The organism is Streptomyces sp. NPDC090108 (assembly GCF_044747185.1).
Taxonomy (GTDB): Bacteria; Actinomycetota; Actinomycetes; order Streptomycetales; family Streptomycetaceae; genus Streptomyces.
The window spans coordinates 807,871-864,515 of sequence record NZ_JBIVDQ010000002.1; the positions used below are offsets into that span (position 1 = coordinate 807,871).

A 56,645-nucleotide genomic window follows, 5' to 3' on the forward strand; every position below is an offset into this window, starting at 1 on the left:
GCCCCCCGCGGGGGGGGGGGGGGGGGGGGGGGGGGGGGGGGGGGGGGGGGGGGGGGGGTGTTGGGGGGGGGGGGGTGGGGGGGGGGGGGCCCCCCCCCCCCCCCCCCCCCGGCCCGAATGCGCAGCCGAAGGCTTTTTCGACCAAGAGTCAATAGAGGATTTCCCATGAGTGAAACGGAGAAGTGGGAGATCCCTTGTTCCGCTGTGCCGCCCTGTGCGAAAGTGTGCGCTGTCGGCGTGCGGGAAATCACATTTCCACAGTTCGCGCCGAGTCACTCCCGTACGCCCCCCACGCTTCAAAAGAGCTGCCCCCGGCGGACGTTCGAGATGCCACGCCCCCGTTCCATGTCAACTGGTATGGACTAATCCGTGTCGCGTCCGGAGGAATGCAGCAGTGAATGACGCAGGCCCTTCGAATTTCTCCGCATCCGGCCGCCCTTTCGACGCCTCCGACCAGGAGCTCAGTGCCGCACTGAAGAAGTGGACGGGATCGACTCCCGCGCTCCATCCCGTCGGGGAACTCCTCGACCGGCACTGGGAGGCGGCCTTCGCCTACGCCCGGCTGTGCACCGACGGACCGCGCGCCGCCGGCATCCTCACCACCGCCGCCTTCACCCGGCTGTTCGGTGAGTCCATCAGGCAGGCGGGCCCCTCCGCCGCCTGGCGCCCCCACCTCCTGGTCGCCGTCCGCCGCATCGCCGCCGAGTGGGACGGCGAGGGCCCCGAAGGCCGCAGAGGACTTCTGCACCCGGCGCTGCGGACGGCCCCCGGCAGCACCGAGCGCGCGGCGGCCCGGCTGCTCCCGCCCGCCGGCCGCCGGCTGCTGTCCCGCGCCTTCCAGTGCCTGCCCGAGTCCTCCCGCGCCGTGCTCTGGCACATCGAGGTCGAGAGCGACCCCCTCTCCGTGCCGGCCGCGCTGCTCGGACTGGAGGAGGAGGACATCCGGGTCGAACTCCGCCGCGCCCGCGAGAGGCTGCGCGAGGAGTGCCTCCAGACCCACCGCGAACTCGCCCCGGAGACCGAGTGCCGGCGCTATCTGCGCATGCTCGACGTCACCTTCCGGCGCGGCACCCTCGACATCGACCCCGATCTCGGGGCGCACCTGTCCGGGTGCCGCCACTGCCGCCGCACCGGCGACCAGCTCACCCGGTTCCACGCCGGACTCGGGCTCGCGCTCGCCGAGGCGGTCCTCGGCTGGGGCGCCCAGGCGTACCGGGAGTCCCGCGCGGACCGCGCCGACGGCGCCGCGGGCGGGGATCCCGCGGGCGCGGGCCTCTACGACGGCATCCCGGGCGCCGTGACCGGCACGCCCGGTCCGGCATCCACCCCGTCCGCCGGGCACCCCGGCGCGGCCCTTCCGCCGCCGCCGCGCACACCCCCCTTCTGGGCCGAGGACGGCACCTTCCCCGAGGCCGTCCCGGCGACCGCCGCGGCCCACGGATCCGACGGGCGCGGCGGACGCGACGGGCTCGACGACTTCGGCGGACTCGGCGGACTCGACGGACCCGATGGACCCGATGGGCTCGGCGAACTCGGCCCACGTGACGGGACGGCGGCCGCGGGCTCCCGGAGCGCGGCCCACGCGGCCCCCGGCGGCCCCGGACGCGCGGCACGCTCGGTCCACCGCGCGGTCCGGCGGGCCCGGCGCCGCAACCTCGGACTGGCCGTCGCCACCGTCAGCGGCCTCGTCGCCCTGCCGCTGGTCCTGTGGTCGGCGTTCGGCTCCAGCGAGGACCAGGCTCCCGCGCCCGGCGGCACCGCCTCCGCCGCGACCGGCGACGGCGCCACGCCGCCGGGACCGTCCTGGGCCGCCGGCACGCGCGGCACCGCCCAGGGCGTCCTGCACGGCCGGCTGCGCAACGTCTCCTCGGACCTGTGCATCGGGCTGGCCGGGGACAAGGCGGCCGAGGGCACGGAGGCCGAACTGGCCCGCTGCTCCTCGGCCCCGGGACAGCAGTGGACGTACGAGAACGACGGGCTGCTGCGCAGCACCACCGCCCCCGGCCTCTGCCTGGACTCCCACCTCGGCTACGAGGTCCGGCTCGCCCCCTGCACGGCCGGCGGACGGGCCGCCCGGAACATCCGGTACGACTTCACGCTCCAGGGCGCCCTCGTGCCCCGCTGGAACCAGGACCTCACCCTCACCCCGGCCGCCACGGACGGGTCCGGCGCGCTGGTCCTGAAGAACCGCACGGGGACCGCGGCCGATCGCTGGACCGTCGACACCTCCAAGCCCGAGCTCCAGATGGAGAACGTCAACTGGGACACGGCCGGCAGCCCGTCCCCGACCCGGGCCCCCTCGGCGCCTCCCGCGCCCAGCGCCTCCGCGCACACGTCCCCCGCCCCCACCCCCAGCGCCACCGGCTCCGCCGCACCGCCGGCCGTGCCCACGCCCGACTACTGCTCCGCCCACCCCGACCGCTGCGGCCGGGGCGGCGACGAGGGCGGCGGGTACGGACACGGCGGGTACGGCGGAGGAGGCTACGGCGGAGGAGGCTACGGGGGAGGCGGCTACGACGGGGGCGGCTACGGAGGCTACGGCGGAGGCCGCCACCACTGAGCGCCCCCTGACGCCCGGCACCCGGGGTGCGAGGCGTCGGGCGCGCCGGAGGGAACGCCGGGCACGGGGGCGCCGCACCCGCTGCCTCAGGGGCCGGTGCCCGGCCGCAACACGGTCAGGAACACGGAGGACGAGTTCCCGGAGACGGGGACCGTGCCGGCCGCCCACGCCACCTTCAGATGGTCGCGCTCGTCCGGCGGGGTGATCAGCAGAGAGGCCGGTGTGGCTGCCTTCGCGCCGCTGATCTCCGGGTTGGAGAAGGTCAGACCCGCCCAGGCGCTCTGCCCCGGCCGCAGCGTGACCGTCACCGGCGCGCCGGAGGAGCGCTTGGGGTCCGCGCCGAGCTGTCCGCCCGAGCCGTTCACGAACGCCGCGCCCGGGAAGCCGTGCAGGGTGCAGACGCGGCCGGACCTGTTGGTGAGCACGACCGGGAAGTTCTCCTGGCCGGCCCCCGGGTCGTTGCGGCCGACCGAGGCGCGCAGTTCGGAGGTGTGGCACCGGGTGCTCGCCGCGGGTTTCGCGCCGGTGCCGGAGGTGGCGCCGGTGCCCGTGGCGCGCGGGGAGGCGGCCTGGGCCGCGCCGGAGGACGGCGTCCTGCCCGACGGTGCCGTCGCCGCGGCGGACGCGGAGGGGGTGGACCCCTGCGGGGACTCGGCCGCCGGGGCCGCCGTACCGGTCACCCTCTTCGCCGGTTCGGCGCTCACGTCGTGGCCGTCGCCGCAGGCGGACAGCAGGCCCAGCACGGCGACCGCGCCCGTGAGCAGGACCCCGCGCCGTGTGGACCGGGATGAGTACGCCATGTCGCTCACCATTCCTGGAGGTTCACGGCACGCGGCTCGCACGTGCCTGAAGGCGCCGGGTGCGCCCTCACCACGTTCCGATGCACGCTGCGCCGGAAAAGTTCGGACCGTACGGGACTTCTTTTCCCCGTCCGGGCCGCCGGCCCACGTCCTGGCCGTTCAGGTGACGCGCAGTGAGCGGAGGACGGCGTCGGTGGGGTCACCCTCACGGTCGTCGTCCCCCCGCCGGCGGACCTGGACGTACACCTGGATCCCGGTGCCGCCGTGCGCGGGGCGCAGCGCGGACTCCGTGACCGTGCCGCCGTCCGGGCAATGCGTCCAGGCGCGCACGGTGCCCCGCCAGCCGCCGCCCGTGAAGGCGTGACCGGCCGCGGCGCGGCAGCCGGGATGGGTGAGCGCGGCGACCCGGGCCGCCAGGTCGCCGCCGTCCGTGCCGGCCCCGACGAACACGCCGGAGGCCGCGCGCCCGAGGTCGGACCAGGCGGCCAGATCGTCGGCGACGACCAGTCCCGGTCCGTGCCCGGCCGGCAGCCCGAGCGCCGCCGGGTCCCAGCCGGAGCCGCGCAGCTCACGCGCCCAGCCCGCGGGCACCTCCACGCTCACCCGGCCGGTCGAGTCCGTCACCCGGGCGGTCGTCGCCCGCGCGGCCCGGTGCGGCAGCAGCGTCACCGCCCCGGCGGCGAGCGCCGCGGCCACCGCGGCGGCGACGGCCAGGGCCACCCCGCGGGACCGGTTCCGCGGCCCGGCGGACCGCCGCGGACGCCGGGCGCCCTGGGCCGCGGCGAGGCGCTCCAGCTCGTCCGCGAACGCCCGCGCGCTCGGCCAGCGCCGCTCACGGTCCGGCTCCAGGGCGCGCAGCAGGGCCCGCTCCACGTCCTCGCCGAGGTCCGGCCGCAGCACGCGGGGCGGTACGGCCTTCCCGGGCGCCCCCGGCACGCTCCCGGTGACCAGCTCGTACCCGACCGCGCCCAGACTGTAGACGTCCGCGCGCGCGTCGACGCCCGCCCCGGGTTCGGCCTGCTCGGGCGCCTGGTAGCCGGCCGACCCCGCGGCGAGGGTCAGCGCCGAGGCCTGCGCGAGGCTCTTGGCCAGCCCCAGGTCGGCCAGGAGCACCCGCCGCCCGCCGTCCGGGGCGGTGTGCAGCAGCACGTTGGTCGGCTTGATGTCGCGGTGCACGATCCCCGCCTCGTGCAGCGCCGCGGCGCCCCGTGCCGCCAGCGCGGTCAGGCCGAGGGCCTCGGACACGGGGAGCGCGCCGCCGGCCGCCAGCTCCGCGAGCGTGCCGCCGTCGGCGTACTCCATGACGAAGTACGGCCTCCCGTCCGGGAGTTCGCCGATGTCGTAGACCTGCACCACCCGGCTGGAGCCGGCTCTGCGCAGCAGCCGCGCCTCGGACAGGAAGCGTTCGCGGACGTCGAGCCGGTGCGACCAGTTCTCGGCGAGGACCTTCACCGCCACCGGAGCCTGGAGTTCGTCGTCGTGGGCGAGCCACACCGTCGCGAAGGCACCGGCACCCAGGCGGCGCCGCGGGCGGTAGCGGCCGATCCGCTCCAGAGGCTGCATACGACTATCATGCCTGCCCTGAGATCGGCTCCGAGGGGGACACCGGCGTGCAGGACGAGGCGACGGCGGAGGACCTCGCCCGGCGGGCCGCCGCGGGCGAGGCGGAGGCACTGGACCGGCTGCTGGCCGGGCTGCGGCCGGAGGTGCTGCGCCGCTGCGGACGTTTCCTGCCCTGCCGTGAGGACGCCGAGGAGGCCGCACAGGACGTGCTGCTCCAGGTGGCCCGGCACATCACCGCCTTCGAGGGCCGCAGCCGCTTCAGCACCTGGCTGTACACGGTGGTCTCCAACTGCTGCCGGCAGAAGTACCGCGAGCTGAAGCGGCGGGCCGCCGAACAGCCCGCGTCCGCCGCGTCCGACGAGCCCGCCGATCCGCGCACGACCAGCGTCATCGCCGGCTCCCGCGTCGATCTGCTGGAGGCGCTGGAGCGGCTGGAGCGCGAGCATCCGCACCTCGTCGCGCCGCTGGTGTACCGGGACATCTGCCAGCTGGAGTACGCCGAGGCGGCCGAGCGCGCCGGGATCCCGCTCGGCACGCTGAAGTCACGCCTGCACGAGGCCCGCAGACAGGTCAGGCCCTGGCTGCGCGGCTACTGACCGTCGGCCGCCGGCTCCCCGTCCGGTGACGACAGTTCCGCCCAGATCGTCTTGCCGTCGGCGGTGTGCCTGCTGCCCCAGCGCTGCGTGAGCTGAGCGACGAGGAGCAGTCCCCGGCCGCCCTCGTCGAAGATCTTGGCCCGCCTCAGGTGCGGCGCGGTGTGGCTCGTGTCGGACACCTCGCAGATCAGGGTGGTCCCGTCCTGTATCAGCCGCAGCCGGATCGGGCGCGCCCCGTACCGGATGGCGTTGGTGACCAGCTCGCTCACCACCAGCTCCGCCGTGAACGACAGGTCGCTCAGCGACCAGCGTTCCAGCTGCGCCACGACCTGCTTGCGGATCGGCGCGACCAGCGCCGGATCGGCGGGGATGTCCCACGTCGCCACCTGGGAGGCGGACAGTCCCTGGGTGCGGGCCAGCAGCAGCGCCACGTCGTCGTCGGCGTCACCGGCCACCGGCAGCATGGTGCGCAGGACACGGTCGCAGGCGTCCTCCAGGGACTCGGTGTGTGCCCCGAGCGCCCGGAACAGCAGTTCCTCGACCGGTGCCCCGGCGCTCTGCCGGCACTCCGTCAGACCGTCCGTGTACAGGGCGAGGACGGTCCCCTCCGGCAGTTCCACCTCGACCGACTCGAACGGCAGGCCGCCGACGCCCAGCGCGGGACCGGCCGGCACGTCGAGCAGCCGCGGCTCGCCGCCCGGGGGCACCATCACGGGCGGCGGATGCCCCGCCCGGGCCACGGCGCAGCGCCGCGAGACAGGGTCGTACACGGCGTACAGACAGGTGGCGCCGACCTCGCCGGGGCTCCCCTCGCCGCCGGACTCCTCGGACAGGGTGACCACCAGGTCGTCCAGGTGGGTGAGGAGTTCGTCCGGGGCCAGGTCGATGTCCGCGAGCGTACGGACCGCCGTGCGCAGCCGGCCCATGGCCGCGGAGGCCTGGATGCCGTGTCCGATGACGTCGCCGACGGCCATCGCGACCCGCATCCCGGACAGCGGGATCACGTCGAACCAGTCACCGCCCACCCCCGCACAGGCCGGCAGATACCGGGAGGCGGCCTCCAGGGCCGCCGTGCGCGGGAGGTTGCGGGGGAGCAGGCTGCGCTGCAGCGCGAGCGCGGTGTCGCGCTCGCGCGAGTAGCGGCGGGCGTTGTCGATGCAGACGGCGGCGCGGGTGGTGATCTCCTCGGCCAGCAGGATGTCGTCCGCCGTGAACGGGTCCGGGCGCCGGTGCCGGGTGAGGACCGCCACCCCGAGCACCAGCCCGCGCGCCTGGATCGGCACGGACATCGAGGCGTGCATCCCGAACTCCCGTACCCTCCGCCCCCGCGCGCTGTCCCAGTCCAGCCACTCGTGCACCCGGCCCGGGGGGACCTCGGCCAGGATCGTGCGGCCCGCGGTCAGCGAGTCCGCCTGCGGGGAGCCCTCCGGGTAGACCTCGGACCTGCCGGGCTCGGTCACCGCCTCCGGGACACCGGGCAGCACCGACTGCTGGGCGACGCGGCGCAGGCCGACCGGTGCCGTGACCCGGGCGGGGGGTTCGCCCCCGTACTCCTCGGGGTCCAGCAGGTCGACGGTCACGAAGTCGGCGAGCACCGGCACGCACACGTCGGCCAGTTCCTGGGCCGTGCGGGTGATGTCGAGGGTGGAGCCGATCCGCATGCTCGCCTCGTTCACCAGCTGGAGCCGCTGGCGGGCCTGGTGGATCTCGGTGATGTCGTGCACGGCCAGGCACACCCCGCGCACCGTGCCGGTGTCGTCGGTGACCGGCGCCATCCGGGCGAGCCACGCGTGCGGCCGTTCCTCCCCGCCGGTGCGGACGAACGTCTGCACGTCCAGAGGGCGTTCGGTCTCCAGGACCTGGAGCATGGCCCGCTCCAGGTCCTCGCTCTCCGGGCGCCCGGCCGTCTCCGTGATCCGCAGTCCCCTGGCCATGTCCCCGGGCAGGCCGAGGATCGCGGCCATGGCGTCGTTCGTGCTGCGCAGCCGGAGCCGTTCGTCGAACACGGCGACGGGGCACGGCGACTGGAGCAGGGCGGCCCGGATCAGCGGGTCGTCCCCGCCGTCCGGCTCCCGCCGCTCCGGCGCGGTGACCACGACCCAGTCGCCGGGGCGTCCGCCGCGCGCCGCCCTGCGGTGCGCGAGCAGTCGCACGGGGACGCTGCGGCCGTCCCGGTGCCGCAGCGGGACCGTCCCCTGCCACCGCGTGCCGGCGGGCACGGGGGCGGGGCCGTCCACGGCGAGCAGTTCGGCCGCGGGACGGCCCACGACGGCGTCGGCCGGGTGGCCGAGCAGGCGTCGGGCGCCCTCGCTCCACTCCAGCAGCGTTCCGTCGTCACCGATGACGGCCAGGGCTGTGGCCGTTTCGTCGAACGGATGGACCCGGCTCATCGTCGCCACTCCCAAGAGCACACAGGGTTAACAGGCGCACCACGGGCTCCAGCCTAGTGCGTCCCGTGTGCGCGCGGACGACGGCCCCGGCGGCCGGGCCGCCCTCCCGGGTTCGGCCGGAAGGCGCGGCCTCCGCGCTGACAACTGTTCAGGAAAGCCCGGGCGGAGCGCGGTTGCCGTTGCTCCGCAGGTCCGGCGGGGGACCGGGAGGGGGACGCGGGACGCCGTCGCCCGGGTCCGCCGCCGGTACGGTACGTCAGGTGTGGTAGCCGAGAACGGTCATCATGCCGCCCTCCGAGTGGTACTGGTTGTGACAGTGCAGCATCCACAGCCCCGGGTTGTCGGCGTCGAAGTCCACCACCAGCTTGCGGTGGGGCAGGACGATCGCGGTGTCCTTGCGCGCGCCGGCGGAGTCCAGCCCGGCGAGGGCGTAGGTGTGCCCGTGCAGATGCAGGGGGTGCCACATGTCGGTGGCGTTGATGAGGGTGAGCCGTACCCGTTCGCCGGCGCGGATGGGGTGCCGCTGGCGCACGTCGTACGCCTGGTGGTCGAAGCCCCAGTCGTACTTCTCCATGCCGCCGGTGACCCTGATGCGCAGCTGACGGTCCGGTTCCCGCTCGGGCAGGGCCACGGACGGGTCGGGCTCCAGGCGCCGCGCGAGCACCAGCTGTCCGTCGAGCTCGGCCGGGCGGACGGTGGCAGGCGGAACGGTTCTTCCCTTGTCCGTGCGCAGCACCGCCATGGCCTGGCCGGTCTTGCCCTCGGCCAGGGCCACGAGGGGGAACACGCCGTCCTTGGCGGTGACGATGACGTCGTAGCGCTCGGCCATGCCGATGATCAGGGCGTCGGTCTGCCGGTGCACCACGGGGTAGCCGTCGGTGTGGGTGACGGTCATGCTGTGGCCGCCGAGCGCGACCCGGAAGGCGGTGTCGGAGCCGGCGTTGATGAAGCGGATCCTGACGCGGTCGCCGGGGCGGCAGCGGAACATCGTGGGGTGGCTCGGGGTGCGGCCGTTGGCGAGGTAGAACGGGAAGTCGACGCTGCCCGCCTCCGAGTGCAGCAGCCGGCTGAAGGAGCGGCGCAGCCGGCGGTCCGGACCGGCCGGGGCCGCCTTGTGGGAGTGCGAGGCGTGCGGGCTCGCCGAGCCGCCTCCCGCGGGGCCCATGCCCATCCCCATCCCCATGTCCATGCCGCCGCCCACACCGGGCTTGAGCTGGTCGAGCACCTTGTCGGGGGTGGAGCTGTCCACGCCGTCCAGCCAGTCGTCCAGGACGACGATCCACTCCTTGTCGTACGCCAGGCGCTCCTTGGGGTCGTCGACGACGAACGCCGCGTACAGGCCGCGGTCGGGCTGCATCCCGACATGGGAGTGGATCAGGTAGGTGCCCGGATGCGGGACCGTGAAGCGGTAATTGAAGTCGGACCCGGACGGGATCTCCCGCTGCGTCAGCCCCGGCACGCCGTCCATGTCGCAGCGCAGGCGGATGCCGTGCGAGTGGAGCGTGGTGGTGGCCGGCAGCCGGTTGGAGAGGGTCAGGCTCAGGACGTCACCGGCGGTCACGCGCACCAGGGGGCCGGGGAGCGAATCGTGGTAGGCCCAGGTCCGCACCTGCCGCCCGCCCAGGTCCAGCGTGCTGACACCCGCGGTCAACTTCATCATGCGGACCCGGCCCGATCCCCGCCTGCGCTCGGCCGCACGGACCTCCGGGCCCGATGGCAGTACGTATCCCTTGGGCCCGGGGGGAACGAAGTCCCCCTCGACCACCGGTGCGTGCTGCGGGCCGGAGGGTGAGTCAGAGCCGGTCTCGGTGCAGGCAGCGAGGAGTCCCGCGCCTGCGGCAGCGATCGGGGCTCGGAGCAGGGTACGCCGCGAAGGTGTGTGCATAAAGAAATAAGACACGTTTTGTGGTGATATGTGATGGATCTACGGCGGCGCGTCTGGTGATCACGGGTCCGGGAGGCGGGTGGAACGGCGCGAAGGGCGGCGGTGGCCGGCGTGCGGCGACCCGGCGCCCTGTGGCGTGCGCGGACCCGCCGCAAGGCCCGGCTCCTCTCGCTCGGGTACCTTCCGAAATGGCGTGTGACCTGGCGGTATTTACGGGTAAGTACCCGCGCGGTACCGTGATGGCATGCCAGCTCTCAATGTGGAGTTCAGCGAGCGGGAACTCGAGGACCTGCGGCGGATCGCCAAGGAGCGCGGTACCTCGATGAAGGCCCTCGTACGCGAGGCGGCCGCCGCCGACATCGCCCGGCACCGCGCCCTGGAGGAAGGCGCGGAGGCCTTCCGCCGGTTCTTCGCCGCCCACGCCGAGGAGTTCGCCGCGGCGTTCCCGGACGACGAACCGGGCGCCGAGGGCGAGGCCGCCTGAGCGATGTCCCCCGTCCTCCACATCGACGTGCCGTGGCTGCTCCAGCGCCACGAGGAGGTCCTGCCCCACCAGCCCGCCGTGGACGACTTCTCCGCGCTGGTCGCCGCCGTCGCCCGGCACCGGGTCGACCCGCCCCGCCTCGGCGTGTCCTCCGACCCCGCCTGGCGGGCCGCCGCCCTCCTGCACACCCTCGCCGTGCTGCGGCCGCTGCCCGCCGCCAACACCCGCTTCGCCTGCGCCACCGCCGTGGCCTACCTCGCGGCCTGCGGCGTCGCCACCGATCCGCCCCCCGGCGCCCTGGTCGGACTCGCCCGCGACATCGTCGCCGGCCGGACCGATGTGTACGGCGCCGCCGGCCTGCTCCGGTCCTGGCAGATCTGACGGCCTTGTTGCTCGTGTGGGAACTGTGCGAGTGTTGCCCTCCCCGTGCGGGGGTAAGGGGCCGCGCTCACGCGGCAGTTGAGGAAGGATCGACCCGGCACCGGTGACATCCGCTCCCGGCGCGCCCGTCCCCGGGGTCCCGCGCCGGCGCACCGGCCCGGCACTCGCAGCACCCGCACCACACGCACCACCCGCGCCAAAGGAATCCGCCGAGTGTCCACCCCCCATCCTCCCGGTCCCGCCTTCCCGCTCCCCGGCGGTGACCCCGGAGAGTCCGACGACTCCCTCGCCGCCCCGCTGCGCGCCGGTTCCGACGCGGAGGCGTCCCGGTCCACCGCGCTGCTGATGGCCCGGCACTGGCAGCCCGCGCACGAGTACGCCGTCATCTGCCTGGCCGCGCCGGGACCGCTCGCCCACATGGTCACCGGCGCCGCGTTCCACCAGGTGCTGGACCGGATCGCCCTCGGCGAACCCGCCGAGGCGCTGCGGCCCCGGCTGCTGGTCGCCGTCCGGGACACGGTCCTCGACTGGGCCGCCACCCCGAGCGTGGCCGCCGCCCTGCCCGGCCTGGACGATCCCGCCGGCGGCCGCGGCATGCACACCGCCAGGTCGCTGATACCGGAGAACCGCGCCCTCGCCGAGCGCTCCTTCCTCAACCTCCCCCTCCTCGGCCGGACCCTGCTGTGGCACACCGAGGTCGACGCCGAACCGGTGAGCTTCCCCGCCGCGCTCCTCGGCCTCGACGCCGACAACGCGGCGGCCGCGCGCGAGGAAGCCCGCGAGCGATTCCGGGAGGGCTGCGTCCGCGCCCACCGGGAACTCGCCCCCAGCGGCGAATGCCGCCACTACAACCGCCTCCTCGACGTGCCGATCCGCCGGGGCGGTGAACTGCTGCCCGACGTCCGGGAGCACCTCGCCGCCTGCTCCTACTGCCGGTTCGCCGCCGAACAGCTCGGCCAGATCGACACCGGCCTCGGCATCCTGATCGCCGAGGCCGTCCTCGGCTGGGGTGCCCACCGCTACGTCGACTCCCGCCCCGGCCGCCCCCGCCCGGCCGCGGCCGGCTCCCGTACCGCCGCCCGGCGCTCCGGCGGCCGCCGGCGGGGTGGCGGCGGGACCGGACTGCCGGTGGGCGGTGCCGGGCGCGGCGGCCGGCGGAGGGAGGACCCGGGGACCGGGGCGCTCTCCGAGGACACCGCCCCGGGCCGGCGCAGAAGGGGCGGCGGCGCGTTCGGCGGCCTCGGCCGGACGTTCACGCAGGACCGCCGTGCCGAGGGTCCAGGTCTCTCCTCCAGGGCGCTGCTCACCGGCGCGGGCCTCGCGTCCGCGGGGCTGCTCGTGACGGTGCTCGCCGTCGGTGTCTGGCCCCGCACGGGGGCCCAGGCCGAGCCGGTCACCGCCGCCGGCGCCCCGTCGCCTTCGGCCGACGCCTCCGGCACCGACGTCCGCTCCCCCTCGGACCGGACCCCCGGTCCGGTGTCCGGCCCGGCCGGCCTGCCGGTCGCCGGGCGGGCGACCCGGCTGCACGACACCGCGGCCGACCTGTGCCTGGACATCAAGGGACAGCCCGAGGCCGGTGCGGGCGTCCTCCTCGCGACCTGTTCGGGTGCGGAGACCCAGCAGTGGATGTACGACGCCGACGGGCTGCTGCACAGCATGGCCGACTCAGGGCTGTGCCTGGACTCGCGCGCCGACGCGGCCGTCGTGATCCTCGGCGTCTGCGCCGACACCGGCAGCGCACGGGGCGACGACGTGCGGTACGACCTCACCGTGCAGGGCGAGTTGCTGCCCCGCTGGGATCCCACGCTCGCGCTCGCGGCCACCGGCACGTCCCCCGGCGCGGACATCGTCGTGACGGCCCGGGACCGTTCGGCCGACCAGCACTGGCAGGCCGACACCCCGCCGGGGGACCCGGCCCCGCTGTCGGTCGTCGGCGACGGCCACCCCGCGCGGACCGCGTCCGTGCCGGAGACGGGGCGGGGGGCCTGACCCGGGGCGGGCCGAGGGGCCGGGGCCGTCCCCGCCCCCGGCCCCTCCGGTGAGGCGGCGCACGCCGACAGCGCGCGCGGCCTCAGGCGGGGTCGTCCGCGAGGTCGTCCGCCGTGACCGTCGCCGGTGTGCGGTGGCCGGACAGGGCGAGGGTCAGGTCGAGTTCCGCGAGGACGCACCGGACGACGTGCTCCACGCCCGGCTGTCCGTCGAGACCGAGCCCGTACACGTACGGCCGGCCGAGCAGGACCGCGCGGGCGCCGAGGGCCAGGGCCTTGAAGACGTCGGCGCCGGTGCGGACACCGCTGTCGAAGAGGACGGTCAGGCGGTCGCCGACGGCCTGGGCGACCCGGGGGAGCGCGTCCGCCGCCGCCACGGACCCGGCCACCTGGCGCCCGCCGTGGTTGGAGACCACGACCCCGTCCACGCCCGCGTCGGCGGCGAGCCGGGCGTCGTCGGGGTGCAGGACGCCCTTGAGGACGATCGGCCCGTCCCAGTGCTCCCGGACGAACGCGAGGTCGGGCCACGTGTGACCGGCGTCCCCGAACAGGCCGAGGAAGTGCAGGACGGCCGCGTTCGGGTCCTCGTGGACGGGCTTGGCGAGGCCCGCCAGGAAGGCCGGATCGGTGAAGTAGTTGGCGGTGCCCACCCCGTGCAGGAACGGCAGGTACGCCTGGTCCAGGTCGCGCGGCCGCCACGCCAGCAGCGGGGTGTCCAGGGTGACGACCAGCACGGTGAACCCGCACGCCTTCGCGCGGGCCAGGAAACTCCGCGTCACCTCACGGTCCTTGCCCCAGTAGAGCTGGAACCACCGCTCGGCGTCCCCCATCGCCTCCGCCACCTGCTCCATCGGCGTGCTGGAGGCGGAGGAGAGGGTGTACGGAACGCCCTGCGCGGCCGCGGCCCGGGCGGCGGCGAGTTCGGCCTCCGGGTGCATGATCGACAGCACGCCCACCGGAGCCAGCGCCAGCGGCGCGTTCAGCGGGCGGCCCAGCACCTCGACGGACAGGTCCCGTTCGCTCACGTCCCGCAGCATGCGCGGGACGATCCGCCGCCGCTCCAGGGCCGCGCGGTTGGCCCGCGCGGTGCTGCCGTCCCCGGCGCTGCCGGCCACGTACCCCACCGGGCCGGGGCCGAGCCGCTGTTCGGTCAGCTCCTCCAGCCGGGTGAGGTCGGTGGGCAGCCGCGGCACGGTCCCCGCCATCCCGTTCAGATAGATCTCGTACTGGAAGTCGGCCCAGTGCTTCGCCATCCGTGCGTACCGCCTCTCGTCGTCGAACCCGCCCCGCGGCGTCGATCCTCGCCCCCGGCCGCGGTCCCGTCCACCGTCCATGTCCGGCGGACGGAAACCGCGTGCGGTGTCAGGCGGTTCGGGCGACCGCCCGCACGGGGGCCCCGTCCGCCCCCGGAAGCCGCAGCGGGAAGAGGAACACCTCGACCTCCCGCGCCCCCACCAACCGGTCCAGCCCGGTGAGGTTCTCGGCGATCACCCCGCCCGCGCCGCACAGCACCCGGTGGGCCGGCAGCCCGAAGTCCGCCCCGGTGTCACCCGGTTCGGGCGTCGGGTCGACACTCAGCGCGTCGACGGCCACCGTGCGCACCCCCGCGTCCGCGACGGCGCGGGCCGCCTCCGGGGTGAGCCAGGGGTGGGCCAGGTACTCCGGCGTGCCCCAGTGCCGCGACCAGCCGGTCACCAGCAGCAGCATCGAGCCCGGCGCGGCGGCGAGGGCGTCCAGCGCCGGCGCCAGCAGTCCGGGCGTGACCGGCGCCCTGGGCGCCAGCCCCCGTACGTCGGCGACCACCGCGGGACCCGCGAACAGCTCCAGCGGCAACTCGTCCAGCCGGGGCCACGCGTCGTCCACGTGGTAGGGGGCGTCGACATGGGTCCCGGACTGCGAACCCAGGTGCAGACTCAGGACGTTCACACCGTCGTCCCCGGCGTGCAGGGCGGGGGAGACGGTGACCTCGGGGTCGCCCGGGTACACCGGCATCCCGGTGACGACGGGCACCGACAGGTCCAGCCAGGCGCTCACCGGCCGGCCTCCGCGGCGAGCGCGGGCGCCACCTGCGCGGCGTCCGCGCCGGGGCCGGTGATCGGGGGCACGGGCACGTCGACCGTACGGGCCAGCCGGGCGCCCTCGGGCCCGTACGCGGCCCGCGGTTCGGGGAACAGCCACAGCAGCGACAGGAACAGCACCGCGGCCACCGCGAGCGACAGCGGCAGGCTGATGTCGACGCCGCCCGCCAGGTCGCCGAGCGGTCCGACGAACTGGCCCGGGATGTCCGTGAACAGCACGCCGATCACCGCCGACACCCACCAGGCGGTCATGCCGCGCCAGTTCCATCCATGGGCGAACCAGTAACGGCCGCCGCGCTGGCGGCGGTTGAAGACCTGGAGCGCGTCCGGGTCGTACCAGCCGCGCCGGGTCCAGAAGCCGAGCATCATCACGATCATCCACGGGGTGGTGCAGGTGATGATCATCGTGGCGAACGTGGAGATCGACTGCACGAGGTCGAGGCCGAACCGGCCGATGAAGATGAACGCGATGGACAGCACGCCGACCAGCAGAGTCGCCTGCACCCGGGACAGCTTCGGGAACACCGACGAGAAGTCCAGGCCGGTGCCGTACAGCGAGGTGGTGCCGGTGGACATGCCGCCGATCAGCGCGAGCAGACACACCGGCAGGAAGAACCAGCTCGGCGAGATCGCCAGCAGACCGCCGACGAAGTCCGGCGCGGCCGGGTCGACGTACTTCGGCGCCTTCGCCGCGATGATGCTCGCGGTCGCCAGGCCGAAGACGAACGGCAGCAGGGTCGCGATCTGGGAGAGGAACGCGGCGCCCACGACCTTGCGGCGCGGGGTGTCCGCCGGGATGTAGCGGGCCCAGTCCCCGAGGAACGCGCCGAACGACACCGGGTTGGACAGCACGATGAGGGCCGCGCCGATGAACGACGGCCAGAACATCGACTGCGTCGCCGCGTCCGCGTGGGCCGTGAAGATCCCGGCGTACGACGGGTCGAAGTCACCGGCGAAGGCGACGGCGCCGAGCAGGAACAGCACCGTCGCCGAGGCCACGGCGATCTTGTTGACGAAGAGCATGAAACGGAAGCCGTAGACGCACACCGCGAGCACCAGCCCCGCGAACAGCGCGTACGCCACGACGTACGACGGCGTGCTGCGCTCCAGGCCGAACAGCCGGTGCGCGCCGCCGACCAGGGCGTCGCCCGAGCTCCACACCGAGATGGAGAAGAACGCGATCGCCGTCAGCAGCGAGAGGAACGAGCCGACCACACGGCCGTGCACACCCAGGTGCGCGGAGGAGGCGACGGCGTTGTTGGTGCCGTTGACCGGGCCGAACACCGCCATCGGACACAGGATCAGCGCGCCCGCCACCACGCCGAGCAAGGTCGCCGCGAGGCCCTGCCAGAAGGAGAGCCCGAACAGGATCGGGAAGGCGCCGAGGACGCAGGTGGAGAAGGTGTTGGCGCCACCGAAGGCGACCCGGAAGAGGTCGAGCGGGGTCGCGGTGCGCTCCGCGTCGGGGATGCGCTCCACGCCGTAGGGCTCCACCTCGGTGAGGGACGGAGGCGGCGCGGTGGGGGAGTCGGCGGGTGGGGCGGTCGGGGATTCGGGCAGCTGTGAGGTCAACGGGGGCTCCGGCGAGGGTCGCGGCGTGGAGCGCTTGATGGCGCGAGGGTGGTGAACGGCCGCCGCCGCCACGGGGATGCGCGGCGGAGGAGGTCACGTCCTGGAAAGATCTGCCGAAGGTACGGCGCCCGCGATGCCGGCGGCCAGAGGATGTTTCGTCCATCTTCCCGGTCACCGGTGGAGGAAACGGCCACTGGCCCGGCGGGCGGCCACGGGCCGGGCCCTCCCGCGCCGAAGTCGCCCGCGGAGGCCGCGGACTTCGCGTGGATGAACGCGAGAAGTCGTGAAGGGGGCGTGAAGGGGTTCGGCATCCTCGCGGCCGGAATGTTTCAGGCCTATTAACGAAGAAGTGTTTTTCGGCCATCGGGCGGTGTCCGGCGATCAAGAGCCGCCTATTTGCCCGGTCGACGTGTTCGAATTCCGTGACTTCGCGCCACTGATTCAACACGCAAGGTTACTCAAACCTGTGGGGTCGATGTGTGTTTCGGCGGCGGAATCGGCAGAGTGGCGCTCGCCGATCGAGGGCCCACCGGCCCGGAACGGCGTCCAGTCCGTTCGAGCGGAAGGAAGCACACCATGCGGAACACCGCGCGCTGGGCGGCGACTCTGACACTCGCCGCCACCGCCGTCTGCGGGCCCCTGACCGGGGCCGCCGGCGCCGCACCCGACTCCGTCACCCCGTCGCTCTACGCCCCCTCGGCGCTGGTGCTCACCACGGGACACGGAGACACCGCCGCCACGGCCACCCCGGAGCGCGCCGTCACCCTCAACTGCGCCCCGGCGCCGTCGGGAACCCACCCCGCCGCACCTCTGGCCTGCGCCGAACTGCGCGGCGTCGGCGGTGACTTCGCGGCCCTGCAGAGCCGCGACGACGTGCGGTGCACCAAGCGGTACGACCCCGTCGTCGTCACGGTCGAGGGGGTCTGGCAGGGGAAGCGGGTCTCGTACGAACGGACCTTCGGCAACGCTTGCGCGAAGGACGCGCTGAACAGCAGCGTCTTCGCGTTCTAGGACCGGGATCGCGGTCCCCGTGACACCGGATCAGGCTCGTGACTGGGGAGTGCGGCCCCTGGGCCGGGGAAATCCGCGATCTCGCACCGGGGCAGGCGGGCGGAGTGGGGTCTCCCGCCCCCGGTGGCACCACCGCTTCCCGGGCCGGCCCGTGGGGGGCCGCCCGGGAAGCGGCCGGAAACAACAGGTTTCAATCAGCCTGCATACGAAAGCGAACGGCGGCGGCCGGTGCCCTGTGCACCGGCCGCCGCCCGTGTTCCGCGCCCCGAGCCGCCCGTGTTCCGCGCCCCGAGCCGTCGGTGTTCCGCGCCCCGCGCCGGCCATGGTCCGCCGTCCTCAGGTCATCTGCCGGCGCACCAGTTCGTGCAGCCGGCCCTGGGTGTCGGCGAGCAGCTCCGCGGGCGTGCCCTGCTGGACGACCTTGCCGTCCTCCATCACCACGACACGGTCCGCGTCCAGCACCGTCGACAGCCGGTGGGCGATGACGACACGGGTGGCGTTCAGCTTGCGGGTGCTCTCGATGACGACGCGCTGCGTGTCGTTGTCGAGGGCGCTCGTGGCCTCGTCGAAGAAGAGGATGCGCGGGCGCCGGATCAGGGCCTGGGCGATCATCAGACGCTGGCGCTGACCGCCGGAGATCGCGCCGTTGCCCGCCACGATGGTGTGCAGGCCCATGGGCATCCGCTGGATGTCCTCCGCCAGACCCGCCATCGCCGCGGCCGCCATCGCCTCCTCCTGCGTGTACGGCTCGGTGCCGCAGATGACGTCCAGGATCGAACCGGTGAACGGCTGGGCGTGCTGGAGCACCACACCGCACTGCCGGCGCACCGCCGACTGGTCCAGTGCCGCGAGGTCCTGACCGTCGTACAGCACACTGCCGGAGACCGGCCTGTCGAAGCCGATGAGCAGGCGCAGCAGGGTGGACTTGCCGCAGCCGCTGGGGCCGACGACCGCCACGAACTCGCCCGGACGCACGGAGAACGACACGTCGTCCAGCACCAGCGGGCCGTCGTCGGCGTACCGGAAGGACAGGCGCCGGGCCTCGATGCCGCCCGACAGCGCACCCGGCCGGGTGCTGGCGTTGCGCACCTCGGGGGTGGCCTCCAGCACCGGCTTGATCTCCTCGAACAGCGGCAGCGCGGCCACGGCCGAGACGAAGGCGCCGGTGAGCTGGGTGACCGAGGTCAGGACCATCGTCACCGCGGTGTTGAAGGTGAGGAAGGAGGCCGCAGACATCGCGCCCCTGGCCGGACCGGCCAGCAGCATGAACATCAGCAGCGTGCACACCGGGAGGTAGACCGCGCCCAGCACCGAGGTGAGGTTCTTGATCTTGCCGACCTTCTGCTGGAGCTCCCGGCTGCGCGCGAACTCGCCCGCCCAGGCGGCGTACGCGTAGTTCTCCGCCGCCGCGACGCGCAGCTTCGGCAGCCCCCGCAGCGTCTGGAACGCCCGGTTGTTCAGCTTGTTGCCGAGCGTCACGAGCCGCCGCTGCCAGCGCACCTGCCACAGCCCGAGCCCCAGGAAGACCGCGGCGATGACGACGAGCATCCCGATCGCCGCGAACGCCATCGACGCGCTGTACCAGAACAGCAGACCCAGGTTCATCGCGCCGACGGTCACCGACTGCGCGACCACCGGCCCGACTCCCGCGAGCAGCCGCCGGATCGAGCTGATGCCCATCGCGGCACTGGCCAGCTCGCCCGTGGAACGCTGGGTGAAGAACCGCGTGGGCAGCCGCAGCAGCCGGTCCCAGACGGCCGGCTGGAGCGCCGCCTCGATACGGCCCTCCAGCCGCAGGATCGTCAGGTTCTCCAGCAGCGTGAACACGGCCGACACGATGCCGCTGATCATCACGGCCAGGCAGACCTGGACGATCAGACCCGTCTGCGCCTTCGGCACGTACTCGCCGAGCACCTTGCCCGTGGCGATGGGCACCAGTGCGCCGATCGCCACCGTCACGAGCCCCGCGAGCAGCAGGTTCACCACGTCGCCGCGGGTCCCGCGCAGGCTGAACCGCAGCAGTTCGAGCGGACCGAGCCGGCGTTCCGGCAGCGCCCGGTAGAACATGACCGCGCGCGGCTCGAACTCCTCCGCGTTCGCCTTCTCGACCGGGGTCTCGCGCCCGGTGCCCGGATGCACGGCCACATAGCCGCCGCGCCGCCACAGCAGCGCCACCGGCGCCCCCGACAGCGCCCGGTGCCCGACCAGCGGCCCCACGTTCTCCCGCCACCAGCGGCCGTCCAGGCGCACGGCGCGCGTACGCACCCGGGAGGCCAGGGCCACCCGCTCGACCGGGTCGAGCCGTTCGCTCTCGCTGCCGCTGTGGGCCGACTCGGCCAGCCTGATCCCGGCCGCCTCGGCGACGAGCTTGCAGGCCGCGTACCCGGCGTCGGCGTCGGCCGCCGTGGCCGGGCGGGACGAACGCTTGCCGATCGAGGCCAGCAGCGTACGGTCGGCCTGGGCGCGAACCGCCTCACCGGCCTTGATGCCGGCCGCCGCCCGCGTCTCGTGCGTGCGCTCCAGTTGCTCGATCCAGCGGTCCAGCGCGGTCAGCAGCCGGTACTGCTGATCGACCATGCTCTGCCACAGCGCGGGGTCCATCAGCAGGTCCGCCGCGGCCTCGGCGCCGTACGCCGAGCCGTACTGGACGCTGCCCGGGGGCACCTGCATCCAGAACACGTCGTCGTCCGAGGGCGCCGTCGTCCGCTCCTCGGCCATCGGCGCCTGGAAGAGCACGGACAGACCGCGGCCGACGCCCAGCGCGAGCGCGTACTCCAGCGGACTCGACGTCGGCGGGACGTACTGCGGGTTGCCGTACTCGTCGTACGACCAGGTCTGGGTGTCGGCGGTCTGGTACAGCTCGCGCAGGTCGACGCGGCGCACCACGCAGTCCCGCACCGGACGGGCCACCAGCGTGTGCTGGGGTCCCGCGACCGGACCGAGCAGCAGCGCGCCCGGCTCCAGCCGTCCCAGGTGGTGCCAGTGGCCCTGCTGGGCCGCGTCCACCGCGAACAGGTCCAGCGCGCCGGCCGCGACCAGCCACAGCACCTGCGGGCCTTCGAGGTCGAGCCGGTTGAAGCCGGCGCAGTCCACCGGTGTGCCCAGCGAACCCAGGGCGCCGAGGACGAGGTCCCCTTCGTGCACGGAAGTCATCTCATCGCTCCCTGACCAGCGCGGCGTACGTCCCGCCGCGCGCCACCAGCTCCTCGTGCCGCCCGCGTTCGACGACGGTGCCGTGCTGGAGCACGACGATCTCGTCGCTGTCGCGGACGGTGCTCAGCCGGTGGGCGATCACCACGCAGGCGCAGCCGCGCCGGCGCAGGTTGTCCATCACGACCAGCTCGGTCTCCGCGTCCAGCGCGCTGGTCACCTCGTCCAGGACGAGGATGCTCGGCCGGCGCACCAGCGCCCGCGCGATCTCCAGCCGCTGCCGCTGCCCGCCGGAGAAGTTCCGGCCGTCCTGCTCGACACCGCTGTGGATGCCGCCGGGCCGGCGCGTCACCACGTCGTACAGCGCCGCGTCCCGCAGCGCCTCCACCACCGCCTCGTCCGGGATCGACGGGTCCCACAGGGCCACGTTGTCGCGGACCGACCCCTCGAACAGGAACACGTCCTGGTCGACGAAGGACACCGAGGAGGCGAGCGCGCCGCGCGGGATGTCCTCCAGGCGGCGGCCGTCGATGCGGATCACGCCGTCCCACGGCGCGTACAGGCCGGAGATCAGCCGGGACACCGTCGACTTGCCGCTGCCCGAACCGCCCACGAGAGCCACCTGCTGACCCGGTCCCACGACCAGGTCGAACCCGCTCAGCAGCGGCTTGTCCAGCGGGCTGTAGCCGAAGGTGACGTTCTCCAGTTCCACGTGCCCCTGGAGCCGGCGCGTGTTGTCGCCCCCGCCCGGCCGGGCGTAGAGCGGATCGGCCTGGAAGTTCTCCACGTCCTTCAGCCGGGCCACGTCGGCGGCGAAGTCCTGGATGCGGCCCGCGACACCGTTCAGCCGGGTGAGCGGGGCCGTGAAGCGGGCCACCAGTGCCTGGAAGGCCACCAGCAGACCGACGGAGATGTGCCCCTCGACCGCCCGCATGCCGCCGATCCACAGGATCAGCGCGCTGTTCACCGTGGCGAGCGTCGGCGCGACCACGCCCAGCCAGGCGCTCGGCACCCCGAGCCGCTGCTGCTCCTCCAGGGTGGTGGCGTGCTGCCCGGCCCACTTGCGGAAGTAGCCGTCCTCGCCACCGGTCGCCTTCATCGTCTCGATCAGCTGCAGACCGCTGTACGAGGTGTTGGTCAGCCGCGCGGTGTCCGCGCGCAGCTTCGCCGTCCGGGTCGCCCGCAGCCGTACGACCATGCGCATGGCCACCACGTTCAGCAGCGCGACGCCGATGCCGAGGAAGGTCAGCTGGGGGTCGTAGGTGTACAGCAGCACGGCGTACAGCACGACCACGATCGCGTCGACGCCCGCCGCCGCCAGGTCGCGGGCCAGGGTCTCGGCGACCGCGTCGTTGGACTGCAGGCGCTGCACCAGGTCGGCCGGGCTGCGCTGGGAGAAGAACGTCACCGGCAGCCGCAGCAGATGACGCAGGAAGCGGGCGCTGGAGAGGGTGGAGGAGATGATCCGGCCGTGCAGCAGGTTGGCCTGCTGGAGCCAGGTCAGCACCAGGGTGAGCAGCACACAGGTGGCCATCGACGCGAACAGCACGCCCAGCAGCGAGGTCTGCCCGCCGATGAGGAACGTGTCGATGTACGTGCGGCTCAGCGCGGGCGTCGCCGCGCCCACCGCGACCAGCAGCAGGCTGGACAGCACGGCCGCGGGCAGGGTGCCCGCGGTGCCGCGCAGCCGGGCCGGCATCGCGCCGAGCACGCCGGACTTCCGGCCGCCCCGGGTGAACTCCTCACCGGGCTCCAGGACCAGCACCACACCGGTGAAGCTGCCGTCGAACTCCTCCATGGGCACGAACCGGCGTCCCTTGGCGGGGTCGTTGATGTACACCCCGCGCCGGCCGAAGCGGCGCCCCATGCCGTCGAAGACGACGTAGTGGTTGAACTCCCAGAACAGGATGGCCGGTGCCCGCACCTCGGCGAGGGCGGCCAGGTCCATCTGCATGCCCTTGGCGGTCAGCCCGTAACTGCGGGCCGCCTTCAGCAGGTTGCTCGCGCGCGAGCCGTCGCGGGACACACCGCAGGCGATGCGCAGCTCTTCCAGGGGCACGTGCCTGCCGTAGTGGCCGAGCACCATCGCCAGCGAGGCGGCGCCGCACTCGACGGCCTCCATCTGCAGCACGGTGGGCGTGCGGACGGTGCCGGTACGGGACTTGGGGACCGGGCGGCGGGCCGGGGCGGCCCGCCTGCGGCCGCGGGTCTCCTGGGATTCACCGGTCTGGACGGTCACGGCAGGAGCCAATCGACGGGGCGCTGGTCGGCCAGCCGGATCGAACCCGTGGCCAGGGTCATGGAGTCGAGTCCGAACGGCGGACCGCCGGCGGACGACCAGTGGTAGCCGCTCTTCGTGGCGGCGGACCGGTCGAGCGTGACCAGGACGGCCACGGGGCGTCCCTTGCTGGTGAACTGCTGCCCGAGCTGGCTGTCGCCGAGGAACGCGCCGATCGACTGGGCCGACTGCGCGCCGCGGTCCACGGACTTCACATGGCCGCGCAGCACGCCGTACTGCTGGGCGGGCACGGAGGACACGGTCAGGTCCACGGCGGCGTGCGCCGGGACGGACGCGGCGCTCTCGGCGGGCACGTACACCGTCGCGTACAGCGGGTCGCCGGCGTGCGCGACCTTCTCGACTGCGGCGACGTTCGCGCCGGTCCGGATGATCTGCCCGATGGTGGCGGCGAGCGTGGTCACACGCCCCGCCGCGACGGTCCGGATCACCGAATCGCCCTGGTCCGTACGGACCTTGAGGACGGGGGCGCCGACGGGCAGCCGCTCGCCCTCCTTGGCGAGCACGGCCGTCACCTGGCCGGCCACGGGACTCTGGAGCAGATAACTGCCCTGCCCGTGCGTGAGGATGGCCGGCGCGCCGACCGTGGAGGCGACCGAACCGGTCACCGCCCATACCGAGGCCGCCGCCATGACGACGACGGTGACACCCAGCGCGAGCCAGCCCTGCGGGCGCGCCAGACGCACCGGGAGATCGAGCTCCTCCGGTGACTGGAGCTTGGAGAGGGCCTGTTGGCGGAACTGCACGGAACTTCCCTCACCCGTGGAGAGACATCGTCACGACATGTTTCGGGACGCCCGAGAGTCCCGGAGCCGCGTCGCGGCTCCGGGACTTCGGTGACACCGAGGTGCGGTCAGAGACCGGCGACCAGGCCGGAGACCGGCTGGGTGTTGAGGCCGGTGACACCCTCGACCGTGCCCACGACGCTGTCGACGATGGGGGTGACCGGGGCCACGCCGTTGACGACACCGGTGACGGTGTTGAGGGCGTTCAGGGCCAGACCGCCGGAGACGTTGTCCAGCTCGGCGTCCGAGATCTCGACGGTCTCAACCTGGGGGGTGGAGTTCATGGGGGAACTTCCCTTCGTATGGATATCTCACAAGGGGGGAGCGGCCCCCTCTGGGGACAGATGACGGCCGCGACCGCGGGGCGCCGGACGCCCGTCTCCGGGAGCCCGGGACGACCCTGCGACGCGATGGATCAAAGCACGCACGCCGCGCCCGCTTCCAATCAACCAAGCCCCTCACCAGGGAATTTGACGCGAGTTCGGGCTCATCCGTGCAGGCGCGCGCACGACATGTCGGCGACTCCTTCACATGCCACGCGACTTCGCCGCACCGGCTCCCCGGCCGGCGCGGCGGCGAATCCGGCACTCCGCGCCAAAGGTGTGACCGGGGGTAAGTGGATGTGCAGATCCCCTGACGCCCGTGACCCGCTTGGGTAGCCGATGTGCAGATTCCCTGAAGCAGGGATTCCGCTACGTGACCCGAACAGAACGTTGCCGTCGGGTCGCTGAGCGTATCCGTCCGGAACGGATCAGCCGAGGATCGCGTAGACCGTGCTCGCCCGCGCCGCGAGCGCACCTGACGCCGCGTCGCTCAAGGTGATGTCCGCGAACGCCGTCCTGCGGCCCAGCTTGGTCAGAACCGCCTCCACGGTCACGTCCGCGCCGGTCACGGCCCGCTGGAAGGACGTCGACTGCTGAACGGTCGTCATCGGCACGAAGCCGCCCCGCGCGGCCGAGACCGCGATCACCGTCGCCGTGTCGGCGGCCGCCATCAGCGCCTGCCCCGACATCCCGCCGCCCTCCCGGGCCAGCCGGTCCGACCAGGGCAGCCTGAGGACCGCGCGGTCCTCGCCCACCGCCTCCACCGACAGCCCCAGATCGAGCACCCAGGGGGCGAAGTTGGCGGACAGGATCTTCTCGGCTTCGGCGCTGGTCATCGTCATACGGCGGAGTGTTCCCGGCCCCGCCGTCCGGCACGCGGAGCGTGGCCGATTCACTCCGGCGCGTCGGAGGACCGGAAACGGAATTGAACGCACCGCCCGCACCTCCCGTACCTACAGCCATCCAGGCGCCCCCCGAACGACTGCCCGACGCGGGCAGTACCACGTATCCAGGAGGTCGAGAAGTTTGAGTCACAAGCGAATGCCCAAGCGCAAGGCAGCGATAGCCGTGGGCGGTGTCGCGGCACTCGGAGCGGCGGCCCTCCTGCTGCCCAACGCCAACGCCTCGCAGGACAAGACCTCACAGGCCGCCGGCACCGCCAGGACGCTGAAGGCCGCGGACGCCTCGGACCTCGCCGCCCAGCTCCAGAAGCTGCTCGGCGGCGCCTTCGCCGGCTCCTACTACGACGGCGTCGGCCGGCAGCTGGTCGTCAACGTGGTCAACGGCGACGACAACGTGATCGCGCAGGCCGAGAAGGCCGGAGCGACGGTCCGCCAGGTCGACAACAGCACCGCCGACCTCCGTGCCGCGGCGGGCACGCTGAAGAAGGAGGCGACCGTCCCCGGCACCGCCTGGGCCGTCGACCCGCGCACGAACAAGGTCGTCGTCACCGCCGACAGCTCCGTGACCGGCGCCCGCTGGAACCAGGTCGAGTCGACCGTCAAGAGCCTCGGCCCCGGCATGGCGACCCTGAAGAAGTCCGCCGGCACCTTCCGGACCTTCGTCTCCGGCGGCGACGCCATCTTCTCCCAGGTGCAGGGCGGCAACGTGCGCTGCTCCCTCGGCTTCAACGTCACCGCCTCCGACGGCAGCCCCGCCTTCCTGACGGCCGGTCACTGCGGGGTGGCCGCCAAGCAGTGGTCCGACTCCGCGACCGGGCAGCCCCTGGCGACCGTGGACCAGGCCACCTTCCCCGGCAACGACTTCTCCCTCGTCAAGTACGACGACCCGAACACCCAGGCGCCCAGCGAGGTGAACACCGGCGACGGGCAGACCGTCCAGATCACCCAGGCCGCCGACGCCACGGTCGGTGAGACCGTGCTCCGGATGGGCTCCACCACCGGCCTGCACGACGGCCAGGTCACCGGCCTCGACGCCACCGTCAACTTCCAGAGCGAGACCGACCCGAACGGCGTCGACACCGTCAACGGCCTCATCCAGACCAACGTCTGCGCCGAGCCCGGGGACAGCGGCGGCTCCCTGTTCACCCAGGACGGCGGCGCCGTCGGCCTCACCTCCGGCGGCAGCGGCGACTGCACCAGCGGCGGCGAGACCTTCTTCCAGCCGGTCACCGCCGCCCTCCAGGCCACCGGCGCCACCCTCGGCGCCGGCGGAGCCGCGGGCGCCGGCGCGGGCGACCAGGCGGGCGCGGGCGCGGGCGACCAGGCGGGCACCGCCGACCCCTCGGCCGGCGACCAGGCGGGTGCCGGTGACCAGTCGGGTGCCGCCGACCCGTCGGCCGGCGACCAGTCCGGTACGGGCGAGCAGGCCGGAGCCGGTGACCAGTCCGGCGCCGGCGACCAGAGCGCCGGTGCGGGGGACCCGTCGGCCGCGGCCGGCGACCAGAGCGGTGCCGCGCAGCACCAGGGCACCGGGCGCCGCCACCACCGGGGCAACGGGTCCTGACGGGCACGCGCTGACCCGGCGCCCCCGGTCACGGGGCCCCCGCCGGGACCGCCGGGGGCCGGTCCGGGCGGCCGGTCCCCGCCCCGCTCAGGGGTCGCCGCTGGCCCGCAGGAGCAGCAGGGCCACGTCGTCCACCCGTTCCCGCGCCGCCACGCTGTGGCGGACGAGCTGGTCGGCGAGGTGGTCGAGCGGCAGGTCGCCCACCTCGGCCAGCAAGGCTCCCAGCCGGGCCACGGCGTGCTCGATGTCGACGCCGGGGGACTCCACCAGACCGTCCGTGTAGAGCGCGAGGACGGAACCGGGCGGCAGGAACACCTCGGTCGTCGGATAGGTGGCCCCCGAGTCGATGCCCAGCAGCGGACCGCCCGCCAGTTCCAGGACGCGCACCCGCCCGTTGGGGCGTCTGAGCAGCGGCGGCGGATGCCCCGCCCGCGCCATCTCGGCCCGCCCCCGGGCCGGGTCCAGACGCAGGTAGAGACAACTGGCGAACAGCTCCGCACCGAGGTCGATGAGCAGCCGGTTCGTGCTGCGCATCACCTCCTGCGGCGGCTGGCCCACCGTGGTGTACGCCCGTACCCCGGTACGGATCTGCCCCATCAGCGCCGCCGCCGTCACGTTGTGCCCCTGTACGTCGCCGATCACCGCGGCCGCCATCGGCCGCGCCGGCACCAGGTCGTAGAAGTCGCCGCCGATCTCCATCCCCTGGGTGGCCGGCAGATAGCGCGCCGCCGCCTCCACCCCGGGCGGAGGCGCCAGCGAGTGCGGCAGCAGCGCGTCCTGGAGCCCGTGCGCGAGCTGCTTCTTCGCGTCGTACAGCTGGGCGCGCTGCAACGCCTGCGCGATCAGGCCGCCGAGGCTCGTCAGGACGGCCCGTTCGTCCGCGGGGAAGCAGCGGGGCTCGGCGTAGCTGAGGACGCATGTGCCCACCGGCCGCCCGGACGCGATCAGCGGCAGGTAGGCCCACGCCGAGAAGCCGTCGGACGCCTCGTGCGCGCGGTGCCGTTCGGGATACTGGCGCCGCAGATGCTCGACCGACCCGAAGAACGCCGGGACCCCGCTGTCCAGCGCCTGCGCGCCCGGCGTGGACGTGCCGAGCGGCAGCCCGTCGAGGCACCGCACGGCACGCGGATCCGGATAGCCGCGGTGCCCCAGCACATGGAGCCGTCCGCCCCGCGACCCGAGGACGGCGAGAGCCTGGCTGCCGACCGCCGGCACGACCTCGTCCGCGACCAGCTGCACCACGTCCTCCACCCCCACCGCCTCGGTGAGCGCCCCGGCCAGGTTCAGCACCTGGGAGATGGTCACCAGCCGCGCGGGCCCCGCCCCCGTGCGCTCCGCCTCCTGCCGCAGCTCCGTGACCGCGCGGATCCTGGCGACGCGCACGCTCAGCCCGGTCGTGCTCGGATACATCCGGAACGAGATCCACTCGTCCGGCGGCCGCAGCGCCACGAAGGTGGTGACCCGTTGGCTGATCAGCGCGTCCCGGTAACGCTCCTCGTACGCCGGGTCGTTCAGCCACGGCACCGACACCCAGGGCAGCGTGCCCAGCAGATCCCCGGCGGAACGGCCCAGCAGCTCGGCGGCCGCCGCGTTGGCGAAGCCGATCCGGCCGTGCAGGTCCAGCGACATCAGCCCGTACGGCAGCCGGGAGACCATGCGCGCGGCCTCCAGCGAGCCGAGCGAACCGAGGGTGCCCACGGTGCCCGACGTGGGCAGCGCGAGCAGATCGGGCTCCGGGCCGGGCGGCCGCTCCTCCGCGGTGGCCCGCTCCAGCAGCAGCGCGAGCCGGTCGCACGCCGACGTCAGCCGCTCCCGGTCGTCGCCGGACAGCTCCGCCGGGCGCGCCCCGGGCCAGGTCACGAACAGGGCGCCGTACACCGTGTCCGCCGTCGCCACGGGCATCGCGGCCAGCGAGAACGGGTACGGCAGCACCACGGCGATCCGGGGGAAGCGTCGGGCCATGTCCTGTTCACCGCTCACCCACACCAGCCGCCGCTCCCGCACCGCCTCCGCGACCGGGATCGGCGCGCTGACCCCGACCCGCTCCCAGGGCGCGGCGAACGCGCGGGGCATGCCGGCCATCACCGCCATCTCCAGGATCCGCTCCTCGGGCCTGAGCAGATAGACCGCGCCGGAGTGCGCGCCCACCTCCCGCATGATCGCGGCCAGAGTGAGCGACAGCGGCGGACCGGCGCCCGGTGCCGGGCCGGCCGCCGGGCGCCGCACGGGCCCCGGCTCGTCGGACACGCCGACCACCTCCTCGCCCGGCCGCGCGTCGCCCCCCAGGATGTCAAGGCTCCCCCGTGGGGGCGCGCCGCGCACGGCGAGCGCTGAGCGCGAGCCTCGAACGCTCCCCTGACCTGCGGCGACTTCATGCGCGGCGCGCGTGCGCGGGCACTTTGCGCGGACCGGGCGCAAGCCCCCGTAAACCGAAGCGCGGGACGGCACACGGGTGCCCGGTGTGCGCCCCCGCGCCTCCGTCCCACCGGTTCTCCGCGCCCGCGACGGGAAATGCCATCCAGGGACGGGGCACGCGCTCACCACCCTGGCACGCGAGTGCGTGGCCGCGGGGGAGAGGTGCGGCGCGGTACGGCCCGGTGCGACGAGGTACGGCCCGGTGCGGGCCGCTGCGGCGAACCTAGGGGGACGGGCAAGTGATACGGGTGCTTCTGGTGCAGGACGCGTGCCTGGTGCGGTCGGTGCTGGCCGAGTGGATGCGGCGGGAGCCAGGCTTCCATGTGGACGACACGCCATGGCGCGGCGTGTCCGCGCGTGTGCGGTCCTTATGTCCGGACGTGTGCGCGGCCGACCTGGACTGTACCGACGGCCACGGAGTGCCGCCGCTCGCCGACCTGTACCCCGCGGGTACGGGCGGCCAGCCGCCCGCGCTCGTGGTGCTCGCCAGCGCGAACCGGCCGGGGCTGCTGAAGCGGGCGGCGGAGGCCGGGGCACGGGGCTTCGTGGACAAGGCCGGCTCGCCGGAACGGCTGATACGCGCGATCCGTGGGGTGGCTGGGGGGAAACGTTTCGTCGATGCGTCGCTGGGCTTCGGGTTCCTCCAGGCGACGCAGATCCCGCTGACCAGACGCGAGCTGAGCGTGCTGACGCTGGCGGCCGGCGGCGCGTCCATCGCGGAGATAGCGGTGAACCTGCACCTCTCCCACGGCACGGTCCGCAACTACATGGCGGCGATCACCCGTAAGACGGGCGCCCGCAACCGCATCGACGCGATACGGATATCGCAGGGGGAGGGCTGGCTCTGATCAGCGCACCGGTCCGGCCGCCCCGGGCGCGGCGGCCGGACCGCGGGCGTCCGCCCGGCCGGGCGTGCCGGCCAGGTCCCGGCTGTGCGCCGGGCCCGGCGTGGCGGCCGGGGGCGGGGTCGGGTCGTCGGCGGGGCGGGCCGTGGCGGCCGGCGTGGGGGCGTCGGCCGGGCGGGGCGCGGACGGGGCCGGGCCCATCGACGGGCCGGATGTGCCGTCCGGGGTGGTGTCGTCGGTCGTCCAGCCGCCGACCAGGTCGCGGTACAGGGCCGACGTCCGCAGCAGCTCGTCGTGGCTGCCGCAGGCCGTCCGCGGGCCGTCCAGCACCAGGATCCGGTCGGCGCGGCGCGCGGAACTGATGCGGTGGGCCACGATCACCAGCGTCCCGCCGGGGCGCGCGGCGAACGCCCTCTCGGCCCGGGCCTCCGCCTCCGGGTCGAGATGGCAGGTGGCCTCGTCGAGCAGGGTGAGCGGCGCGGGCGAGAGGTAGGCCCGGGTCAGCGCGATCAGCTGCCGCTCGCCCGCCGACAGCGCCGCCGGATCGACCCGCTCCGCCGGGCCGCCCAGCTTCCGCATCAGGTCCGTCAGCCCGACCGCCTCGGCCGCCTTCAGCAGCTCGGCCTCCGGCACCGGGTGGGGGCGGAACAGGCCGAGGTTCTCGGCGAGGGTGCCACCGTGGACGTACGCCTCCTGCGGAATGAGCACCCGGGAAGCACGTGCGTCCGGCCCGGCCGCCCTACGCCCGCACACCCGTACGACACCCCGTCCGGGCTCCAGAAGTCCGGCCACCAGTGCGGTCAGCGTCGACTTGCCGGCCCCGCTCGGGCCTACGACCACCAGATGACCGCCCGCCGGCAGGCTGAGGTCGACCCCGTCGAGCACCGGCTCGCTCGCGGGCCCGTACGCGAAGGTCACGGAGTCCAGGGTGAGCGCGGCGACGGGGGCGGGGGCGCGCGCGGTCACGTCGGCCGTGACCGGAGGGGCGTCGGCGGGAGCGGACGGGCTGCGGGGGGCCGGCGGAGCGGACGGGCTGCCGGGGGAGGCGGAAGCGGGCCGGCTGCCGGTGTCGGCCGGGGCGGACGGGTTGCCGGTGTCGGCCGCGGCGGAGGAGGTGCCGGTGTCGGCCGGGGCGGTCGTGGCCGGGGTACGGGGGCCGGGGCCGGCCTGCGGGGCGGGCCGGGAGGAGGGGGAGAGCGGTGCGGTCAGGCGGCGCAGGACGACCGTGAGGCGGGAGCCGCTGGTGCCGAGGCCGTGGACCAGGTTCTGCAGAGCGGGCAGGAGGGACTGCGTGACATAGGCGAGCGCGCCGAGCAGGGCACCCGGGGTGACGCCCCGGCGCAGCAGCCAGGGGGCGGTGACGAGCAGCAGCAGCACCGGGAGTTCGCCGCCGACCGCCAGTGCGGCCACGCGGGCCACGCTCCAGCGGGCCAGCGACCGCGAGGCACGCAGTTCGGCGTCCACCCGGGCCCCGGTGTCCGTGGCCACCAGCTCCTCGGCGCCGCCGGCGGTCACGTCACGCAGGGCCGGACACACGGTGCCCAGCTGCCCGGCCAGCGCCTCGTCGGCGGTGAGGAAGGCCTCCTGACGCCGCGCCAGGGGCCGCAGGGTCACGGCGAACAGGGCCACCCCGGCCGCCAGCGGGGGCACGACCACCGCGAGCAGCAGGGGCGCCAGGGAGAACAGGCCGATCAGGGCGCCCACGGCGGTGAACACGAACGCCCGCGAGACCATCACCACACCCGCGAGGGTGTCCCGGGCGATCTCCACCTGCTGGGTCAGCCCGGACAGCGACCGCGCGTCGGCCTCCCGTACACCGCGCGCCACCACCCTCCCCACCAGACGGTCCCGTACCGGCTCGACGAGCGCGGCGACCACGCCGTACACCCGCCCGGTGCCGTACGCGCCCGACAGCACCGCGAGCCCGGCCGCCCCGAGCCACAGCAGGCCCGTCCTGGCGTGCCCGGCGAGGAAACCGGCGTCCAGCGCGCGGGCCAGGGCGTAACCCACCAGGAAGGTCTGACCGCTCTCCAGCAGCGACCAGACGCCGAGCCGGACCAGCACCGGCCATCGCGCCCGCAGGAACCGGAGCGCACCCGTCCGGAGGTTCATGAGCCGCTCCCTTCCGCGCCGCCGAACACCGCCCGGTACTCGGGCAACCGCCACAGCTCCCGATGCGTGCCCACCGCGCGGATCCGGCCCCCGTCCAGCCAGGCGACCGCGTCGGCACGGGCGGCGGTCGCGGCGCGGTGGGCGACGAGCAGCCGGGTGGGACCCGCGCCCGGGGCCAGCAGGGTGCGGGTGATCTCGCGCTCGGTGACCGTGTCCAGGCTGGACAGCGCGTCGTCGAGAACCAGCAGACGGCCGCCGTGGGCGAAGGCGCGGGCCAGGCCGAGGCGCTGCGACTCGCCGCCGGAACGCGGGGCGTCGGCATTCGGCGTGTCGTAGCCCCGGGGCAGCCTGCGGACGAAGTCGTCGGCGCGTGCCGTGCGCGCCGCCGCCCGGACGAGGTGGGCCGCGGGACGGGTGACACCGAACGCGACCGTGTCCTCGACGGTCGTGCCGAGCAGCGCCGGGCGCTCGAAGGCGTAGGCGACCGCGCCCCGCAGCTCGCCGTGCGTCAGCTCACGCAACGGGACGCCGTCGAGCAGGACCTGGCCGCCGTCCGGGTCCGCCAGCCGTCCTGCGACCGCGGCGAGGAGGGACTTGCCGCTGCCCGAGCGGCCGACGACCGCGAGGACGGCGCCCCCGGGCACCGCCAGATCGATCCCGTCCAGGACGGTCCGTCCGCCTTGGCACGCCGTCACGCCGCGCAGCTCCAGCAGGCCGCAGCCGTCGGGCAGTCGCCGGGATCCGTGGGTGAGCGCCGGCTCTGCCAGCACCTCGGCGAGCCGCGCGGTCGACGCGCGGGCCCGGCTGACCGCGGCGAGCCGGCCGACCAGCACGCCCACGCCGGTCGCCAGCGCCGCGTACCGGGAGGCCGCCAGCAGTTCGCCGGGCGACAGCCGGTGCCGGGCGAGCAGCACCCCGGCCACCGCGACCACGCCCAGTTGCAGCAGCGGTGCGACGGTGACCGCCTGCGCGGCGGCCCTCCCCTGCACCCGCCACATACGGTGGCCTGCCCGGGACAGTTCGGGCAGCGGGGCCAGCACGCGCGCGGCCTCCCGGTCCTCGGCGCCGGCCGCCCGGATCGTGCGGTGCCCGCCGATCGCCTCCGCCAGGGCCGCCGCCATCCGCCCCTGCACCCGCTGGTAGTCGGCCACACAGGCCGAGGTGTCGCGCGCCAGGGCGCGCAGCAGCAGAGCCAGCACCGGCGCGCCCGCCAGGAACACGACCGCGAGCCACGGGTCGATGAGGCCGAGCGCCACCACGGCCCCGGCCGGTCCGGCGAGTGCCGCGAGCATCGCCGCGACCGCGCCCGGCGCCGTTCCGGCCTGCGCGGCGTTGCCGACGAGCCGCGCCACGAGGTCCCCGGCGCCGAACCGGGCCCCGGCGCGCGGTCCCAGGGCCAGCACGTGCCCGACGACACGGCGGCGCAGCCACGCGGTGGCCCCCGCGTCGACCGTGCCGGTGACGACGTCCGCGCACCCGTCCAGCACGGCGATCAGCACCACCAGCCCCGCGCAGCAGGCGACCCACCGGCCGGCCGGTGCCTGCGTCAGCAGCAGGTCGACGGCGCGGCCGAGTGCGGCGGGCAGCAGCAGTCCCGCCGCCGTCGCCGCCACGCTCACCACGCACAGGACGGCGCACCGGACACCGGCGTGCCGGAGCACGGCCCGCGCGAGCGGGTCCTGGGCGCCGGGACCGGTGGCGGGGCCGGTGGCCGGGCCGGTGCCCGGACGGGTGCCCGGACCGGTGGCGGTGTCCGGACCGGTGTCCGGGCCGGTGGTGGGGGCTGTTCCGCGGCCGGCGGCGGGGCCTGAGCCGGAGTCGGTTTCCACGCTGATGCCTCACTTCGGGGGCGGGGGCAGGGTGCGGAAGCAGTCGGGCGGAGCCGGTGGAGCGGGCAGAGCGGGCGGGACGGGTGGTCGGTGGGCGGCGGTCGGTGGGCGGCGGTCGCCGGGCGGCGCGCGCTGCGGGGCGGTCGGCGGCCGGGCGCGCGTGCCGCTCCCGAGGCGTCCGTCCTGACGTCGTACGGCCGCGGTCGTCGCTGCCCTGCCGGTGCGGTGCCGTCGGTTCGTGCCGGGCCGTCCGGCCCGAGTGGGGGCCGGGCCGGGCGGCCCAGGGACTCCGAACGGGCCCAGCCGCGAAGGCGGTCGGGAGCCGCGGCCCGCGCGGACGACCGGCCGGCGGATCGGCCGGTACGGTCTCCCGGTGGCCACAGGTGGCGCCCACGGCCAGTGCGGCCCGAGCAGCCAGGAGGGCCTGTGCGGCCCCGGGCCCCCGCAAGCCACGTGCATCCGCGCGGCCAGGACGGCCCGGGCCACCCCGCAGCCCGAGCGGCTCGCAGGGGCGGAACCGTCCGGGCCACCCCGCGGCCCGAGCGGCTCGCAGGGGCGGAACCGTCCGGGCCACCCCGCGGGCCGAGCAGCTCCCAGGCGCCGAACCGTCCGGGCGAACGGGAAGGCCCCGGACGGCCTCCCCCCGCGAGGAGGGGAGAACCGCCCGGAGCCCCGGACTCACCGGTCCGGTCAGAGGCAGAGCAGGACGCTCGCCGCCGAGACGCAGGAGAGCAGGCTCACCGTGCTCGCCACCTGGGTCTGCTCGTCGGCCTCGAGGGTCTGCAGGTCGAGAAGTGCCATGGTCGTGTCCTTTCCCGATTCTTTTTGGGGACGGGGGTGTTGCCACGGCTCCGTCAGGTCACGGTGCCGCGTATGTGGGCCGCCCGAGGCGGCGGGAGGAAGGGCAGGTGGGCCGCGGACCCGGCGTCGAGAGCCGATGCGAGCGCGAGCAGGCAGCCTGCCGTTCCGGTGGCGAGGTCCATCGAGAGGCGCATCATCTGATGCCCGGGGAAGGCCAGTTGGCCCTGATAGTCCATGGCGAACCAGCCGAGCCCCGCGATCTGCTGCGCCACCCGTTCCTCCCGGACGGCGTCCGGAGCGGAACCCCTGGCGAGGTGCAGGATCAGGCCGGCGCGCCCCTGGAACAGGCCGGGCTGGGCGTAGAAGCGGCAGGTGGCGGCCGTGAGGATGCCGGACCGGGCGAGCTCGAACTCCTCGGCCGCGCCCGCCGCGTGGGCGAAGAGCGCCGCCTGCCGGCCGTCGGTGGCCGCGCGGGCGAGAGCGCCGAAGCCGGTCGGGCCGCCGGTGTCCGGCCCGGTGGCCGCATCCGCGCCGCCGGTGTGGGCCAGGTAGTCGTCGAGGACCAGCCCGATGCCCGCGCTCCCGTCACCGAGGTAGGGCAGTGTCCTGCGGCCCTCGTCGACCTCGAGTCCTCCGGTCGCCTTCTGGACGACGCAGGCGGCCAGATCGCGGCGGAGCGCCTCCGCGGCCGCGGCCGCCGCCCGTGCGTCGCCCGTCCGCTCGTAGCGCCGGAGCAGGAACAGCGCCGGTCCGCCGGCGCCGCGCATCAGCCCGGCGCGGCGCCGCGGGGTGTCCGGCAGCGGCTCCGCGAGCCGGCGTATCAGGATCTCCTCGGCCTCCGCGGCGCGTGCCAGCAGCTCCGGCTCGCCGGCCGACTCCGCCAGGTGGCCGAGGACCAGACCGAGCCCCGCGAGACCGCCGTGCAGATCGGAGGAGAGCCGGTGCCAGTTCTCCCGCAGGATGCCGTCGACCAGATCCAGCGCCCGCTGACGATGGCCCAGCAGGTCCAGGACCAGGGCCACGCCCGCGAGTCCGTCGTACAGGCCGAGCGGAGTGCCGGGCGGGGGAGGGGCGGTGTGCTCCAGCAGCCAGCGCTCGCCCTCCTCGTACCGGGCGGCACCGCAGGCCGACAGCGCGTACAGCACGCCGGCCGCGCCGTGCGCGAGGCCGAGACCGCCGCCGTCGCCGAACTGGGCTATGTCGCCCGGGAAGAGCCGGTCGTCGCGCTCCGGGGTGGCGGAGGCGAGGATCGCCTTCACCATCGAGTCCCGGCTGTACGGCCAGTCGCCGGGCGGCGTGAGCGGGGCGGCCGTCCGCGTGGCGCCGCCCGCGATGTCCCGGGTGATCTCGGTGACCGCCTCGTCCAGGAAGGCGCGCGGCACGTCGGGGAACTGCTCGGCGATCACGTCGGCGAGGTGGGCGGCCTTGCCGCGGTCCACCACGAACAGCGTGGTCACGGGCAGGAACAGGGCGATCCGCAGACAGGCCAGCGCGTACCGGTCGACGTCCTTGCCGCGGCGGTCCGGCGGTGCGAAGAAGCCCGGATGGGCCACCGTCTGCCGGCCGTTCTCCGCCGCCGGGGCGGCCGCCTCGAAGTCGATGAGGCGCACCGTCTCGTCGTCCGGGTCGACCATGATGTTGAAGACGTGCAGGTCGTTGAAGACCAGCCCGCGGGCGTGCAGCGCCGCGACCGCGCGTTCCACCGCCGCGTGGACGCGCAGCGCCCAGGCCGTGTACCCGGCGGTCCGCTCCGGGTCGGGGTCGGGCGTGAGCAGCGGATGCCGTTCCGCGAAGTAGGAGTTGAGGGGGCGCCCCGGCACGTGCTCCATCACCAGGAACCGGTGCTCGCCCAGGGTGAACCAGTCCAGCACCTCCGGTACGACGCCCGTCCCGGCGGCCTGCTCCAGCGCGGCCTTCTCGCGTTCGAGCCGGGTCACCGCGTCCGCGCCGTCCGCCGCGAGCCCCGCGTGCGGCCGGCCCTCCTTCAGCACCACCCGGCGTCCGTCCCGGGTGTCCGTGCCGGCGTACACCCCGCCGCCGTTGGAGAAGTGCAGCGCCTTCTCGACCCGGTACGGCAGTTCGCCCAGCGTCGTGGTGTTGCGGGCCTGGAGGTGCGGCCGCAGGAACTCCGGCAGCGTGACCCACTCCGGGGTCCGGAAGGACGGGTCGCGCCGGTCCGGCACCAGCCGTCCCTCACCGTCCTCCACCGCCAGGACCAGCGATCCGCGCTCGTCGACGACGTACCGCCGGGCGAAGGCGCCCCAGCGGACGTACAGCGGGCCGTCCTCCCAGCGCAGGTCGGTCAGGACGTACGGCCCCTCGAAGCCCTTGAGCAGTTCGCCCAGTTCGCGCAGGGTCCGGTGCAGCTGCTCCTCGCCGTCGGGATAGACGGTGACGAACTTGCCGCTGGTGTCGCGGCCCGCGTACTTGGCGTTGCGCAGGTGCAGCAGATGCGGCCCGGGCACGAACTTGAACGGTATGCGGCGCGGCACGCAGTAGTCCCACACGATGTCCGCCACGCGCTCCGCGTTCGCGGCCGTCGCCGAGGAGTGGATCTTCCAGCCCTGGGCCGGCATCGGGGCCGGCCCGCCCTCCTCGTCCAGCGGCGTCAGCGTCAGCCAGTCACCGGTGCGCTCCGCGTGCCAGCCGTCGGGGACCTGACGGCCCGCCGCCGCGAACCGCGGTGCCGGTTCACCGCCGCCGGCCGAGATCCGGTCGGGCGTGTCGTAGAAGTGTCGGTCGGCGAGCGCGTACACCTCGTACCGCTTGTCCATGCCCCTCCCGTCCCTTCCTCCGGCCGGCCCGCCGTGTCGGGCGGCCGGAATAGACACTCGCAGGAACCGGCCGGTCGCGGACAGTAGCGGCTGTCATGAGGTCGGCGTGCGGAACGCACAGGTAAAGATGTGTTCGGACCGGTTCGAGCGGTATGGCCGGCGCCGACACAGTGCGTTCACGGGGGCTGCGCGGACGGCCGAGAAGCGCTCTAATGGCGTCGTGGCGAGCGAGGGTGCTGCGGTACGCAGAGCGACGGGAACGGAACGTGCCGGTCATGCCCTCGACACGCTGAGCGCCACGCCCGCCTCCCCCGACCGGCTGCGCCGCGTCCTGGAACAGGCTCTCGTGCTCGCCGGGGCCGCGTTCGCCGGGGTGTACACCCTGGGTGACGATCCGTCGGTGCTCCGCCTGGCCGAGTCGGCCGGCCTGCCGCGCACGCTCTACGGCCTGCGGGACGGCTACCCCGTCAAGGGCGGCTCACCGGCCGCCGAGGGCCACCGCTCCGGCCGGACCCTCTGGCTCGGCCCGCGCGAACTCGCCGACTGCCCGGAGTCCCGGCGCACCCCTTCCCCGGACTTCTCCCTCGCCGTACTGCCCCTCGGGCCGCAGGTGGACGGCTGCCTCCTCGCCGTCAGCGAACACCCCGGCGGCTTCGGTCCCGACGACCGGGCCTGCCTGGAACTGATCGCCCGCGCCGTCGCCGTACCGGGCCCGAGCCGCCCGGCCGCCGACCTGGACGAACTGCCCGCCGACGCCTTCAGCCTGGCCATGGACACCGGCCGGGTGGAGGTCGGCACGGACATCCTGCGTCTGTTCGGCATCGACCGCGGGGACTTCGACGGCAAGGTGGAGACCCTGCTCGGCCTCACCGTGCCCGAGGACCTCCCGGCCCTGATGTCGGTGGTCGAGGCCGACCACATGTCCCTCGGCGACCGGGAGCTGGAGTTCCGCGTCCTTCAGCCGTCCGGGCCGCCCAAGTGGCTCCGGCTGCGCGGCCGTCTGCTGCCCGGCGGGGAGGGGCGCCCGGTCCGCATGGCCGGCACCGTCGCCGACGCCTCCACCCTGCGCTCCGACGTCACCGACGTGGCCCGTGTCCAGCGGCTGGCCGCCGCCCTCGCCATGGCCGGCACCGTCAAGGACGTCGGCAACGCCGTCGTCGCCGCCCTGCGCCAGCCCCTGCGGGCCGACCGCATCGCCCTGGCCGAACTGGAGAACGAACGCCTCGTCGTCACCGTCCTCGACCCGCCCGAACCCGAGTCCTGGCCCGACCTGTGGCGCACCGAGTGGCGCACCGAATGGCCCGACGCCCCGGTGCGCGCCATGCCCACCCTCGCCGCCGCCCTGAGCGAGGGCCGTGCCCGCATCTGGCCCGCCGGCTCCCCGCTGGAGGCGGCCCTCGCCGACGTCGGCCCCGGCGGCCTCGCCGTGCTGCCGCTGCTCGCGGGCGGCCGCGTGGCCGGCGCCTGCCTCATCGGCTGGGACCGCCCGCACGAGTTCGGCCCCGACGAGCGCGCCCTGCTCACCGCCTGCGCGGGCCTCGCCGGTCAGGCCCTGCTGCGCGCCCGCGCCTTCGACGCCGAGCACGAACTCGTCGGCATGCTCCAGCGGACCCTGCTCCCGCGCAGGCTGCCCCGGCTGCCCGGCGCGGTCGCCGTCGCCCGGTACCTGCCCACCACCGCGGGACTGGAGGTGGGCGGCGACTGGTACGACGTCATCCCGCTGGCCGACAACCATGTCGCCCTCGTCATCGGCGACGTCCAGGGCCACAACGCGAGCGCCGCCACCCTCATGGGCCAGATGCGCACCGCCCTGCGCGCCTACGCCGTCGAGGGCCACACCCCGGACGTCGTCGTCGCGCACGCCAACCGGCTGCTGCTGGACATGGAGACCGACCTCTTCGCCACCTGCTGCTACGTCGACGTCGACATGGAGGAGGGCACGGCCCTGTGCGTCCGGGCCGGACATCTCCAGCCCCTGCTGCGGCACCCCGACGGCTCCGTGGAGATCGTCGAGGCCGAGGGCGGACCGCCGCTCGGCGTGCTCGCCCGGGCCGAGTTCCCGATGACCCCGCTGCGCCTGCGGCCCGGCACGGTCCTCGCGCTCACCACCGACGGACTGGTGGAGTCGGCGGGCGCCGACATCGACGAGGGCATGGACCGGCTCGCCCGCGACCTCGCCGCAGCCGACCCGGGCCATCTCGGCCTCGTCGCCGACGCCCTGCTCACCGGCGCCCACCGCGACGACGACGTCGCCCTGCTGCTGACGCGCTACGACGGCATGGCGGTGCGCCCGCTGCGCGAGAGCTGGACCGTGTGGCGGGTGCCGGAGGCCGTCCGGCACGCCCGCCGCTTCACCCGGCGCACCCTGTGCGCGTGGGGTGTGTCCCCGGACACCGTGGACGCGTCCCTCCTCATCGTCTCCGAACTGGTCACCAACGCCCTCGTGCACACCGAGGGCCCGGTCCGGCTCGACCTCAGCCTGGTCGGCCGGCGCCTCCGCCTCGCCGTCGCCGACTCCTCCCCGCGCAGCCCGGTCAAGCCGACCAACATCGGCTGGGAGGCCACCGGCGGGCGCGGCATCCTGCTGGTGGAGGCGGTGTCGGCGGCCTGGGGGACGGTCCCGGTCAGCGGCGGCAAGCAGGTGTGGGCCGACCTGGTGCGGGACGTCTGAGCGGCGCGGGCCGCCGGTGCCGCCCGCCGGTGCCTTCGCCGTCGTGGACGCCCGCCGTCGTCGGCGCCCCACGCGGCGCGGGGACCCGCCACTCGGGTAGCGGTCGGAGCGGGCGACGGCAGGTCGGAGCGGGCCGCCCGCGTGCCGTGCCTAGGGTCGGGCGGTGTGTCACACACCTTCGAAGAACTGGTGCAGAAGCAACGTGCGGCCGACGCGGCCCACGCCACCGTCGAGAGCCTGCGGGAGGCCTACGGGCCGCCGGCCGAGCGGGGGATGACGGGGGCTCAGTCGGGTCAGTACGAGACGGCTCTGCGCGCCTGGCGGGACCTGGCCCGCGACGTCCAGACCGCGGTGAGCGACCACGCCCGGGACACGGGCCGGCCACGGGCCGAGATCGAGGCGGAGGTGGAACGGGCCGCGGCCCGTGCGGGGGAGGAGGGCGAGGAGGGGACACGGGGATGAGCGTGCGGGTCCGGCGCGCCGGGGCCGCACACTGCCGGTGGGACTTACGGCAGATCGGCGGCGGCACCGGACTGAGCGACAGGGAGCCGGCCGCGCCGCTCCCGGAGGCGTGCGGCGCCGGCTGGGACCGGGTCGAGCACATGGCCGACCGCGAGGGCCACGACCTGCGGTACGCGGTGGACCGGGGGCCGAGGCCCGCGAGGAACTGGGCTACCGTCCGCGCCGGGACTTCGCCACCGGTCTGGCCGAGACGGTGGCCCGGTGGCGGGACCGCCACGAGCAGCGCGCGGTGTCGAGCCCGGAGCCGGTGCCCGGCCGCTGAGGCGGGACCGCGGCCGCCGCCGTTCCGGCGCGGCGGCGGCGACGGCGACCGGTCCCCCGCGCGGACGGGGGACCGGGACGGTGCGTCAGACGCGGGTCTTCGCCAGGAGCTCCAGGATCTCCGCCGTCGTACCGGACTCGCCGAGCCGCGGGAAGATCCGCTCGACGCTGTTGCGGTGGGCCTCCGCGTCGGCGTCGGCCATCGCGTCCGTGGCGAGGGTGATGTGGTAGCCGTGGGCGTAGCCGTCACGGGCCGTGGACTCGACGCCGATGCTGGTGGCGATGCCGGTCAGCACGATCTGGGTGATGCCGCGGCGGCGCAGCTGGACGTCCAGGTCCGTGCCGAAGAAGGCGCTCCAGTTGTGCTTGGTGACCTCGATGTCGCCGGGGTTGCCGGAGAGTTCGCCGACGATGACGTCCCAGCCCTCCGGGAAGGAGAGCCCGCGGGCCTGGCGCTCGGTGCGGCCGGGGAGGGTGTCCCCGCCGTCGGCGGCGAAGGAGACGCGGACCAGGACCACGGGCAGGCCCGCGGCGCGGAAGGCGTCGGCGAGCTCCGTGCTGCGGGACACCACCTCGGGGCCCGTGTACGGCTGGGTGGGCATGCCCACGATGCCCTGCTGAAGGTCGATCACGACGAGGGCGGTACGGGGGTCGAGGGTGCTGACGGACATGGGTCGATCAGGCCTTTCGGGGGGTGAGCCGGCCGTGTGGACGGACCGGGAGGGGCGCCGGCGGCGGGACGGAGCCGGCGGTGCGGGCGCGGCGGGGGCCTGCGGCCCCACGGCGCGGCCACGGTGGGGGGAGAGAGCCGGTGGCGGCGGACTCGCCGGTGCGCCGGGGCGGACTCGGGGAGACACCGCCGAGGGCGCGGGCCCAGGTGTCAGGGCCGCGAGAGCCGGTCCATGAGCTCCAGCGCGGTGAGCACGGTGGACCGCTCCTCCTCGGTGAAGCGGTCCTGGAAGGCGCGGGCCAGCCATTCCTCGCGCAGCTGCTTGTTGCCCTCGACACGGGTGCGGCCCGCGTCGGTGAGCGTGACCAGCTGGCGGCGGCCGTCCGCCGGGTCCGGAGCGCGGCGGATCAGACCGTGCTGTTCGAGCGCGGCCAGGGTGGCGGCCATCGACTGCGGCCGCACGCCCTCGGCGGCGGCCAGCGCACTGGCCGTGGCCGCTCCGTGTTTGCCGGCCAGCGAGAGCGCCGATTCCTGGGACGGCGTCAGATCGGCGTCCTGCGCGACCTCGCGGATGCGCCGCCGCAGCCGGCTGAACACGACGCGCAGATCGCGCGCGGCGAGCGCGGCGGAGTCCGAGATGTCATCCATGCCGTGAGCGTAGAACCGTCAGGTAAAACTGTCCAGTCCAGACTGTTTAATACTGCCTGACGACCTCACCGGGCGCGGTTGTCCGGCCCGCTCGCACCGGTGCCGCGCCGGTGCCGTACCGGTGCGGGACCGTGCCGCGCCGTGCCGCGTCGGGCCGCTCGCTCTCGGCGCGCGCGATCGACGAGGAGCTGATGTGCTGGACGGGGGGTGCTGCCCACCGTCCCCGTTCCCCGGAGAGACGCATGAGTACCTATCGAGTCGCGCAGGTGACCGCCCCCGGCGGCACGTTCGAGCTGGTGGAGCGGGAGGTGCCGCGGCCGGGACCCGGCCAGGTGAGGATCGCCGTCGAGGCGTGCGGGATCTGCCACAGCGACGCCTTCTTCGTGGACGGCGCGCTGCCCGGCGTGACGTTCCCCGAGGTCGCCGGACACGAGATCGCCGGGCGCGTCGCCGAGCTGGGTGACGGGGTGGAGGGCCGCGGCTGGCAGGTCGGCGACCGGGTGGCCGTCGGCTGGTTCGGCGGCAGCTGCGGCTACTGCACGCCCTGCCGCGACGGCGACTTCGTCGTCTGCGTGCGCCTGAAGGTGCCGGGCTGGGCCTACGACGGCGGCTTCGCCGAGCAGGTGATCGTCCCGCAGGACGCCCTGGCCAGGATCCCCGAAGGGCTGTCGGCGAGCGACGCCGGACCCATGGCCTGCGCGGGCGTGACCACGTTCAACGGGCTGCTCCGCAGTGTCGCGGAGGCCGGGGACCTGGTCGCCGTCCTCGGCATCGGCGGCCTCGGCCACCTCGGGGTGCAGTACGCGGCCGCGATGGGGTTCGAGACCGTGGCGATCGCCCGCGGTGCCGACAAGGACGGCTTCGCCAGGCAGCTCGGTGCCCATCACTACATCGACAGCACCTCCGGCACCTCGGTCGCCGAGGCGTTGCAGGCCCTCGGCGGCGCCAAGGTGGTCCTGGCCACCGCCGGCAACGCCGAGGCCATGGCGGCCGCGGTGGACGGCCTGACGCCGCGCGGACAGCTCGTGGTGATCGGGGTGACTCCCGAGCCCATGAAGATCGCGCCCGCTCAGCTGATCCTGGCCGCCCGCGAGGTCACCGGCCATCCGTCGGGCACCGCACAAGAGGTGCAGGACACCATGGAGTTCAGCGCCCTGCACGGCATCCGTCCCATGACCGAGACCGTGCCCCTGGACCAGGTCGGCGAGGCTTACCAGAAGATGCTCGCGGGTGAGGCCCGCTTCCGGATGGTGCTCACCATGGACTGACCGCGCATGGACCGACCGCGAAGGACGCGCCGGCCGCGCACGCATGTACGCACGGATCGGTGGAACGCGCGGGCGGCCGCCGCCGCTCAAGGCCGCCTGCGGGCGCCTGTCCCCTTGCGGGCTCAGGGCCTTGCGGGCTCAGGTCTCCTTGCGGCGGCCGCCGTCTGTCACGCCCCGAGCCGGCGGGCGGCCGCGTCGACGGTCTGCTCCAGCAGCGTGGCGATCGTCATGGGCCCGACCCCGCCCGGCACCGGCGTGATCAGCGACGCCCGCTCGACCGCCGAGTCGAAGTCGACGTCACCGACGTTGCCCGCGTTGTAGCCGGCGTCGACGACGACGGCGCCCGGCTTGATGTCCTGGCCGCGGATGAGGCGCGGCCGGCCCACCGCGGCCACCACGATGTCCGCCTCGCGCACGGCGGCCGACAGGTCCCGCGTGCGCGAGTGGCAGTACGTCACCGTCGCGTCGCGGGCCAGCAGCAGCATGCCGGCCGGCTTGCCGAGGATCGCGCTGCGGCCCACCACCACGGCCCGCTTCCCCGCGGGGTCGACGCCGTACGCGTCCAGCAGCCGCATGATGCCGCCGGGCGTGCAGGAGACGAAGCCCGGCAGGCCGAAGCTCATCGTGGCGAACGACGCGAACGTGACGCCGTCGACGTCCTTCTCCGGCGCTATCGCCTCGAACGCGGCCCGCTCGTCGACGTGGTCGCCCACCGGATGCTGCAGCAGAATCCCGTGCACGGCCGGATCGGCCGACAACTCCCGCAGGGCGGCGACGAGTTCCGCGGTGGTCGTGGCGGCCGGCAGAGCCACGTGACGGGACTCGATGCCGGCCTTGCGGCAGCGGTTCTGCTTCATCCGCACGTACGTCACGGACGCCGGGTCCTCGCCGACGAGCACCGTCGCCAGACAGGGCGTGACGCCCGTCCGGCCGGTGAGGGCGGCGGCCTTCCCGGCGGTCTCCTCGACGATGCGGCGGGCGACGGCGGTGCCGTCCATGAGGCGGGCCTGGGTCACCTGGGTCATGTGCGCTCCTGAGCGGTTCGACGTTCATCGCCCAGGCGCGCGGCATCGATCGCGGACCGCTCCCCGGTGGTACTCCACCTCAGCGCCAGTCACGGCCCGCGTACAGCGTAACCGAGACCCCGGAACGCACCCCGGGCGCCATCGCACCGCCCGCCGGGAGGAACTCCGGACCCGCCGCCGCACCGCCCGCCGCGGGGAACTCAGGACTCGCCGCCGCACCGCCCGCCGCGGGGAACTCCGGACCCGACGCCGGCGGTGCCGGCCGCGGGGAGCTCCTGACCGCGGTGCCGTCCACCGGACCGCGGGCGGGCCGGACAGGTCAACGGAGTCACCGGAACCGGGAACCCCGTCGCCGCGACGCGTGCGGCACGGGCGCGTGCGGGTGGGCACGGGCCGCGCGGACGAGGCAGCGCAGCAGCTCCGCGGAGGCCCGCAGGACCTGCACGGACGGCGGCCCCGGCTGCGAGGCGTGCGGCGCACCGGCGCGGCCGAGCGTCGTCCTCGCCGTGAAGGTCCACGTCAGCCTGGAGCTGAAGTGGACCCGCGCGGCCGGCCTGCCTAGCCCTCGTCCCATGCCTGGATCATGATCTGTTCGCCGATCCGGCCGTCCCGCAGCGTGACCATCGACTCGGCGATGACCTTCGTGCCGTCCGCGTACTGGCAGGACTCGGTGAACGCGGCGTGCGTGCCCTCGATGACGCACTGTTCCAGGTGATGCGTCATGTCGCGGCTGTAGACCTCGTCCAGCATCTCGGCGATCTCGCCGCGGCCCCGGATGATCTTCGGATGGCTCGGCCGGTCGTTCTGGTCGATGATGCGTATCTCCGCGTCGTCCGCGTAGAGGGACAGCAGGATGTTCCCGGTGTCGCCCTCGATGCCCCGGCGCAGGGTGTCGACGTCGAAGCCGGAGCCTGAAGCGGTGCCCATGATGACCTCCTTCGGGCGCCCGCGGCCCTGTCGGGAGCGCACAGCACGGGCCCCACCTTCGAGACTCCTCCGCCCGGCCGGTCCCGGCAAACGCAGCCGCCGCCCTCCGCCTCACGAGTGAGTACGGCCCGGAGCCCGTGTCCGGCCGGGGGGCACGGCCGTTGCTGAGGGCATGATCTCAACACGACGTATCGTCGCCGCCGTCGGTCTCGCCGTCGGTGTCACCGGCCTCGCCGCCCCCCTGGCGAACGCGGCCGGCGCGGGCACCCCGGACTCCGGGCAGATCAACCCGATGACGGCGCTGGACACCCTCGCCACCGGCGACATCCCCGCCGAACACCGGGCCGAGGTACCGCGCGTCAGCGACCAGCTGCGCTCGCTGAACGACCTGGGTCCCGGCCTGAACCGGCTGAACGAGCTCCACCAGCTCACCGACCTCGCCGCACCCGTGACCGGCCTGCTCCCCGCCGTCGAGGCCTGACCCGGCCTCCGACCCGAGGGCCGCCCCCGCCGGGGCGGCCCTCGGCGCTTTTCCGCCTCTCCTTCCGTCGGCGCCCCTCGCCGCCGCGTCCGCCCGGACTTCCGGGCCCGTCCGTGCCGCGCCGGCAGCGGAAGGATCCGCCGTCTCCGTCGTGTCCGTGCCGCCACCCGCGGGTCGCGCGTAGGGTCGTCACCGTACGAGGTATTCGAGGAAGAGAGGCCAGGTCATGGCGCAGGAAGTACGCGGCGTAGTCGCACCGGGGAAGGACGAGCCCGTACGGGTCGAGACGATCGTGATCCCGGACCCGGGGCCGGGTGAGGCCGTCGTGAAGATCCAGGCCTGCGGCGTCTGCCACACCGATCTGCACTACAAGGAGGGCGGAATCAACGACGAGTTCCCCTTCCTGCTCGGCCATGAGGCGGCCGGCGTCGTGGAGTCGGTCGGCGAGGGCGTCACCGACGTGGCGCCCGGTGACTTCGTCGTCCTCAACTGGCGTGCGGTGTGCGGCAACTGCCGTGCCTGTCTGCGCGGCCGCCCCTGGTACTGCTTCAACACCCATAACGCCAAGCAGAAGATGACCCTCGCCTCCACCGGGCAGGAGCTCACCCCCGCCCTCGGGATCGGGGCGTTCGCGGAGAAGACGCTGGTTGCCGCCGGGCAGTGCACCAAGGTCGACCCCGCCGTCTCCCCGGCCGTGGCCGGTCTGCTCGGCTGCGGTGTGATGGCCGGCCTCGGTGCCGCGATCAACACCGGCGGCGTGGGCCGCGGCGACACGGTCGCCGTCATCGGCTGCGGCGGCGTCGGGGACGCGGCCATCGCGGGGGCGAACCTCGCCGGAGCCTCGAAGATCATCGCCGTCGACCTCGACGACCGGAAGCTGGGGCTGGCGCGCACCCTGGGTGCCACGCACACCGTCAACTCCCGTGAGACCGACCCGGTCGAGGCGATCCGTGAGCTGACCGGCGGCTTCGGCGCCGATGTCGTGATCGACGCGGTCGGCCGCCCCGAGACGTACAAGCAGGCCTTCTACGCCCGCGACCTGGCCGGCACCGTCGTCCTCGTCGGGGTGCCCACCCCCGAGATGAAGCTCGAACTGCCGCTGCTCGACGTCTTCGGCCGCGGCGGCGCGCTCAAGTCCTCCTGGTACGGCGACTGTCTGCCCTCGCGGGACTTCCCCATGCTCATCGACCTGCACCTGCAGGGCCGCCTGCCGCTCGACGCGTTCGTCAGCGAGACGATCGGCATCGACGAGGTGGAGCAGGCCTTCGAGCGGATGCAGAAGGGCGACGTCCTGCGTTCGGTGGTGGTGCTGTGATGACCGCCCGCATCGAACGCCTCGTCACCGCCGGCCAGTTCAGCCTCGACGGCGGCACCTGGGACGTCGACAACAACGTGTGGATCGTCGGTGACGACCACGAGGTGATCGTCATCGACGCCGCCCACGACGCCGAGGCCATCCTCCGCGCGGTCGGCGACCGCCGGGTCACCGCGATCGTGTGCACCCACGCGCACAACGACCACATCGACGCGGCCCCCGCCCTCGCCGACCTCACCGGCGCCACCATCTGGCTGCACCCCGACGACCTCGGGCTGTGGAAGCAGACCCACCCCGACCGCGACCCCGACGCCCATCTCGTCGACGGCCAGGTCCTGGAGGCCGCCGGCGCCGACCTGACCGTCCTGCACACCCCCGGTCACGCGCCCGGCGCGGTCTGCCTGTACGACCCGGGGCTCGGCGCCGTCTTCACCGGTGACACCCTCTTCCAGGGCGGACCGGGGGCCACGGGGCGGTCGTACTCCCACTTCCCGACGATCATCGACTCCGTCCGTGACCGGCTGCTGACCCTCCCGCCGGAGACCAAGGTCCTCACCGGCCACGGCGACTCCACCACCATCGGCGCCGAGGCGCCCCACCTCCAGGAGTGGATCGACCGGGGGCACTGATCCCCTCCTGCGGAGCCGCGCACGAGGACGGCCGGCCCGTAAGGCCGTACACCGGTGACTCAGAGCCCGGGCACCGGCCGGCGGGCCGGGTGTCCGGGCGGCAGCTCCAGGTCCTCGCGCACGGCCGCGCAGTAGCCCTCGCGGCCGGAGCGCTGCCGCTCCAGCAGGGCCTGCCAGGCCCCGGGATCGCGCCGCTCCTCCCGCCGGAAACGGGCCCGGTCGCCCCGGACGGCCGCGAGACAGGAGCCGAGCGCGCCGATCACGACCCCGATGAGAACGGGCAGTTGCTGCAGAAACGCGGACATGTGCGCCACGCTGTCTGTCGCGTCGATCGACCGGCACGTACGGTCGCTGTCATGACCGGACTGGAACGCTTCGCGGGACACGGGGTTCTCGTCACCGGCGCCGCCCGCGGTATCGGCGCCGCCGTCGCCCGGCGGCTCGGGCAGGAAGGCGCGCGGGTGCTCGTCACCGACCAGGACCCGCCCGAGGCGGAACGCACGGCCGCCGCGCTGTGCGAACAGGGCCTCACCGCCGAGGCGTTGGCGTGCGACGTCGCCGACCGCGCCTCCGTCGAGGCGGCCGTCGCGTACGCCGTGGAGGCCTTCGGCTCGCTCGACGTCCTGGTCAACTGCGCCGCCCACTGCAGCCCGGACGTGCCGCTGTTCGAGGACGACCCCGACGAGCACTGGGCCCGCGACCTGGACGTCACCCTCACCGGCGCCTACCGCTGCTGCCGCGCCGCCCTGCCGCACCTCGCCGCCTCCGGACGCGGTGCCATCGTGAGCATCGGCTCGGTCAACGGGCTCCAGGACTTCGGCAACCACGCCTACAGCGCGGCCAAGGCGGGCCTCGGCTCCCTCACCCGGACCCTCGCCGGGCACGCGGCCGCGCGCGGTGTCCGGATGAACCTCGTCGCACCGGGCACCGTCCGCACCTCGGCCTGGGAAGGGCGCGAGAAGGACCTCGACGCCCTCCGCGCCCTCTATCCGCTCGGCCGGATCGGCGAACCCGACGACATCGCGGCGGCCGTCGCTTTCCTGGCCTCCCGCGACGCCGCCTGGATCACCGGCACCACGCTCGTGGTCGACGGCGGACTCACGGCCGTGCAGAGCGGGTTCCACGCCGTCCTCGGCCGGGGCTGAACCTCCGGCGACGGCCGGGCAGCGCACGGCGGACGGGGAAGCGTGGGGAGAGCGGGGAGAAGCGGACGCGAGGTGGCGAAGTTCACCGTTTCGTCACAACCCGGCCGGAACCACAACCCTGGAGCGTTCCGGCGGGTCTAGTAGGCGGAAGCCGCGGATACCGCGCACGGGCCGCCCGGGTGTGTCCCGGGCGCAAGGGGAGCACAGCGGGAGAAGGGGAAGGGGAGGCATGGGGGACGTACGCAGACGAGGTGTCGTCGCACTTGGTGTCACCGGACTGGTGGCGCCGCTCACGCTCGCGTTCGGAGCGGCACCGGCCCAGGCCGCGAGCTGCACCGCGCAGGCGGGGCCGTACCAGAAGCAGGTGGAGAAGTTCCTGGGCCGTCCGGTGGACGGCAAGCAGTCGTCCGGCGACTGCTCGGCCATTCGCTCCTTCCAGAACAAGCACGGCATCACGCCCGCCATCGGCTACGCGGGTTCCGTCACCTGGGGCGTGATGGACCTCATGAACAAGCAGAAGGCCGTGGGGAAGAACCCCGGCAAGGACGGCAAGTGCCCGGTGAACAAGGGTCGTATCGCCTGCGTGAACCTCACGCTCCAGCTGAGCTGGATCCAGGACGGCAAGAAGCTCGTGCACGGGCCCGTGCCGGTGCGCACCGGACGCAACGGCTACGAGACGCGCACCGGGCTGAAGAAGATCTACTGGCGGGACATCGACCACGTCTCGAACCTGTACGACGTGCCGATGCCCTACAGCCAGTTCTTCGACGGCGGCCAGGCCTTCCACGCGGTGAACCTCAGCATGTGGAACCCGCCGGGATCGCACGGCTGTGTGAACATGACCACGAAGGAGGCCAAGGCGTACTGGTCGCTGCTGAAGAACGGCGACGACGTCTTCGTCTACGGCCGCAAGCCCGGCACTTGAGCGGCGGGCAGGCGGGCGCGGAGCCTGAATTCCGCGCCCGCGGCCTCGTTTGACGTGATGAGCGACACGGTCCGGAATGTCCGGATCAGGGGTACTTACTCACAGCGCCTTCACTCCGGTCGGCATATGCTTCACAGCATGTCCACCACTGTTGAAACCGTCTCCGAGCGATCGGCCGCGGAGGTCAACGAGGAGATCCGGGCCCTGTGGCTCCGGTCGGGCGGGACACTGACCACCGAGCAGCGCGCGGAGTACCAGCGCCTCGTGCTGGAGTGGGCCGCCGCGGCCCCCGAGTAGGACCGGGTGGTCCGCGCCGACCGCTGCCGTGACGTCCCGGACGTCCTTGGAACTCCGCGCAGCCTCCGTCAGCCCCAGGTGGCCGAGTAGTACCGACGGTAGGCCCTGCGGTCCTGCTCCGCCCGGATGAACCGGGTCGCGATCAGGAGGATCAGGCTCACCGCCACGATCAGCAGCCCGGGAGCGATGTTCCGGGTGTCCGTGAGCTGCGCCAGCAGGGTCTGGCCCTCGGTGGCTCCGGTGACCGGCGCCGAGGATCCCGGGGACGCCGAGTTCGGCGCCATCGCGCCCTGTCCGGCGGTGGCCGCGGGCGCCGGGGTGGCGCCCTGGGTGCCGCCGGCGTTCTGCGCGGACACGAGGAGGCGGACGTTCAGCGCCGCCATCGCCTTCGTCACCGGCTGGAAGAACGTCGTCCCGCCCGTGGTGCAGTCACCGTTGCCGCCCGAGGTGATGCCGAGCGCCACCCCCTCGGAGAAGAGCGGGCCGCCGCTGTCGCCGGGCTCCGCGCACACATCGGTCTGGATGAGTCCGGTGACCGCGCCCTCGGGATAGTTCACGGTCGCGTTCAGCGCGGTCACCTGCCCGTCGTGCAGCCCGCTGGTGCTGCCGCTGCGGAACACCCGCTGCCCGACCGACGGATCCGCCGCCCCGGTGATCCGGACGCCCTTGCCGCCGCCGATCGAGACCACGTCGGCGCCCTGACCGGCCGAACCGGAGTCGTAGCGCACCAGCGAGAAGTCGTTGCCGGGGAAGGTGCCGCGGACCGTGCTGCCCAGCTTCTGGTTGCCCTGGCTGTCGGCGAACCAGATGGATCCGGTCGGACCGCAGTGCCCCGCGGTGAGGATGAAGTCCCGCTGTCCGTCACTGACGTTGAACCCCGCCGAACAGCGGCCGCCCGTCGACAGAATGGGCAGAGCGCCGTTCAGCCGCGTGGTGAAGGCGCCCTTCATGCGTTCCATGTGCACGAACCCGCCGATGCCCGAGGCGAGTTCGGACAGTTTCGACCAGTCCCCGGCCGACACCGTCCGGTCGGCCTCCACCATCACCTGGTTGGTCCGGTAGTCCACGGCCCACGCCGTGCCCGGCACCCGGGGCGCCGAGGCGAGTCTGGCGGTGGCGGACTTCAGTTCGTCCATGCTGTGCGGCACGACCTTGGCCACGGCTCCCGCTCCGCGCACCTCCCGCGCGGCGCCCGCGTCCGTCACCGCGACGACGGGGCGCCCGTCGGCCCCGATCCAGCTGCCCGCCGTCCGCGCCGTGCCGAGCTTCGCCGCGAGCGTGGCGGCGGTGCCGCCCGCCGCGCCGGCCGGACCGCTCCCGCCGGCCGTCCCGGACGGGGCGGCGCGGGTGGCGGGCGCGCCTGGCGGCTCGCTCGCCATGGCCGCCTGGGCGACCATCGCGCCTCCCAGAAGAAGTCCGCCGACCGCCGCCACCCGTGTCACCCGCCGGACGACCCGTCGTCGTACATGCTTCATGCAATGGCTCCCGAACCCCGGACGCGCGATGCCTCTCCGGCACCGCGGGGGCCCTCCGGTCGTCGAGCGCCCGAACCTGAGTACGCACCCCGGGCCCTGGGCGTTCACCGGTGCCCGCGGTATTCGGCGGCGGCCGCGGCGGGCGCGCGGCATGCGCGCGGCGTGTGGGGCGAAGGCCCCCGCCGGCGCTCGGGAGCCGGCCCCCGGGTGGTGGCGGCGCGCCCGGACCGCCGCGGGCGCCGTCAGTTCTTGCGCGCGACACCGCCGAACATGGCCACCTCCTCCGGCTCGGCCCCGTGCGCGTGCTCCGGGCGCCAGCGCGAGCAGGACACCACGCCCGGCTCCAGCAGCTCCAGCCCCTCGAAGAACCGGGCGACGTCCTCGGGGGTGCGCTGGGTGAGCTTCGGAGTGCCGTGCTCGTTCCAGAACTCGACCGCCTCGTCCACGTCCGGCATCGACGGGCTGGTGATGGTGTGCGACAGCACCAGATGACTGCCGGAGGGCAGCCGGTCCGTCAACTGCCGCACCAGGCCGTACGGGTCCTCGTCGTCACCGATGAAGATGGTCACGCCCAGCAGCATCAGCGCCACGGGCTCGCTGAAGTCCAGCGTCTTCGAGGCGTGTTCGAGGATCGCGTCGACGTTGCGCAGATCCTCGTCCAGATAGTCGGTACGGCCCTCGGGGGTGCTCGTGAGCAGGGCGCGGGCGTGCGCGAGGACCAGCGGGTCGTTGTCGACGTACACGATCCGGGTCTCCGGCGCGATGCGCTGGGCGACCTCGTGCGTGTTGTCGGCCGTGGGCAGCCCGGTGCCGATGTCCAGGAACTGCCGGATGCCCACCTCGCCCACCAGGTGGCTCACCGCCCGCCCGAGGAACAGCCGGTCGGCGCGCGCGTACTCGCCGATGCCCGGATGCAGCTGGCGGATCTGGTCACCGGCCGCGCGGTCGACCTCGTAGTTGTCCTTGCCGCCGAGCCAGTAGTTCCAGATCCGGGCGGTGTGCGGCTGGCTGGTGTTGACGCGGGCACGCAGGGACGCGGCGACGTCGTTGGTGGTGGCCGGGTTGTCGGTCACGTGGGTCAGCTCCTGGATACCGGGTGAGAGGTGCAGGGTTCAACCGGCAATCTAGACCGCCCAGTTGATCTCCGCCGCTGGTCCGGGGATATCGGCCCGCGAGGCAGGGGAGAGGGCCGGCCGACGAGGGCCGTCGCCGTGCCGTGCGCTGCCGTGCCGGGCGGTGCGCGCGGAACGGAGCCGCCGTGCCGTGTGCTGCGGTGCCGGGCGGTGCGCGCGGAACGGAGCCGCCGTGGTGGTGCGCGTGGAACGGAGGCGCAGGGGGTGCGGGGTGCGCGCCACGCCCGTGCCGTCCGTCCCGTTCGCGGTCGGCGCCGACGCCTATCTTGAGCCCCATGACCAGCACCCCGCACGAGGCGCCCGGCCCGCCCGGCCCCCTGCGCGCGCTCGGCCTGGACCGGCTGCGCCGTCGTACGAGCATGAAATGGCGCACCTACCCCGAGGACGTGCTGCCCCTGTGGGTGGCCGAGATGGACGTGCCGATCGCCGGGCCCGTCGTACGGGCCGTCACCGACGCGCTCGCGCTCGGCGACACGGGCTACCCCGCGGGCACCGCCTACGCCGAGGCACTGGCCGGCTTCGCCGCCGGACGCTGGAACTGGGACGGCGTCGCCGTCGAACGCACCGCCCTCGTGCCCGACGTCATGCTCGGCGCGGTGGAGATGCTGAAACTGGTCACCGGCCCCGGGGAGCCGGTGATCGTCAACTCGCCGGTGTACCCGCCGTTCTACCAGTTCATCACGCACATGGAGCGGCAGGTGGTGGAGGCCCCGCTCGGCGCCGGACTCCGCATCGACCTCGATGTGCTGGAGGAGGCGTTCCGGACGGCGACCGCCGGAGGCGGCCGCGCCGCGTTCCTGCTGTGCAGCCCGCACAACCCCACCGGCACCTTGCACACCGCCGCCGAACTGGCCGCCGTCGCGGACCTCGCCGAACGGTACGGCGTCCGGGTGGTCGCCGACGAGGTCCACGCGCCGCTCGTCTCCCCGGCCGTCACCTTCGTGCCGTATCTGAGCGTGCCCGGCGCCGGCCGGGGCCTGTCGCTGATGTCCGCCTCCAAGGGCTGGAACCTGCCCGGACTCAAGGCCGCCCTCGCCCTCGCCGCACCCGGTGCCGCGGCCGACCTCGGCCGGCTGCCCGAGGAGGTCGGCCACGGCCCCAGCCACCTCGGCGTCCTCGCCCACACCGCCGCCCTGAACGACGCCGTCGACTGGCTGGACGCGCTGCTCCCCGGCATCGACGACAACCGGCGGCTGCTCACCGCGCTCCTCGCCGAGCACCTCCCCGGCGTCCGCGTGCACCCCGCCGAAGCCACCTACCTCGCGTGGCTCGACTGCCGGGATCTCGGCCTCGGCGACGATCCCGCGCAGGTCTTCCTGGAGCGCGGCAGGGTCGCCCTCAGCTCCGGCATCCCCTTCGGCACCGGCGGCGCCGGGCACGTGCGCCTCAACCTGGGGACCTCTCCCGAGATCCTCGCCGAGGCGGTACGGCGGATGTCGGCGGCCGTGGCCTGAGGGCTCCTCCTAGACTGCGTGCATGGACGAGACCCTCGCCGCCCGGCTCGGCGCCGGCAAGTACCTGTTGGTCACCAGCTTCCGCAAGGACGGCACCCCCGTGGCCACCCCGGTCTGGGTGGTCCCGGACGGCGGTGCGCTCGGCGTCTGGACGGCCGCCGACAGCTGGAAGGTCAAGCGGATCCGCCGCCGGGCCGATGTCCTGGTCGGGCCCTGCGACGTGCGCGGCAATCCCACCGGCGACCAGGTCCCGGCCGATGCCGTGATCGCCGACGCGGCCACCACCGCGCGCTACCGTGATCTCGTCGCGCGCAAGTACGGCATCGTCGGCCGCCTCACCCTGTTCGGCAGCCGGCTGCGCCGCGGCCTGGAGGGCACGGTGGGCATCACGGTCACGCTGAAGCCGTGAAGCCGTGAAGCCGTGAAGCCGTGAAGCCGTGAAGCCGTGAAGCCGTGAAGCCGTGAAGCCGTGGAACGTGCGGTCAGAGGGTGACCCGGCCCGTCAGGTCCAGGCGCGGTAGGGCTCGTCGAGCAGCTGGAAGACCGGCTCGCCGCGCACCGGATCCTTGGCCGTGGAGAGCCGGACGCGGTCGCCGCTGTGGATCCCCACGGGCGGCCCCATGACGCGGCCGCGTACGACGAACCCCTCGCTCATCTCGATGAGGGACACGTTGCGCGCGGCGGGCGTGTTGCGGTGCACCACGGTGGAGTGGCGGACGGTGCCCGTGCCCGAGCTGCGCTCCGTCCTCAACTCGCTGCCCTGGCACACCGGGCACAGCAGCCGGTGGAACATCGCGGTTCCGCACCAGGTGCAGCGCTGGAACAGGATGGCGTCCTTGGTGTCCGCGGTCGCGGGGTCGAGGACACCCGTCGCGGAACCGGCCGTCGGATACGAGTCGCTTGCTGAGTGGTGATGCACGCTGGTCAACTCCCTGCGCTCGGCCGGTGTCCCGCATGCGGGCGGGAACCCCCGCACGCGTGTGCGCGGTCGCCGTGCCACCGTGCACACCGCCAGCGTATGGCACTGAGTGTCACTCGTAAAGGCACTCCGTACCCCAATATTGCGCGGGCCCGGGCCGCTTGACGCCCGCCCGGGCCCGGGGTCAGGCGCGGCCCAGCGCGGTCTCGAACTCCTGCACCACGCGCCACAGCGGGGCGTCGCGCCGCGACACGAGCACGACCACCTCGTCCGTGTGCCCGGCGCGGCCGACCGTACGCACCGGCCTGCCGAACGCGGCCTGGACGTGGCCCAGCGCGTGGTCCACGGCCGTGCCCGCGTCGCCCGACCCGTCCGAACGCAGCCACGAGCGGAGGGCGTTGTTGTGCGCGGCGACCACCGCGGCCGCGACGACGTCCGCCTGGAGCGTCCCGTCGGGCCAGCCGGCGAAACGCTCCCGCAGGTAGGCCGCGAGCGCGCGCTCGTAACGCCACACCACCGACAGCTCGTAGGCGCGCAGGCCCGGTACCTGCCGGGTGAGCCGGTAACGCTGCACGGAGAAGGCCGGGTTCTCCGCGTACATGCGCAGCACCAGCCGGGCCGCGTCGCAGACCCGCCGCACCGGCTCGTCGTCCGCGGCGCCCGCGGCCAGGAAGGTGGTCATGTCGTCGAGGCAGCGTTCGTGATCGGGGAAGACCACGTCCTCCTTCGACGGGAAGTAGCGGAAGAACGAACGCCGCCCGACCCCGGCCAGTGCCACGATGTCGTCCACCGTGGTCTGCTCGTACCCGCGTTCCAGGAACAGTCGGAAGGCCGCCGCGACCAGGGCGTCCCTCATCGGCGGCTTCGCGGCCGGCGCCGCGCTGCTGGAGCTCATGACCGGGAAAGTAGCACCGAGCACCACTCCTTGACACTCCGTGCCCGGCACGGGCTCATCAGAGGGAACTGAGTGCTTCCCCGGCACCTCCAGACCCGTGCCGTTCCGCGGGCAACCGTCCCCACGCTGCGCAGTAACCTTTCTCCACCGTTGCCGCCACCGGCCCGTCCGAGGAGATCCCGCATGCCCGCCGCGCGCCCCCGCCTGCTCTACGTCACCGACCTGGCGTACCCGGCCCGCGGGCGCCGCTACGGCGACGAGGACGTCTACCTCACGTCCCGGCTGCGCGCCCTCTTCGACCTCGCACTGTGCCACCCGCTGGACGCGGCTGCGCTCATGGGCGGATTCGACGCGGTGGTCGTCCGCAACAGCGGGCCCGTCCTCGGCTACCAGGAGGAGTACGACGCCTTCCGCGCCCGCGCGCTGGCCGAGGGCGTGCCGGTGTACAACCCGCTCACCGGCAAGGCCGACATGGCGGGCAAGCAGTACCTGCTGGACCTGACCACGGCAGGCTTCCCGGTCATCCCGACGGTCGACCGGGCGGAGGACCTCCAGCTGCTGCCGGCCGCCGAACGGTACGTGGTCAAGCCCAAGTTCGGCGCCGACTCCCTCGGCCTGCGCGTCCTGCCCGCCGACCGCCTCGCCGACGCCCCCCGCGCCGACGGCGGTCTCCTCGTCCAGCCCTGCGTCGACTTCGTCCACGAGGTGTCCTTCTACTTCGTCGACGACGACTTCCAGTACGCCCTGTACGCCCCCGACCCGGCCCGCCGCTGGGAGCTCACGCCGTACGCGGCGACCGCCGCGGACCTGGAGTTCGCCCGCCGGTTCATCGACTGGAACGGTCTCGTCCACGGCATCCAGCGGGTCGACGCCTGCCGCAC

47 protein-coding genes and 1 riboswitch (1 of these 48 running past the window's edge) are annotated in these 56,645 nt (G+C 74.2%); of the genes, 20 read left to right on the forward strand and 27 right to left on the reverse strand.

The window, feature by feature from the left end:
- Positions 1-394 precede the first annotated feature (394 nt).
- Complete coding sequence (locus ACIPRD_RS08660) at positions 395-2,560, forward strand: RICIN domain-containing protein (protein WP_401561297.1); 2,166 nt, start codon at positions 395-397, stop codon at positions 2,558-2,560.
- 86 nt (positions 2,561-2,646) lie between these two features.
- Here the strand turns inward: ACIPRD_RS08660 and ACIPRD_RS08665 are convergent, their stop codons facing one another.
- Together ACIPRD_RS08665 and ACIPRD_RS08670 are read right to left on the reverse strand one after the other, a co-directional pair.
- Entirely contained in the window at positions 2,647-3,360 is a 714-nt protein-coding gene (locus ACIPRD_RS08665; RefSeq protein WP_401561299.1) for a DUF4232 domain-containing protein, read from the reverse strand.
- A 159-nt stretch (positions 3,361-3,519) separates the two neighbouring features.
- Positions 3,520-4,923: a serine/threonine-protein kinase gene (locus ACIPRD_RS08670; protein ID WP_401561302.1), complete on the reverse strand. Its 1,404-nt coding sequence runs from the start codon at positions 4,921-4,923 to the stop codon at positions 3,520-3,522.
- A gap of 47 nt (positions 4,924-4,970) precedes the next feature.
- On the opposite strand from ACIPRD_RS08670, the gene ACIPRD_RS08675 reads away from it, so the two are divergent.
- Positions 4,971-5,519: an RNA polymerase sigma factor gene (locus ACIPRD_RS08675; RefSeq protein ID WP_356408987.1), complete on the forward strand. Its 549-nt coding sequence runs from the start codon at positions 4,971-4,973 to the stop codon at positions 5,517-5,519.
- On the opposite strand, the gene ACIPRD_RS08680 is transcribed toward ACIPRD_RS08675, so the two are convergent.
- Positions 5,513-7,909, reverse strand: a complete 2,397-nt coding sequence (locus ACIPRD_RS08680) for a SpoIIE family protein phosphatase (RefSeq protein WP_356408984.1) — start codon at positions 7,907-7,909, stop codon at positions 5,513-5,515. The two genes, ACIPRD_RS08675 and ACIPRD_RS08680, sit on opposite strands and share 7 nt — an antisense overlap.
- Before the next feature lie 256 nt (positions 7,910-8,165).
- Positions 8,166-9,794 carry a multicopper oxidase family protein gene (locus ACIPRD_RS08685; protein WP_401561306.1) on the reverse strand — a complete coding sequence of 543 codons (1,629 nt, stop codon included), beginning with the start codon at positions 9,792-9,794 and terminating at the stop codon, positions 8,166-8,168.
- Positions 9,795-10,038: 244 nt separating this feature from the next.
- On the opposite strand from ACIPRD_RS08685, the gene ACIPRD_RS08690 reads away from it, so the two are divergent.
- The 3 genes from ACIPRD_RS08690 to ACIPRD_RS08700 all read left to right on the forward strand — a co-directional run bounded on the left by ACIPRD_RS08690 (position 10,039) and on the right by ACIPRD_RS08700 (position 12,648).
- Positions 10,039-10,278: a hypothetical protein gene (locus ACIPRD_RS08690; protein ID WP_401561308.1), complete on the forward strand. Its 240-nt coding sequence runs from the start codon at positions 10,039-10,041 to the stop codon at positions 10,276-10,278.
- A gap of 3 nt (positions 10,279-10,281) precedes the next feature.
- Positions 10,282-10,659, forward strand: coding sequence for a toxin Doc (locus ACIPRD_RS08695; protein ID WP_356408975.1), 378 nt, complete (start codon positions 10,282-10,284; stop codon positions 10,657-10,659).
- A gap of 213 nt (positions 10,660-10,872) precedes the next feature.
- Positions 10,873-12,648 (forward strand): RICIN domain-containing protein, encoded by a 1,776-nt coding sequence (locus ACIPRD_RS08700; RefSeq protein WP_401561311.1) that lies wholly within the window; start codon positions 10,873-10,875, stop codon positions 12,646-12,648.
- 82 nt (positions 12,649-12,730) lie between these two features.
- Here the strand turns inward: ACIPRD_RS08700 and ACIPRD_RS08705 are convergent, their stop codons facing one another.
- The 3 genes from ACIPRD_RS08705 to ACIPRD_RS08715 all read right to left on the reverse strand — a co-directional run bounded on the left by ACIPRD_RS08705 (position 12,731) and on the right by ACIPRD_RS08715 (position 16,297).
- Complete coding sequence (locus tag ACIPRD_RS08705; RefSeq protein ID WP_356408969.1) at positions 12,731-13,900, reverse strand: lactate 2-monooxygenase; 1,170 nt, start codon at positions 13,898-13,900, stop codon at positions 12,731-12,733.
- 109 nt (positions 13,901-14,009) lie between these two features.
- The gene (locus ACIPRD_RS08710) at positions 14,010-14,681 is read right to left on the reverse strand and encodes a cyclase family protein (protein WP_401561314.1); all 672 of its coding nucleotides are present in this window, start codon (positions 14,679-14,681) and stop codon (positions 14,010-14,012) included.
- Positions 14,678-16,297: a purine-cytosine permease family protein gene (locus ACIPRD_RS08715; protein ID WP_401561316.1), complete on the reverse strand. Its 1,620-nt coding sequence runs from the start codon at positions 16,295-16,297 to the stop codon at positions 14,678-14,680. Before ACIPRD_RS08715 ends, ACIPRD_RS08710 begins: the two co-directional genes overlap by 4 nt.
- A gap of 576 nt (positions 16,298-16,873) precedes the next feature.
- On the opposite strand from ACIPRD_RS08715, the gene ACIPRD_RS08720 reads away from it, so the two are divergent.
- Positions 16,874-17,308: a protease inhibitor gene (locus ACIPRD_RS08720; protein ID WP_356408964.1), complete on the forward strand. Its 435-nt coding sequence runs from the start codon at positions 16,874-16,876 to the stop codon at positions 17,306-17,308.
- 336 nt (positions 17,309-17,644) lie between these two features.
- Here the strand turns inward: ACIPRD_RS08720 and ACIPRD_RS08725 are convergent, their stop codons facing one another.
- The 5 genes from ACIPRD_RS08725 to ACIPRD_RS08745 form a co-directional block, all read right to left on the reverse strand.
- Positions 17,645-20,461: an NHLP bacteriocin export ABC transporter permease/ATPase subunit gene (locus tag ACIPRD_RS08725; protein ID WP_401561318.1), complete on the reverse strand. Its 2,817-nt coding sequence runs from the start codon at positions 20,459-20,461 to the stop codon at positions 17,645-17,647.
- 1 nt (position 20,462) lies between these two features.
- Positions 20,463-22,580 carry an NHLP family bacteriocin export ABC transporter peptidase/permease/ATPase subunit gene (locus tag ACIPRD_RS08730; protein WP_401561905.1) on the reverse strand — a complete coding sequence of 706 codons (2,118 nt, stop codon included), beginning with the start codon at positions 22,578-22,580 and terminating at the stop codon, positions 20,463-20,465.
- Between the two features lie 113 nt (positions 22,581-22,693).
- Positions 22,694-23,500, reverse strand: a complete 807-nt coding sequence (locus ACIPRD_RS08735; RefSeq protein ID WP_356404877.1) for an HlyD family efflux transporter periplasmic adaptor subunit — start codon at positions 23,498-23,500, stop codon at positions 22,694-22,696.
- 107 nt (positions 23,501-23,607) lie between these two features.
- Positions 23,608-23,823 (reverse strand): type A2 lantipeptide, encoded by a 216-nt coding sequence (locus ACIPRD_RS08740; protein ID WP_356404879.1) that lies wholly within the window; start codon positions 23,821-23,823, stop codon positions 23,608-23,610.
- A 467-nt stretch (positions 23,824-24,290) separates the two neighbouring features.
- Complete coding sequence (locus tag ACIPRD_RS08745; protein WP_401561322.1) at positions 24,291-24,704, reverse strand: PaaI family thioesterase; 414 nt, start codon at positions 24,702-24,704, stop codon at positions 24,291-24,293.
- 184 nt (positions 24,705-24,888) lie between these two features.
- Here ACIPRD_RS08745 and ACIPRD_RS08750 point away from each other — a divergent pair, with 184 nt between their 5' ends.
- On the forward strand, positions 24,889-26,328 hold the full coding sequence (locus tag ACIPRD_RS08750) for a S1 family peptidase (protein ID WP_401561325.1): 1,440 nt from the start codon (positions 24,889-24,891) through the stop codon (positions 26,326-26,328).
- Between the two features lie 87 nt (positions 26,329-26,415).
- Here ACIPRD_RS08750 and ACIPRD_RS08755 read toward each other — a convergent pair whose 3' ends face one another.
- Positions 26,416-28,584, reverse strand: a complete 2,169-nt coding sequence (locus ACIPRD_RS08755) for a SpoIIE family protein phosphatase (RefSeq protein WP_401561328.1) — start codon at positions 28,582-28,584, stop codon at positions 26,416-26,418.
- A 398-nt stretch (positions 28,585-28,982) separates the two neighbouring features.
- Between ACIPRD_RS08755 and ACIPRD_RS08760 the strand changes: the two genes are divergently transcribed.
- Positions 28,983-29,591, forward strand: a complete 609-nt coding sequence (locus ACIPRD_RS08760; protein WP_356404885.1) for a response regulator transcription factor — start codon at positions 28,983-28,985, stop codon at positions 29,589-29,591.
- On the opposite strand, the gene ACIPRD_RS08765 is transcribed toward ACIPRD_RS08760, so the two are convergent.
- The 4 genes from ACIPRD_RS08765 to lanKC form a co-directional block, all read right to left on the reverse strand.
- Positions 29,592-31,700: an ATP-binding cassette domain-containing protein gene (locus ACIPRD_RS08765; RefSeq protein ID WP_401561331.1), complete on the reverse strand. Its 2,109-nt coding sequence runs from the start codon at positions 31,698-31,700 to the stop codon at positions 29,592-29,594.
- Entirely contained in the window at positions 31,697-33,529 is a 1,833-nt protein-coding gene (locus tag ACIPRD_RS08770; RefSeq protein WP_401561334.1) for an ATP-binding cassette domain-containing protein, read from the reverse strand. Before ACIPRD_RS08770 ends, ACIPRD_RS08765 begins: the two co-directional genes overlap by 4 nt.
- 690 nt (positions 33,530-34,219) lie before the next feature.
- A complete protein-coding gene (locus ACIPRD_RS08775) occupies positions 34,220-34,330 on the reverse strand; it encodes a SapB/AmfS family lanthipeptide (protein ID WP_356404889.1) in 111 nt (36 codons plus the stop codon).
- A gap of 53 nt (positions 34,331-34,383) precedes the next feature.
- Positions 34,384-37,104 carry a class III lanthionine synthetase LanKC gene (lanKC, locus tag ACIPRD_RS08780; RefSeq protein ID WP_401561338.1) on the reverse strand — a complete coding sequence of 907 codons (2,721 nt, stop codon included), beginning with the start codon at positions 37,102-37,104 and terminating at the stop codon, positions 34,384-34,386.
- 220 nt (positions 37,105-37,324) lie between these two features.
- Between lanKC and ACIPRD_RS08785 the strand changes: the two genes are divergently transcribed.
- Together ACIPRD_RS08785 and ACIPRD_RS08790 are read left to right on the forward strand one after the other, a co-directional pair.
- Positions 37,325-39,775, forward strand: a complete 2,451-nt coding sequence (locus tag ACIPRD_RS08785) for a SpoIIE family protein phosphatase (RefSeq protein WP_356404894.1) — start codon at positions 37,325-37,327, stop codon at positions 39,773-39,775.
- A 165-nt stretch (positions 39,776-39,940) separates the two neighbouring features.
- Positions 39,941-40,237 (forward strand): hypothetical protein, encoded by a 297-nt coding sequence (locus ACIPRD_RS08790; RefSeq protein WP_356404896.1) that lies wholly within the window; start codon positions 39,941-39,943, stop codon positions 40,235-40,237.
- A 407-nt stretch (positions 40,238-40,644) separates the two neighbouring features.
- Here ACIPRD_RS08790 and ACIPRD_RS08795 read toward each other — a convergent pair whose 3' ends face one another.
- Complete coding sequence (locus ACIPRD_RS08795) at positions 40,645-41,229, reverse strand: hydrolase (RefSeq protein ID WP_356404898.1); 585 nt, start codon at positions 41,227-41,229, stop codon at positions 40,645-40,647.
- 209 nt (positions 41,230-41,438) lie between these two features.
- Positions 41,439-41,876 (reverse strand): MarR family transcriptional regulator, encoded by a 438-nt coding sequence (locus ACIPRD_RS08800; protein WP_356404900.1) that lies wholly within the window; start codon positions 41,874-41,876, stop codon positions 41,439-41,441.
- A gap of 242 nt (positions 41,877-42,118) precedes the next feature.
- Here ACIPRD_RS08800 and ACIPRD_RS08805 point away from each other — a divergent pair, with 242 nt between their 5' ends.
- On the forward strand, positions 42,119-43,144 hold the full coding sequence (locus ACIPRD_RS08805; RefSeq protein ID WP_356404902.1) for an alcohol dehydrogenase catalytic domain-containing protein: 1,026 nt from the start codon (positions 42,119-42,121) through the stop codon (positions 43,142-43,144).
- Between the two features lie 167 nt (positions 43,145-43,311).
- On the opposite strand, the gene ACIPRD_RS08810 is transcribed toward ACIPRD_RS08805, so the two are convergent.
- The 3 genes from ACIPRD_RS08810 to ACIPRD_RS08820 all read right to left on the reverse strand — a co-directional run bounded on the left by ACIPRD_RS08810 (position 43,312) and on the right by ACIPRD_RS08820 (position 45,096).
- Positions 43,312-44,160, reverse strand: a complete 849-nt coding sequence (locus ACIPRD_RS08810; protein ID WP_356405280.1) for a bifunctional 5,10-methylenetetrahydrofolate dehydrogenase/5,10-methenyltetrahydrofolate cyclohydrolase — start codon at positions 44,158-44,160, stop codon at positions 43,312-43,314.
- A gap of 31 nt (positions 44,161-44,191) precedes the next feature.
- A riboswitch (ZMP/ZTP riboswitch) is annotated at positions 44,192-44,272 on the reverse strand.
- 225 nt (positions 44,273-44,497) lie between these two features.
- Positions 44,498-44,743 (reverse strand): hypothetical protein, encoded by a 246-nt coding sequence (locus ACIPRD_RS08815; protein WP_401561343.1) that lies wholly within the window; start codon positions 44,741-44,743, stop codon positions 44,498-44,500.
- A complete protein-coding gene (locus ACIPRD_RS08820; RefSeq protein WP_356404904.1) occupies positions 44,728-45,096 on the reverse strand; it encodes a nuclear transport factor 2 family protein in 369 nt (122 codons plus the stop codon). Before ACIPRD_RS08820 ends, ACIPRD_RS08815 begins: the two co-directional genes overlap by 16 nt.
- A 172-nt stretch (positions 45,097-45,268) precedes the next feature.
- Between ACIPRD_RS08820 and ACIPRD_RS08825 the strand changes: the two genes are divergently transcribed.
- The 3 genes from ACIPRD_RS08825 (at position 45,269) to ACIPRD_RS08835 (ending at position 47,521) form a co-directional block, all read left to right on the forward strand.
- Positions 45,269-45,577 carry a hypothetical protein gene (locus ACIPRD_RS08825; protein ID WP_356404906.1) on the forward strand — a complete coding sequence of 103 codons (309 nt, stop codon included), beginning with the start codon at positions 45,269-45,271 and terminating at the stop codon, positions 45,575-45,577.
- A 226-nt stretch (positions 45,578-45,803) separates the two neighbouring features.
- Complete coding sequence (locus ACIPRD_RS08830) at positions 45,804-46,892, forward strand: S-(hydroxymethyl)mycothiol dehydrogenase (protein ID WP_401561347.1); 1,089 nt, start codon at positions 45,804-45,806, stop codon at positions 46,890-46,892.
- Entirely contained in the window at positions 46,892-47,521 is a 630-nt protein-coding gene (locus tag ACIPRD_RS08835) for an MBL fold metallo-hydrolase (RefSeq protein ID WP_401561350.1), read from the forward strand. The genes ACIPRD_RS08830 and ACIPRD_RS08835 overlap by 1 nt, the downstream gene beginning before the upstream one ends.
- Positions 47,522-47,580: 59 nt before the next feature.
- On the opposite strand, the gene ACIPRD_RS08840 is transcribed toward ACIPRD_RS08835, so the two are convergent.
- The gene (locus tag ACIPRD_RS08840; protein WP_401561353.1) at positions 47,581-47,826 is read right to left on the reverse strand and encodes a hypothetical protein; all 246 of its coding nucleotides are present in this window, start codon (positions 47,824-47,826) and stop codon (positions 47,581-47,583) included.
- Between the two features lie 51 nt (positions 47,827-47,877).
- Between ACIPRD_RS08840 and ACIPRD_RS08845 the strand changes: the two genes are divergently transcribed.
- From ACIPRD_RS08845 to ACIPRD_RS08855, 3 genes are all read left to right on the forward strand, one after another.
- On the forward strand, positions 47,878-48,666 hold the full coding sequence (locus ACIPRD_RS08845; protein ID WP_401561356.1) for an SDR family NAD(P)-dependent oxidoreductase: 789 nt from the start codon (positions 47,878-47,880) through the stop codon (positions 48,664-48,666).
- 229 nt (positions 48,667-48,895) lie between these two features.
- Positions 48,896-49,591 (forward strand): L,D-transpeptidase, encoded by a 696-nt coding sequence (locus ACIPRD_RS08850; RefSeq protein WP_356404916.1) that lies wholly within the window; start codon positions 48,896-48,898, stop codon positions 49,589-49,591.
- Positions 49,592-49,729: 138 nt separating this feature from the next.
- Entirely contained in the window at positions 49,730-49,888 is a 159-nt protein-coding gene (locus ACIPRD_RS08855) for a hypothetical protein (protein WP_356405312.1), read from the forward strand.
- A gap of 68 nt (positions 49,889-49,956) precedes the next feature.
- Here the strand turns inward: ACIPRD_RS08855 and ACIPRD_RS08860 are convergent, their stop codons facing one another.
- Both ACIPRD_RS08860 and ACIPRD_RS08865 read right to left on the reverse strand, forming a co-directional pair.
- Positions 49,957-51,363, reverse strand: coding sequence for a S1 family peptidase (locus ACIPRD_RS08860; protein WP_401561359.1), 1,407 nt, complete (start codon positions 51,361-51,363; stop codon positions 49,957-49,959).
- 242 nt (positions 51,364-51,605) lie between these two features.
- Complete coding sequence (locus tag ACIPRD_RS08865; protein WP_356404920.1) at positions 51,606-52,436, reverse strand: SAM-dependent methyltransferase; 831 nt, start codon at positions 52,434-52,436, stop codon at positions 51,606-51,608.
- A 335-nt stretch (positions 52,437-52,771) separates the two neighbouring features.
- Here ACIPRD_RS08865 and ACIPRD_RS08870 point away from each other — a divergent pair, with 335 nt between their 5' ends.
- Both ACIPRD_RS08870 and ACIPRD_RS08875 read left to right on the forward strand, forming a co-directional pair.
- Positions 52,772-53,950 carry a MalY/PatB family protein gene (locus tag ACIPRD_RS08870; RefSeq protein ID WP_401561362.1) on the forward strand — a complete coding sequence of 393 codons (1,179 nt, stop codon included), beginning with the start codon at positions 52,772-52,774 and terminating at the stop codon, positions 53,948-53,950.
- Positions 53,951-53,972: 22 nt separating this feature from the next.
- Positions 53,973-54,359, forward strand: coding sequence for a PPOX class F420-dependent oxidoreductase (locus ACIPRD_RS08875; protein ID WP_356404924.1), 387 nt, complete (start codon positions 53,973-53,975; stop codon positions 54,357-54,359).
- 93 nt (positions 54,360-54,452) lie between these two features.
- On the opposite strand, the gene ACIPRD_RS08880 is transcribed toward ACIPRD_RS08875, so the two are convergent.
- The gene (locus ACIPRD_RS08880; RefSeq protein WP_356404926.1) at positions 54,453-54,869 is read right to left on the reverse strand and encodes a zinc ribbon domain-containing protein; all 417 of its coding nucleotides are present in this window, start codon (positions 54,867-54,869) and stop codon (positions 54,453-54,455) included.
- 184 nt (positions 54,870-55,053) lie between these two features.
- The gene (locus ACIPRD_RS08885) at positions 55,054-55,764 is read right to left on the reverse strand and encodes a TetR family transcriptional regulator (RefSeq protein ID WP_401561364.1); all 711 of its coding nucleotides are present in this window, start codon (positions 55,762-55,764) and stop codon (positions 55,054-55,056) included.
- Positions 55,765-55,947: 183 nt separating this feature from the next.
- Here ACIPRD_RS08885 and ACIPRD_RS08890 point away from each other — a divergent pair, with 183 nt between their 5' ends.
- A protein-coding gene (locus tag ACIPRD_RS08890) for a hypothetical protein (protein ID WP_356404930.1) crosses the window boundary here: on the forward strand, positions 55,948-56,645 show its 5' portion. The gene runs 151 nt beyond the window's last position; the window shows 698 of its 849 coding nt (coding positions 1-698); it begins with the start codon at positions 55,948-55,950; its stop codon lies off the right edge, out of view.

What these genes read in the sequence shown, in the direction of transcription:
- ACIPRD_RS08765 (WP_401561331.1), bottom strand. Translation starts at nt 31,700, where the DNA reads ATGAACCTCCGGACGGGTGCGCTCCGGTTCCTGCGGGCGCGATGGCCG.
- ACIPRD_RS08855 (WP_356405312.1), top strand. Translation starts at nt 49,730, where the DNA reads ATGTCCACCACTGTTGAAACCGTCTCCGAGCGATCGGCCGCGGAGGTC.
- ACIPRD_RS08725 (WP_401561318.1), bottom strand. Translation starts at nt 20,461, where the DNA reads ATGACTTCCGTGCACGAAGGGGACCTCGTCCTCGGCGCCCTGGGTTCG.
- ACIPRD_RS08835 (WP_401561350.1), top strand. Translation starts at nt 46,892, where the DNA reads ATGACCGCCCGCATCGAACGCCTCGTCACCGCCGGCCAGTTCAGCCTC.
- ACIPRD_RS08850 (WP_356404916.1), top strand. Translation starts at nt 48,896, where the DNA reads ATGGGGGACGTACGCAGACGAGGTGTCGTCGCACTTGGTGTCACCGGA.
- ACIPRD_RS08800 (WP_356404900.1), bottom strand. Translation starts at nt 41,876, where the DNA reads ATGGATGACATCTCGGACTCCGCCGCGCTCGCCGCGCGCGATCTGCGC.
- ACIPRD_RS08745 (WP_401561322.1), bottom strand. Translation starts at nt 24,704, where the DNA reads ATGACGATGACCAGCGCCGAAGCCGAGAAGATCCTGTCCGCCAACTTC.
- ACIPRD_RS08690 (WP_401561308.1), top strand. Translation starts at nt 10,039, where the DNA reads ATGCCAGCTCTCAATGTGGAGTTCAGCGAGCGGGAACTCGAGGACCTG.
- lanKC (WP_401561338.1), bottom strand. Translation starts at nt 37,104, where the DNA reads ATGGACAAGCGGTACGAGGTGTACGCGCTCGCCGACCGACACTTCTAC.
- ACIPRD_RS08695 (WP_356408975.1), top strand. Translation starts at nt 10,282, where the DNA reads ATGTCCCCCGTCCTCCACATCGACGTGCCGTGGCTGCTCCAGCGCCAC.
- ACIPRD_RS08875 (WP_356404924.1), top strand. Translation starts at nt 53,973, where the DNA reads ATGGACGAGACCCTCGCCGCCCGGCTCGGCGCCGGCAAGTACCTGTTG.
- ACIPRD_RS08665 (WP_401561299.1), bottom strand. Translation starts at nt 3,360, where the DNA reads ATGGCGTACTCATCCCGGTCCACACGGCGCGGGGTCCTGCTCACGGGC.
- ACIPRD_RS08795 (WP_356404898.1), bottom strand. Translation starts at nt 41,229, where the DNA reads ATGTCCGTCAGCACCCTCGACCCCCGTACCGCCCTCGTCGTGATCGAC.
- ACIPRD_RS08775 (WP_356404889.1), bottom strand. Translation starts at nt 34,330, where the DNA reads ATGGCACTTCTCGACCTGCAGACCCTCGAGGCCGACGAGCAGACCCAG.
- ACIPRD_RS08740 (WP_356404879.1), bottom strand. Translation starts at nt 23,823, where the DNA reads ATGAACTCCACCCCCCAGGTTGAGACCGTCGAGATCTCGGACGCCGAG.
- ACIPRD_RS08820 (WP_356404904.1), bottom strand. Translation starts at nt 45,096, where the DNA reads ATGGGCACCGCTTCAGGCTCCGGCTTCGACGTCGACACCCTGCGCCGG.
- ACIPRD_RS08885 (WP_401561364.1), bottom strand. Translation starts at nt 55,764, where the DNA reads ATGAGCTCCAGCAGCGCGGCGCCGGCCGCGAAGCCGCCGATGAGGGAC.
- ACIPRD_RS08680 (WP_356408984.1), bottom strand. Translation starts at nt 7,909, where the DNA reads ATGAGCCGGGTCCATCCGTTCGACGAAACGGCCACAGCCCTGGCCGTC.
- ACIPRD_RS08730 (WP_401561905.1), bottom strand. Translation starts at nt 22,580, where the DNA reads ATGGAGGCCGTCGAGTGCGGCGCCGCCTCGCTGGCGATGGTGCTCGGC.
- ACIPRD_RS08705 (WP_356408969.1), bottom strand. Translation starts at nt 13,900, where the DNA reads ATGGCGAAGCACTGGGCCGACTTCCAGTACGAGATCTATCTGAACGGG.
- ACIPRD_RS08830 (WP_401561347.1), top strand. Translation starts at nt 45,804, where the DNA reads ATGGCGCAGGAAGTACGCGGCGTAGTCGCACCGGGGAAGGACGAGCCC.
- ACIPRD_RS08825 (WP_356404906.1), top strand. Translation starts at nt 45,269, where the DNA reads ATGATCTCAACACGACGTATCGTCGCCGCCGTCGGTCTCGCCGTCGGT.
- ACIPRD_RS08670 (WP_401561302.1), bottom strand. Translation starts at nt 4,923, where the DNA reads ATGCAGCCTCTGGAGCGGATCGGCCGCTACCGCCCGCGGCGCCGCCTG.
- ACIPRD_RS08815 (WP_401561343.1), bottom strand. Translation starts at nt 44,743, where the DNA reads ATGGGACGAGGGCTAGGCAGGCCGGCCGCGCGGGTCCACTTCAGCTCC.
- ACIPRD_RS08870 (WP_401561362.1), top strand. Translation starts at nt 52,772, where the DNA reads ATGACCAGCACCCCGCACGAGGCGCCCGGCCCGCCCGGCCCCCTGCGC.
- ACIPRD_RS08845 (WP_401561356.1), top strand. Translation starts at nt 47,878, where the DNA reads ATGACCGGACTGGAACGCTTCGCGGGACACGGGGTTCTCGTCACCGGC.
- ACIPRD_RS08720 (WP_356408964.1), top strand. Translation starts at nt 16,874, where the DNA reads ATGCGGAACACCGCGCGCTGGGCGGCGACTCTGACACTCGCCGCCACC.
- ACIPRD_RS08805 (WP_356404902.1), top strand. Translation starts at nt 42,119, where the DNA reads ATGAGTACCTATCGAGTCGCGCAGGTGACCGCCCCCGGCGGCACGTTC.
- ACIPRD_RS08860 (WP_401561359.1), bottom strand. Translation starts at nt 51,363, where the DNA reads ATGAAGCATGTACGACGACGGGTCGTCCGGCGGGTGACACGGGTGGCG.
- ACIPRD_RS08685 (WP_401561306.1), bottom strand. Translation starts at nt 9,794, where the DNA reads ATGCACACACCTTCGCGGCGTACCCTGCTCCGAGCCCCGATCGCTGCC.
- ACIPRD_RS08840 (WP_401561353.1), bottom strand. Translation starts at nt 47,826, where the DNA reads ATGTCCGCGTTTCTGCAGCAACTGCCCGTTCTCATCGGGGTCGTGATC.